54 protein-coding genes, 1 tRNA gene and 1 pseudogene (2 of these 56 cut by a window edge) are annotated in these 57,671 nt (G+C 61.5%); 16 read left to right on the top strand and 40 right to left on the bottom strand.

The genetic code is table 11. The features are described 5' to 3' along the window. Positions 1-783, bottom strand: the 5' portion of a protein-coding gene (locus tag X773_RS66570; RefSeq protein ID WP_023679317.1) for a phosphomannomutase/phosphoglucomutase. The gene continues 738 nt to the left of window position 1, outside the view; only the first 783 of its 1,521 coding nucleotides appear in the window; it begins with the start codon at positions 781-783; the stop codon falls past the left edge of the window. 199 nt (positions 784-982) lie between these two features. Between X773_RS66570 and X773_RS66565 the strand changes: the two genes are divergently transcribed. Beyond that, positions 983-1,059, top strand: a tRNA-Pro gene (locus tag X773_RS66565). A gap of 502 nt (positions 1,060-1,561) precedes the next feature. Continuing rightward, on the top strand, positions 1,562-2,641 hold the full coding sequence (locus X773_RS73850; RefSeq protein WP_156937430.1) for a hypothetical protein: 1,080 nt from the start codon (positions 1,562-1,564) through the stop codon (positions 2,639-2,641). On the opposite strand, the gene X773_RS66560 is transcribed toward X773_RS73850, so the two are convergent. From X773_RS66560 to X773_RS66545, 4 genes and pseudogenes are all read right to left on the bottom strand, one after another. Next, complete coding sequence (locus X773_RS66560) at positions 2,562-4,181, bottom strand: ABC transporter ATP-binding protein (protein WP_023679315.1); 1,620 nt, start codon at positions 4,179-4,181, stop codon at positions 2,562-2,564. The genes X773_RS73850 and X773_RS66560 overlap by 80 nt on opposite strands. A 1-nt stretch (position 4,182) precedes the next feature. Next, positions 4,183-5,301, bottom strand: a complete 1,119-nt coding sequence (locus X773_RS66555) for an ABC transporter permease subunit (RefSeq protein ID WP_023679314.1) — start codon at positions 5,299-5,301, stop codon at positions 4,183-4,185. Further along, positions 5,294-6,217, bottom strand: coding sequence for an ABC transporter permease subunit (locus X773_RS66550; protein WP_023679313.1), 924 nt, complete (start codon positions 6,215-6,217; stop codon positions 5,294-5,296). The genes X773_RS66555 and X773_RS66550 overlap by 8 nt, the downstream gene beginning before the upstream one ends. A 159-nt stretch (positions 6,218-6,376) precedes the next feature. Continuing rightward, positions 6,377-8,045, bottom strand: a pseudogene (locus X773_RS66545) (peptide ABC transporter substrate-binding protein). A gap of 381 nt (positions 8,046-8,426) precedes the next feature. Here X773_RS66545 and X773_RS66540 point away from each other — a divergent pair. Next, positions 8,427-8,906 carry a TadE/TadG family type IV pilus assembly protein gene (locus X773_RS66540; protein WP_084641571.1) on the top strand — a complete coding sequence of 160 codons (480 nt, stop codon included), beginning with the start codon at positions 8,427-8,429 and terminating at the stop codon, positions 8,904-8,906. A gap of 1 nt (position 8,907) precedes the next feature. Continuing rightward, entirely contained in the window at positions 8,908-10,692 is a 1,785-nt protein-coding gene (locus tag X773_RS66535) for a pilus assembly protein TadG-related protein (RefSeq protein ID WP_023679311.1), read from the top strand. A 16-nt stretch (positions 10,693-10,708) separates the two neighbouring features. On the opposite strand, the gene X773_RS66530 is transcribed toward X773_RS66535, so the two are convergent. From X773_RS66530 to X773_RS66485, 10 genes are all read right to left on the bottom strand, one after another. After that, complete coding sequence (locus X773_RS66530; RefSeq protein WP_023679310.1) at positions 10,709-12,337, bottom strand: alpha-glucosidase family protein; 1,629 nt, start codon at positions 12,335-12,337, stop codon at positions 10,709-10,711. Beyond that, positions 12,327-14,360, bottom strand: coding sequence for a glycogen debranching protein GlgX (gene glgX, locus X773_RS66525; protein ID WP_023679309.1), 2,034 nt, complete (start codon positions 14,358-14,360; stop codon positions 12,327-12,329). Before glgX ends, X773_RS66530 begins: the two co-directional genes overlap by 11 nt. After that, positions 14,360-15,988 (bottom strand): alpha-D-glucose phosphate-specific phosphoglucomutase, encoded by a 1,629-nt coding sequence (locus tag X773_RS66520; RefSeq protein ID WP_023679308.1) that lies wholly within the window; start codon positions 15,986-15,988, stop codon positions 14,360-14,362. Before X773_RS66520 ends, glgX begins: the two co-directional genes overlap by 1 nt. 3 nt (positions 15,989-15,991) lie before the next feature. Further along, positions 15,992-17,437: a glycogen synthase GlgA gene (gene glgA / locus X773_RS66515; RefSeq protein WP_023679307.1), complete on the bottom strand. Its 1,446-nt coding sequence runs from the start codon at positions 17,435-17,437 to the stop codon at positions 15,992-15,994. Positions 17,438-17,440: 3 nt separating this feature from the next. Further along, positions 17,441-18,706: a glucose-1-phosphate adenylyltransferase gene (gene glgC, locus X773_RS66510; protein WP_023679306.1), complete on the bottom strand. Its 1,266-nt coding sequence runs from the start codon at positions 18,704-18,706 to the stop codon at positions 17,441-17,443. A gap of 35 nt (positions 18,707-18,741) precedes the next feature. Beyond that, a complete protein-coding gene (gene glgB / locus X773_RS66505) occupies positions 18,742-20,955 on the bottom strand; it encodes a 1,4-alpha-glucan branching protein GlgB (protein WP_023679305.1) in 2,214 nt (737 codons plus the stop codon). Between the two features lie 146 nt (positions 20,956-21,101). Continuing rightward, entirely contained in the window at positions 21,102-23,570 is a 2,469-nt protein-coding gene (locus X773_RS66500) for a glycogen/starch/alpha-glucan phosphorylase (RefSeq protein WP_023679304.1), read from the bottom strand. A gap of 175 nt (positions 23,571-23,745) precedes the next feature. Continuing rightward, complete coding sequence (locus X773_RS66495; protein WP_023679303.1) at positions 23,746-24,534, bottom strand: ATP-binding cassette domain-containing protein; 789 nt, start codon at positions 24,532-24,534, stop codon at positions 23,746-23,748. Further along, positions 24,531-25,613, bottom strand: a complete 1,083-nt coding sequence (locus X773_RS66490; RefSeq protein WP_023679302.1) for an ABC transporter permease — start codon at positions 25,611-25,613, stop codon at positions 24,531-24,533. The genes X773_RS66495 and X773_RS66490 overlap by 4 nt, the downstream gene beginning before the upstream one ends. A gap of 88 nt (positions 25,614-25,701) precedes the next feature. After that, positions 25,702-26,718 carry a sugar ABC transporter substrate-binding protein gene (locus tag X773_RS66485; protein ID WP_023679301.1) on the bottom strand — a complete coding sequence of 339 codons (1,017 nt, stop codon included), beginning with the start codon at positions 26,716-26,718 and terminating at the stop codon, positions 25,702-25,704. Between the two features lie 229 nt (positions 26,719-26,947). Between X773_RS66485 and X773_RS66480 the strand changes: the two genes are divergently transcribed. The 5 genes from X773_RS66480 to X773_RS66460 all read left to right on the top strand — a co-directional run bounded on the left by X773_RS66480 (position 26,948) and on the right by X773_RS66460 (position 31,166). Continuing rightward, positions 26,948-28,177: an ROK family transcriptional regulator gene (locus X773_RS66480; protein ID WP_023679300.1), complete on the top strand. Its 1,230-nt coding sequence runs from the start codon at positions 26,948-26,950 to the stop codon at positions 28,175-28,177. A gap of 2 nt (positions 28,178-28,179) precedes the next feature. Continuing rightward, positions 28,180-28,626, top strand: coding sequence for an RbsD/FucU domain-containing protein (locus X773_RS66475; RefSeq protein WP_023679299.1), 447 nt, complete (start codon positions 28,180-28,182; stop codon positions 28,624-28,626). Next, positions 28,623-29,546 carry a carbohydrate kinase gene (locus X773_RS66470; protein ID WP_023679298.1) on the top strand — a complete coding sequence of 308 codons (924 nt, stop codon included), beginning with the start codon at positions 28,623-28,625 and terminating at the stop codon, positions 29,544-29,546. The genes X773_RS66475 and X773_RS66470 overlap by 4 nt, the downstream gene beginning before the upstream one ends. 252 nt (positions 29,547-29,798) lie before the next feature. Beyond that, the gene (locus tag X773_RS66465; RefSeq protein WP_023679297.1) at positions 29,799-30,941 is read left to right on the top strand and encodes a DegT/DnrJ/EryC1/StrS aminotransferase family protein; all 1,143 of its coding nucleotides are present in this window, start codon (positions 29,799-29,801) and stop codon (positions 30,939-30,941) included. 18 nt (positions 30,942-30,959) lie between these two features. Next, positions 30,960-31,166 carry a hypothetical protein gene (locus X773_RS66460; protein WP_023679296.1) on the top strand — a complete coding sequence of 69 codons (207 nt, stop codon included), beginning with the start codon at positions 30,960-30,962 and terminating at the stop codon, positions 31,164-31,166. A 22-nt stretch (positions 31,167-31,188) separates the two neighbouring features. On the opposite strand, the gene X773_RS66455 is transcribed toward X773_RS66460, so the two are convergent. Then, the gene (locus X773_RS66455) at positions 31,189-31,593 is read right to left on the bottom strand and encodes a type II toxin-antitoxin system VapC family toxin (RefSeq protein WP_023679295.1); all 405 of its coding nucleotides are present in this window, start codon (positions 31,591-31,593) and stop codon (positions 31,189-31,191) included. Next, entirely contained in the window at positions 31,590-31,823 is a 234-nt protein-coding gene (locus X773_RS66450; RefSeq protein WP_023679294.1) for an AbrB/MazE/SpoVT family DNA-binding domain-containing protein, read from the bottom strand. Before X773_RS66450 ends, X773_RS66455 begins: the two co-directional genes overlap by 4 nt. Positions 31,824-32,074: 251 nt before the next feature. On the opposite strand from X773_RS66450, the gene X773_RS66445 reads away from it, so the two are divergent. Beyond that, positions 32,075-33,094: an LLM class flavin-dependent oxidoreductase gene (locus X773_RS66445; protein ID WP_023679293.1), complete on the top strand. Its 1,020-nt coding sequence runs from the start codon at positions 32,075-32,077 to the stop codon at positions 33,092-33,094. A gap of 55 nt (positions 33,095-33,149) precedes the next feature. Here the strand turns inward: X773_RS66445 and X773_RS66440 are convergent, their stop codons facing one another. Continuing rightward, a complete protein-coding gene (locus tag X773_RS66440) occupies positions 33,150-33,776 on the bottom strand; it encodes a CDP-alcohol phosphatidyltransferase family protein (RefSeq protein WP_023679292.1) in 627 nt (208 codons plus the stop codon). 349 nt (positions 33,777-34,125) lie between these two features. Between X773_RS66440 and X773_RS66435 the strand changes: the two genes are divergently transcribed. The 3 genes from X773_RS66435 (at position 34,126) to X773_RS66425 (ending at position 36,304) form a co-directional block, all read left to right on the top strand. After that, entirely contained in the window at positions 34,126-34,599 is a 474-nt protein-coding gene (locus X773_RS66435) for a phosphatidylglycerophosphatase A (protein ID WP_023679291.1), read from the top strand. Positions 34,600-34,679: 80 nt separating this feature from the next. Further along, a complete protein-coding gene (locus X773_RS66430) occupies positions 34,680-35,756 on the top strand; it encodes a tartrate dehydrogenase (protein ID WP_023679290.1) in 1,077 nt (358 codons plus the stop codon). A 266-nt stretch (positions 35,757-36,022) separates the two neighbouring features. Beyond that, positions 36,023-36,304 (top strand): hypothetical protein, encoded by a 282-nt coding sequence (locus tag X773_RS66425; protein ID WP_023679289.1) that lies wholly within the window; start codon positions 36,023-36,025, stop codon positions 36,302-36,304. 165 nt (positions 36,305-36,469) lie between these two features. On the opposite strand, the gene X773_RS66420 is transcribed toward X773_RS66425, so the two are convergent. The 13 genes from X773_RS66420 to X773_RS66370 all read right to left on the bottom strand — a co-directional run bounded on the left by X773_RS66420 (position 36,470) and on the right by X773_RS66370 (position 45,838). Further along, the gene (locus X773_RS66420) at positions 36,470-37,759 is read right to left on the bottom strand and encodes an extracellular solute-binding protein (protein ID WP_023679288.1); all 1,290 of its coding nucleotides are present in this window, start codon (positions 37,757-37,759) and stop codon (positions 36,470-36,472) included. A gap of 28 nt (positions 37,760-37,787) precedes the next feature. Next, positions 37,788-38,624 carry a carbohydrate ABC transporter permease gene (locus tag X773_RS66415; protein WP_023679287.1) on the bottom strand — a complete coding sequence of 279 codons (837 nt, stop codon included), beginning with the start codon at positions 38,622-38,624 and terminating at the stop codon, positions 37,788-37,790. Then, entirely contained in the window at positions 38,614-39,561 is a 948-nt protein-coding gene (locus tag X773_RS66410) for a sugar ABC transporter permease (RefSeq protein WP_084641568.1), read from the bottom strand. Before X773_RS66410 ends, X773_RS66415 begins: the two co-directional genes overlap by 11 nt. A 24-nt stretch (positions 39,562-39,585) precedes the next feature. Further along, positions 39,586-40,449: a TauD/TfdA family dioxygenase gene (locus X773_RS66405; RefSeq protein ID WP_023679285.1), complete on the bottom strand. Its 864-nt coding sequence runs from the start codon at positions 40,447-40,449 to the stop codon at positions 39,586-39,588. 111 nt (positions 40,450-40,560) lie between these two features. Next, entirely contained in the window at positions 40,561-41,268 is a 708-nt protein-coding gene (locus X773_RS66400) for a TetR/AcrR family transcriptional regulator (RefSeq protein WP_023679284.1), read from the bottom strand. Positions 41,269-41,322: 54 nt separating this feature from the next. Continuing rightward, complete coding sequence (locus X773_RS0139085; protein WP_245274793.1) at positions 41,323-41,631, bottom strand: DUF982 domain-containing protein; 309 nt, start codon at positions 41,629-41,631, stop codon at positions 41,323-41,325. A 35-nt stretch (positions 41,632-41,666) separates the two neighbouring features. Further along, positions 41,667-41,912 carry a DUF982 domain-containing protein gene (locus tag X773_RS66395; RefSeq protein WP_023679282.1) on the bottom strand — a complete coding sequence of 82 codons (246 nt, stop codon included), beginning with the start codon at positions 41,910-41,912 and terminating at the stop codon, positions 41,667-41,669. Between the two features lie 8 nt (positions 41,913-41,920). Further along, positions 41,921-42,133 carry a DUF982 domain-containing protein gene (locus X773_RS66390; protein WP_023679281.1) on the bottom strand — a complete coding sequence of 71 codons (213 nt, stop codon included), beginning with the start codon at positions 42,131-42,133 and terminating at the stop codon, positions 41,921-41,923. Positions 42,134-42,293: 160 nt separating this feature from the next. After that, positions 42,294-42,539 (bottom strand): DUF982 domain-containing protein, encoded by a 246-nt coding sequence (locus X773_RS66385; RefSeq protein ID WP_023679279.1) that lies wholly within the window; start codon positions 42,537-42,539, stop codon positions 42,294-42,296. A gap of 233 nt (positions 42,540-42,772) precedes the next feature. After that, positions 42,773-43,018 (bottom strand): DUF982 domain-containing protein, encoded by a 246-nt coding sequence (locus X773_RS66380; RefSeq protein WP_023679278.1) that lies wholly within the window; start codon positions 43,016-43,018, stop codon positions 42,773-42,775. 4 nt (positions 43,019-43,022) lie between these two features. Continuing rightward, positions 43,023-43,199, bottom strand: coding sequence for a hypothetical protein (locus X773_RS76690; protein WP_023679277.1), 177 nt, complete (start codon positions 43,197-43,199; stop codon positions 43,023-43,025). A 699-nt stretch (positions 43,200-43,898) separates the two neighbouring features. Continuing rightward, positions 43,899-44,627 carry a hypothetical protein gene (locus tag X773_RS66375; protein ID WP_023679276.1) on the bottom strand — a complete coding sequence of 243 codons (729 nt, stop codon included), beginning with the start codon at positions 44,625-44,627 and terminating at the stop codon, positions 43,899-43,901. A gap of 2 nt (positions 44,628-44,629) precedes the next feature. Next, on the bottom strand, positions 44,630-45,838 hold the full coding sequence (locus X773_RS66370) for a hypothetical protein (RefSeq protein WP_023679275.1): 1,209 nt from the start codon (positions 45,836-45,838) through the stop codon (positions 44,630-44,632). A 307-nt stretch (positions 45,839-46,145) separates the two neighbouring features. On the opposite strand from X773_RS66370, the gene X773_RS77565 reads away from it, so the two are divergent. Next, a complete protein-coding gene (locus X773_RS77565; RefSeq protein WP_051406218.1) occupies positions 46,146-46,436 on the top strand; it encodes a glutathione S-transferase N-terminal domain-containing protein in 291 nt (96 codons plus the stop codon). A gap of 203 nt (positions 46,437-46,639) precedes the next feature. Here the strand turns inward: X773_RS77565 and X773_RS75125 are convergent, their stop codons facing one another. The 5 genes from X773_RS75125 to X773_RS66340 all read right to left on the bottom strand — a co-directional run bounded on the left by X773_RS75125 (position 46,640) and on the right by X773_RS66340 (position 52,513). Then, positions 46,640-47,497 carry an rRNA adenine N-6-methyltransferase family protein gene (locus tag X773_RS75125; RefSeq protein WP_084641562.1) on the bottom strand — a complete coding sequence of 286 codons (858 nt, stop codon included), beginning with the start codon at positions 47,495-47,497 and terminating at the stop codon, positions 46,640-46,642. A 334-nt stretch (positions 47,498-47,831) separates the two neighbouring features. Next, positions 47,832-48,953 carry a LacI family DNA-binding transcriptional regulator gene (locus tag X773_RS66355; RefSeq protein WP_156937428.1) on the bottom strand — a complete coding sequence of 374 codons (1,122 nt, stop codon included), beginning with the start codon at positions 48,951-48,953 and terminating at the stop codon, positions 47,832-47,834. An 88-nt stretch (positions 48,954-49,041) separates the two neighbouring features. Beyond that, positions 49,042-50,571, bottom strand: coding sequence for an amino acid ABC transporter permease/ATP-binding protein (locus X773_RS79140; RefSeq protein ID WP_023679272.1), 1,530 nt, complete (start codon positions 50,569-50,571; stop codon positions 49,042-49,044). Between the two features lie 76 nt (positions 50,572-50,647). Then, positions 50,648-51,484 carry an ABC transporter substrate-binding protein gene (locus tag X773_RS66345; protein ID WP_023679271.1) on the bottom strand — a complete coding sequence of 279 codons (837 nt, stop codon included), beginning with the start codon at positions 51,482-51,484 and terminating at the stop codon, positions 50,648-50,650. Positions 51,485-51,646: 162 nt separating this feature from the next. Continuing rightward, positions 51,647-52,513: a PfkB family carbohydrate kinase gene (locus X773_RS66340; protein ID WP_023679270.1), complete on the bottom strand. Its 867-nt coding sequence runs from the start codon at positions 52,511-52,513 to the stop codon at positions 51,647-51,649. A gap of 102 nt (positions 52,514-52,615) precedes the next feature. On the opposite strand from X773_RS66340, the gene X773_RS66335 reads away from it, so the two are divergent. Together X773_RS66335 and X773_RS66330 are read left to right on the top strand one after the other, a co-directional pair. Next, positions 52,616-53,617, top strand: a complete 1,002-nt coding sequence (locus X773_RS66335) for an SIS domain-containing protein (RefSeq protein ID WP_023679269.1) — start codon at positions 52,616-52,618, stop codon at positions 53,615-53,617. Between the two features lie 64 nt (positions 53,618-53,681). Beyond that, on the top strand, positions 53,682-54,809 hold the full coding sequence (locus tag X773_RS66330) for an FAD-binding oxidoreductase (RefSeq protein ID WP_023679268.1): 1,128 nt from the start codon (positions 53,682-53,684) through the stop codon (positions 54,807-54,809). Positions 54,810-55,492: 683 nt separating this feature from the next. Here the strand turns inward: X773_RS66330 and X773_RS66325 are convergent. The 4 genes from X773_RS66325 to X773_RS66310 form a co-directional block, all read right to left on the bottom strand. Continuing rightward, complete coding sequence (locus tag X773_RS66325; protein ID WP_023679267.1) at positions 55,493-56,002, bottom strand: TA system VapC family ribonuclease toxin; 510 nt, start codon at positions 56,000-56,002, stop codon at positions 55,493-55,495. Beyond that, complete coding sequence (locus X773_RS66320) at positions 55,999-56,226, bottom strand: hypothetical protein (protein WP_023679266.1); 228 nt, start codon at positions 56,224-56,226, stop codon at positions 55,999-56,001. The genes X773_RS66325 and X773_RS66320 overlap by 4 nt, the downstream gene beginning before the upstream one ends. Before the next feature lie 343 nt (positions 56,227-56,569). Next, positions 56,570-57,163, bottom strand: a complete 594-nt coding sequence (locus tag X773_RS66315) for a DJ-1/PfpI family protein (RefSeq protein ID WP_023679265.1) — start codon at positions 57,161-57,163, stop codon at positions 56,570-56,572. A gap of 151 nt (positions 57,164-57,314) precedes the next feature. Then, positions 57,315-57,671 carry the 3' portion of a GntR family transcriptional regulator gene (locus X773_RS66310; RefSeq protein ID WP_023679264.1) on the bottom strand. The gene runs 345 nt beyond the window's last position, so only the last 357 of its 702 coding nucleotides appear in the window; the start codon falls outside the window, past its right edge; its stop codon occupies positions 57,315-57,317.

Genomic DNA, 57,671 nt, shown 5'->3' with positions numbered 1-57,671 from the left:
GACATCGGCGCCCGTTTCCAGCACCTTGTCGCGAATGGCGTGCAGCATCTGCATGTCTTCGGGGTTGGGATTGTAATTGGGAAACGTATGATCGAGCTCGACGTCGAGCGGGATCACCTCGCAGCCGATCCTTTCCAGTGCTTCGGGAGCGAAAGCCCCGGCGGTGCCGTTGCCGCAGGCGGCCACCACCTTGAGCTTCCTCGAGATACGCTTTCCCGCTGTCAGATCGTCAAGGTAGGTTTTGCGGAAGTCCGCAACGAAGTCATAGGAGCCGCCACCGACAAGATCGAAATCGCCGGACAGCACGATCCCCTTCAACGCACTCATCTCCTCCGGACCAAAAGTCAGCGGGCGCGCCGCGCCCATCTTGACGCCGGTCCAGCCATTCTCGTTGTGCGAGGCAGTGACCATGGCAACGGACGGCGTGTCGAGCGCGAACTGGGCGAAATAAGCCATCGGCGACAGGGCCAGCCCGACATCCTTGACCCGTGCGCCGGCCGCCATCAGCCCGGAAACCAGCGCCAGCTTTATGGCAAGCGAATAGGAGCGGAAATCGTGACCGGTGACGATGTCGGGTCCGGCACCCAGACGGCGGATCAGCGTGCCGAGCCCCATGCCGAGCGCCTGGACGCCGATCAGATTGAGTTCCGGCGTTTCGTTCGAGCCGGGATGGCCGAACCACCAGCGCGCATCATATTCGCGAAACCCGGACGGCTTGATCAACGCAGAGGTTTCAAACTCAAAAGTGTTTGGTCTGACATCGCTAACGATCTTCATCGACAAAGCTGCAAACTCCAGGTGGCTGAATCAGGTGCTTCGAGGCAAGTGGACGGTTACCCAGAAGCCCTTTAAGCCGTGTTTGTGCGACAGGAAACTGAAACCTGTATGACGTGGCGGCGAAAGCGAAAGAAATGCGACAGAAGCGCTGCCATTGGCGCTTGCAGTAACCAAATGCGGCGGCTATAAGCCCGCGGTCTGGTCACGGAGTGTAGCGCAGCCTGGTAGCGCACATCGTTCGGGACGATGGGGTCGCAGGTTCAAATCCTGCCACTCCGACCAGAAAAAATATGTCCATCCCGGTTCAGAGCCCGTAGGCGCTCTTTCCAAATTGCCCCTATACATTCGGACAAGAAGGCAGGTCTGGCCGAGGAGAGGCTAAGCGGTGCCCGCAGGGGCATCGGATCGCGGCTAATGCCGACGCGAGCGGATGTTCGTCACCGACAAAAAGCGACTTTCCGAGGCACCCGAAACCTCCCCCGCTTCGGAATGCCAAGTCGTCCGGTGGAGGCCGGCGTGAGATTTACACCTCAGTTGTAACCGCAACATGGGATAGCCCGGGGCCACCATTTTGACGCGGCTGTCAGCTACCCTCCGGGAACTCACCGAAACCCATCGTCCGGCGCGAAAGCCAAGCCGGTGCGATTCCTCCGCCGCATTTCGCAAGTCTTTGTATCTCGCGGCGCTATCGCCCATTTTGCTTGTTGCAGAGCCGGTCTTGTTGCCTCTTCTAATGATCCCCGTCCGCATGATGAACAAGTTCGCAGCGAAAAGAGGAACCATCGTGAAGACCCATCATCATGCCCGCACGGCAGCGGTGTCTAGCGGCGCAGGTATGCTGCGCCCTCAACTCGGGCCTGCCACCGCCGACAAATATCAGCAGCCGATCTCCAAGACCGATGCGCGCCGCCTGACTGTCGGTGACATCCTCGCCGCCTATTCCGAAGCGCGCCAGGCCAAGATTGCCGGTCGAAAGGAATTTCTCGCCAGGATGCGTTTTCTGAACGAATTCTTCGGCACCGAGCCGGTCGCCAGCATCAATGGAGATCGCTGCCGCGCCTATGTCGAGCACCGTTCGCGCGAGCGCAATCGGGTAGAGCGTGAGCGAATCGCCAAGCTCAACGCCGCGGCGATGGAGACCCGCCGTGCGTTACTTCCGGCGTGGCGAGACAAGGACTTTACATCAGGCCCGCGTCGCGATCTTGAGGACCTCCGCTCGGCGATCAACTTTTGGGCCAAGGAATACGGTCTCGATCCGAAGCCGTCCGTCACCTTGCCAGACAAACCAGCAGCGCGCGAGCGCTGGCTGACGCGCGAGGAAGCAGCGGGACTGCTGCGCGCGGCATTGCGGCTGCGCCGGAAGCACGGTCAGTACGCTCATCTCTGCCGCTTTATCATTGTGGGGCTCTACACTGGCTGCCGACATCGTTCAATCCCGCAACTCAATTGGGATGGCGAGGCCGCAGGAGCTTGGCCGGACCTAGGCCGCGGCGTGCTCTATTGCAAAGATCAGCACGCGAAAAAAAGCAAGAAATGGCTTCCGCCGGCGCGACTGCCGTCACGGCTGATCGCCCATATGCGCCGCTGGAAGCGTATCGATTGCGACTGCGGGCCGGTCGTCCATGACAGCCTAGGCGAACCGACAAAGCGCATCGAGAAGGCGTTCCGCACCTGCCGCGTGGAAGCCGGGCTCGGCGACGATGTCACCCCGAATGTGCTTCGCTATACCCGCACCATGTGGCCTGTGCTGTGCGACGTCGACATGTGGCGGATCGCCAGCAAGGCTATGCGCTCAGGCGAAATCGCGTCACGTCGATGGCCGCGGCCATCAGTGTCTGTGTGTAGGTTGCCTGCGGATTGCTGAAGATCGCCTCGGCCGGTCCCTCCTCGACGATCTTGCCCTGCTTCATGACGATGATGTGGTCGGCCATGGCGCGCACGACGGCGAGATCGTGGCTGATGAACAGATAGGACAGCTCGTGGTCGGCCTGCAGCTTGCGTAGCAATTCGACGATCTGCTTCTGCACGGAGCGGTCCAGCGCCGAGGTCGGCTCGTCCAGCACCACCACTTTAGGCTTGAGTATCATGGCGCGCGCAATGGCGATGCGCTGCCGCTGACCGCCGGAGAATTCATGCGGATAGCGGTTGCGCGTGTTCGGGTCGAGCCCGACTTCGAGCAAGGCATCGACCGCGCGGAGATCGCGCTGCCTGCCCGACAGATTGGGCTCATGGACCAGAAGCCCCTCGGTGATGATCTGGCCGACGGTCATGCGTGGCGACAGCGAGCCGAACGGATCCTGGAAAACCAGCTGCAATTCGCGCCGCAGCGGCCGCATCGCCTGGCGGTCGGCGTGGGAAATGTCGCGGTCACCAAGCCGGATGATACCGTCGCTGGGCAGGAGCCGCAGCAAGGCGCGGCCGAGCGTCGATTTTCCCGAGCCGGATTCGCCGACGATGCCGATCGTCTGGTTGCGCTTCAGCCGTATCGAAATGTGATCGACGGCGCGCAGCAGCAGCGGCTCGCCGCCAAGAAATCCGCCGCCGATCTTGAAGGTCACCTCGACGTTTCTGCCTTCAAGCAGGACAGGGGCATTCGGAGGCGGCGGCGCCTTGGTGCCGGTCGGTTCGGCGGCAAGTAGCATCTTGGTGTAGCCGTGCTGCGGGTTGGCGAAGATCGCTTCCGCCTCGCCCTCCTCGACCACCTCGCCATAGCGCATCACATAGACCCGATCGGCAAAGCGCCGGACGATGCCGAGATCGTGGGTGATGAAGACGATCGCCATGCCGAGCTTGCGCTGCAATTCGGCGAGCAGCATGAGGATCTGCGCCTGGATGGTGACGTCGAGCGCGGTCGTCGGCTCGTCGGCGATCAGTATGTCGGGGTCGTTGGCCAGCGCCATGGCGATCATGACGCGCTGGCGCTGACCGCCCGACAACTCGTGCGGATAGGATTTCATCCGCCGCTCCGGATCGGGAATATGGACCAGCCGCAGCAGCTTGAGCGCCTCCTCGCGCGCCGCGGCGGCGCCAAGTCCGCGATGCTTGCGGATCGGCTCGATCAGCTGGTTGCCGATCGAATAGAGCGGGTCGAGCGAAGTCATCGGCTCCTGGAAGATCATGCTGATCTTGCGGCCGCGGATCTTGTTGAGCTCGGGCTTGCTCAAGGTCAAAAGATTGCGGCCGCGATAATCGACGGTGCCGGTGGCTTCGCCGTTCGAGGCGAGCAGGCTCATCGCCGCCATCATCGTCTGGCTCTTGCCGGAACCGGATTCGCCGACGACGGCGACGGTTTCGCCTGATTTGACGTGGATATTGATGCCCTTCACCGCCTCCACCACACCGTCGAGGGTGCGGAAGCGGACGCGAAGGTCCTTGACGCTGAGGATGGTTTCGGAAGCAGCCATCTCAACGATCCTTCGGGTCGAGCGCGTCGCGCAGCCCATCGCCGACGAAATTCAGCGCGAACAGCGTGGAGACGAGAAAGAAGGCCGGGAACAGAAGCAGCCAGTTGGCCGAGCCGATGTTCTGGGCGCCGACCGAGATCAGCACGCCCCAGCTGGTCATCGGTTCCTGGACGCCGAGCCCGAGGAACGACAAAAAACTCTCCAGGATGATGACCTGCGGAACGAGCAGCGTCATGTAGATCACCACCGGCCCGAGCAAATTGGGGATCACATGGCGCAGCAGAATGCCGCGCTGGCCGACGCCCATCGCCTCCGCCGCCTGGACATATTCCTGCCGGCGGATCGACAGCGCTTGTCCGCGCACGATGCGCGCCATGTCGAGCCACAGCACCGCGCCGACCGCCAGGAACATCAGCACGAAGTTCCTGCCGAAGAACACCACCAGCATGATGACGAAGAAGATGAACGGCAAAGAATAAAGCACGTCGACGACACGCATCATCACCTCGTCGACCCTGCCGCCGGCAAGGCCGGCGGTGGCGCCGTAGAGCACGCCGATGACCACGGCCACAATGCCGGCAAGCAGGCCGATGGCCAGCGATATGCGCCCGGCCATCAGCGTTCTGGACAGGAGATCGCGGCCGGTATTGTCGGTGCCGAACAGGAAATATTGCAGCTTGATCGAGGCACTCATCACCATTTCGAGACCGTCCGGCGATTTGCTCTCGATCTTTGTGTCATCAAACGTATCGGAACGATCAAGGTAGCGAATGTTGCGGTCGTCGATCGGCTTGGAGGATTTGACGGTAACGAACACACGGCTGCCCTCCTGCCGCCACTCCTTGATGTCGACGCGCATGCGCCTGATCGCCTCATCGAGAGCGCCTTCGATCATGTCGGCCTTCGGATAGGCGGAGAAGCTCGGCGGCGTGCGGACATAGTCGGCATAGATTGTGGTGTATTGATGCGGCACGAACCAGGGCCCAAACACGCTGATGACTGCAATGAAAGCAAGATAATAGAGGCTGAACATGGCCGCGCGATTGGCCTTGAGGCGCGCCCAGGCGTCACCCCACAGGGACCGGCCGACGACCGGTGCGGCAACTGCGATATCAGTCATAGCGCACCCTCGGGTCAACGACCCCATAGAGGACGTCGACGATCAGGTTGAAGACAATGGTGAAGAGCGCGATGACCACCACCGTCCCCATCACCAGAGTGTAGTCGCGGTTGAGTGCGGCAACGACAAAATGGCGACCGATGCCCGGGATAGAGAAGATGGTCTCGACGATGACCGAGCCGGTGAGAAGGGCCGCAGCTGCCGGACCGGTGAAGGAGACGATCGGCAGGATGGCGCCGCGCAGCGCATGCTTGACGACGACCGACCAGTCCGACAGACCAAGTGCGCGTGCGGTGCGGATGTGATGCGAGTGCAGCGATTCGATCATCGAGCCGCGCATCAATCGGGCGACGATGGCGATCTGCGGAAGGGCGAGCGTCAGCACCGGGCCGACCTTATTGATGAGGGCTCCATCGCCCCAGCCGCCGATCGGCAGCAGCCTCCAGGTCAATCCGAATGCAAGCTGGATTACCGGGGCGATGACGAAGGTTGGAATGGTGCTGCCGGCGGTCGCCAGCGCGATCACCGAATAGTCGGCAAGCTTGTTCTGGTTGAGCGCGGCAACACTGCCGAGCACGCTGCCGAGGAGCAGCGCCAGAATGAGCGCCGAAGCGCCGAGCTGGATTGAGATCGGCAGGCCCTCCTTGAACAACTCGCCGACGGTGAAATCCGGCATATTGTAGCTGGGGCCGAAATTGCCGCGCAGAAGATTGCCGAGATAGTGGACGTACTGCAACCAGAGCGGATCGTTGAGGCCGAACTGAGCTTCGAGATTGGCCCTGATCTCGGGGCTCAGGCCCCGCTCCTGGTTGAACGGGCCGCCCGGCGCGACGCGTATCAGGAAGAACGCCATGGTCACGATGACGAACAGCGTCGGAATGGCGGTCAGAAGCCGCCGGAATACGTAACGCAGCATCGGTGCCCCGCTTGATCCAGAACAACGCGCGTCCAGCTGGACGATTGCGCTCTAGCCTTCAAATCTTCGCATCGGCTTTCCGGAAATCGATCCGATTCACGGAGGTCCGATGCGACGGCAAGCCACCGCGCATTCGATGCGCGGTGGCCCGGCCAGGGATCAGTCCTTGCTGATGAAGCGGGACGGATGGATGTCCATCACATTGTCGTCGAAGCCATGCAACTTCGAGGAAACGATATCGTGGTAGCTGTAGTAGAGAAGCGGGATCTCGCCGACGTCATCGATGAGGATGCGCTCGGCCTCGGCGAGTTCCTTCATGCGTTCTGCAGGGTTGCCGCCGGCGGCCGCCGCCTTGTCCATCGCCGCCTCGTATTTTGGGCTGTTGTAGACCGAATAGTTGTTGCCGCTGGCTTTGCGGGAGATGCCGAGGAAGGTTTCGGGATCCTTGTAGTCGGCGATCCAGGCGGCGCGCGCCACGTCATAGTCTCCCTTCTGCTCGAGGAAGGAGTAGTGGGTCTTGGTGTCGGTATTGAGGAGTGTGATCTCGACGCCAAGCGGCTTCNCCCTTCTGCTCGAGGAAGGAGTAGTGGGTCTTGGTGTCGGTATTGAGGAGTGTGATCTCGACGCCAAGCGGCTTCAGCTGTTCCTGGATCGCGACTGCCGTGTTCTTGTGGTTCTCCGAAGTGTTGTAGCGGATCTGCATTTTCAGCGGATGCTCGGGTGTATAGCCGAGTTTCTCGAGGATCTTCTTGGCAGCGTCCTCGCGGTCGATCTGCGGCATGTCGGCGTATTTGGCCATTGCCGGCGTATAGCCCTCGATGCCGGGAGGCACCATGGAATAGCCGGGCAGCATCGAATTCTGCCAGACTTTCTCCGCCAGGAAGTCGCGATCGATCGCCATCGAGATGGCGTTGCGCAGCTCGACATTATCCCACGGCGCCTTATCGGTCTTGATCGCATAATAGTAGATGCCGAGATATGGCCCGACACGGACCTGGTCGCCGAATTTGGTCTTGAGATCGGCGAGTTGTTCGGTCGGCAGGTCGCCGTAACTGTCGAGTTCGCCCGCCTCGAAACGCTTCATCGCCGACGAGCGATCCTCGGTCGGGATGTAGTTGACGACGTCGAACTTGACGCTCGCGGCGTCCCAGAATTTCGGATTCTTGACCAGCTTCAGATGGTCGTTGGGAATCCACTCCGCCGCTGTAAAGGCCCCGTTGGAGACCAGCTTGCCTGCCTTGATCCAGTCGGCGCCAAGCTTTTCGATCGACGCCTTGTTAACAGGATAGGTCGCCTGATGGGTCAGCATCTCCAGGAAGTAAGGCGTTGGCGCCTTGAGCGTGACTTCGAGAGTATTTGCGTCAATCGCCTTGACGCCCATATCCTCCGGCTTGCCCTTCTTGGTGTTGACTTCCTCGGCACCCTTCACTGGATAGAGCATGGAAGCGTATTCCGCAGCGGTAGCCGGATCTTCCAGCCGACGGAACGAATAAACGAAGTCGTCCGCCGTCACCGGGCTGCCATCCGACCAGAGGCCGTCCTTGCGCAGCTTGAAGGTGTAGACCTTGCCGTCGTCGGACACCGTCCAGCTTTCGGCGGCGCCCGGAATGAGATTCGTCTTCTGGTCATGCATGACGAGGCCCTGGAACAGGTCGCGTATGATATCGGCTTCGTAGACCGTCGAGGTTTTGTGCGGATCGAGCGTCTCCGCTTCGGCGGCGGCTCCGCGGTTGTAGACGGTCTCGGCGAAAGCCGGCGTGTAGAACGTACCGGCGGCCAAGACCATGGTCGTGGCGAGTACCGTCGCCTTCAGCACATGTTTCAGCATGGAGTTCTCCCTAATGACGTCGCCCTTCGGCCACGTCTCTAAGTGTTGACGCTCCGAAACCGATTGGTTGGTTCCTTTCGAGCGCGCAGCCGGTTCCCTTTCCGGCAGCTGGTGGCCAAACAGTAACGTGGAGATTTTTTATTTCAACAGACTCTCGGGGTCACCCAAAGTAAGGGGGCCGGGGCAGTCGTTTTGCGGGCGGCCAATCAATGGTCGAAACCATGAGTTTGACTGGGTTTCCTGGCCAGAACGCCGATCTGGGAAATAATCTGGCCGATCATTTCAGTTTTACCGGAATGTATTAATTGGTTCTTAGGCAACCAAGGGTTACAAATTTCGATGGGATCGGCATATCGACCTTGGGTTCCAAGGGCAAGGGCAATGAACAAGATAGACAGTAATACTGTCGCATTGAAGCGTAAAATATTGCGCCACATACGGACGAATCTACGCAAAATTGGAGAAGAGTCCGGAACTTCCGCGGTCGAGTTCGCCCTGCTTTCCCCAATCTTTATCCTTCTTTTGCTCGGAATGGTTGCATATGGTATCTATTTTGGTGCAAGCAACTCCTTGCAGCAAATCGCCGCCGATGCCGCCCGCACCGCAATTGCCGGATTGAATCAAACCGAGCGCCAGGCGCTGGTGGCGAGTTTCGTCAAAAACAATGCCAGTGGATACCCGTTCGTCGATTCCGGCAAGCTGACCTATCAGGCGACGGACAGCACGGCCGACGGAAATCAGTTCGTCGTGTCGATCCAGTACGATGCCAGCAACCTGCCGATCTGGAACCTGTTGCCCAGCCTTGCGATGCCGCAAACCACGATGTCGCGCAGATCTACCATCAGGATTGGAGGCATTTGAAATGTCGCAGTTCTTGCTGAGGGGCATCGGGCGGATCGCTCGCTCGATGGTTGGCGACGAGAAGGCGAACTTTGCCGTCATGACGGCGCTGATAGCACCGTTCGCGCTGGGGCTGGCGGCCTTCGCTGTCGACGAAGGTTCGATCTACACGGAGCGCAGGGAAGCCCAGGCGATGACCGATCTGGCGGCGATCACCGCGGCGTCGAACATCAACAATATGGAAGCCGCGGCGGTAACCACGCTCAGTGACAACCGAATGCCCGGCATCATTGTTCAAAAGGCAGGTCAGACAATCGTTCCCACGGTTGGCAAAACCGTCGTGTCGGTCACCGGCGGCCGATACTCAGCGGCGTCCTCCGTTGGTGTCGACAAGCGCTTCGAAGCCGGCAAAACGCCTTACAACGCCGTTCGCGTCACTCTGCAAAAAATCCCCGCCCGGTATTTCGCCAGTTCGCTCATCCCTACTCCGGTTGTCGGCACCGAAGCCATTGCCAGCGTGACCCCGCAAGCGATGTTCTCGGTCGGGTCCAGGCTCCTCAGCGTCAATGGCGGCATCCTCAACGCGCTTCTCAGCAAGTTGCTGGGCGCCAACATTTCGCTCAGCGTCATGGACTACAACGCGCTGATCTCGGCCGATGTAAACGTGCTTTCGTTCGTCGATTCCCTTGCCGTACAGTTGCAACTGACAGGTGTCAGCTATTCCGACGTGCTGGCGTCAAAAGCGACGGTAGGCCAGATCGCGACCGCCATGGCCAATGCGTCCGGGTCGGGCAGCGCCAGCAAACTTGTGCTGCAGACGATCGCCTCGAGGGCCACCAACACGGTCAAGATACCCCTCAGTCATCTTATCGATCTTGGCTCGATCGGTAAGCTCGGCCTCGGACAAAAGTCTCCCGGCTTTTCCGTCGACGCAAGCGCGATGGGCATGCTGGGTGCCGCCGCCTCGCTGGCCAATGGCTCAAACCAGGTCCAGGTCGATCTCGGCGCCACTATTCCGGGACTTACCTCCACCACGCTCGCCATCGCCATCGGTGAACCGATGCAATATTCACCCTGGCTGGCCGTCGGGGAAAAAGGCACCGTGGTGCGCACCGCGCAGACGCGCATCAAGCTGGTCACCACAGTGGGCATCGGCAATTCCAATCTCGGCGGCGGCATCAGCCTGCTGTCCGTCAACCTGCCTCTGCATGTCGAAGTCGCCTATGCGGAAGCCAAGCTAACCGACATCAGCTGCCCGACGGGCCGGCCGGATAGCATCAAGGTCTCGATCGCCGCGCAGCCTGGCGTGGCCTCGCTGCACCTTGCCACCAGCGACGCCGACAACAACCCATCGGCCTTCGCCGATTTCAGCAATCCGCAATCGTTCTCCGATGCCACGATTGCACAGGTAAGCGTAAAGCTTCTGCTGCTCACCCTCAATCTGCTCGATGTGAAGGGTTCGTCATCACTTGCCATCACCAACAACGATGCGACCGCATTGACGTTCGACAGCACCGATATCGCCAACAAGACGATAAAAACTGTCGCCACAAAAAACCTGACGCAATCACTCACGACATCGCTGGTCAGCGGCCTCTCGCTCTCGGTCAATGCACTGGGCCTCGGGCTGGACGTGACGGCCCTGCTCGGAACGGTTAAGCCGGCGGTGGTAACGGTTCTGAACGGCGTGACGGCGCCGGTCGACGAACTGGTCTATAACGTGCTTGCAGCTGTCGGCGTGCATGTCGGCGAGGCCGATGTGCGGGTTGTCGGCGCGACTTGCGGGCGCTCCGTGCTCGTTCAATGAGATAATGAAATAGAGCTCAGCCGATCCGGCCGAGGAAGCAGCCCAGCGGCGGCAGCGACAGAGTTCTTTCCTGCAAGACGCCGGCAGCACCGCCAAGGTCTATCGGCTCTATCGCTTCCAGATCCGGTGGCAATTGCCAGCCGGCCGGCTCGTCGGCGAAATTGAAGACACAGAGCAGCTTTTCGTCACCGCCTTCGCGAATGAAAGCAAGGACGTCGCCTTCGGCATCGAGGAACCGGATCGAGCCTCGAACCAGCGCCGGATGCTGCTTGCGCAAGGCCAGCATCGCCCGGTAGCTCGCCAGGACGGAGGTTTGCTCGCCGTCCTGGACGTCGACCGCCCGGGCGCGATGGCTTGCCGGGACCGGAAGCCACGGCTTGCCCGTCGAAAAGCCGGCATTGTCGGCGCCAGCCTCCCAGACCATCGGCGTTCGGCACCCATCCCGGCCCTTGATTGCCGGCCAGAAGCGGATGCCGAAAGGATCGCGCAAATCCTCGAATGCCAGTTCGGCCTCCTCCAACCCGAGTTCTTCGCCCTGGTAGAGGCAGATCGATCCGCGCAGGCAGGAAAGCAGCACGATCGAGAACTTCGCCACCCTGTCCGGATCGCCGCCCGGCCTTGTCCATCGACTGACATGGCGCACGACATCGTGGTTGGAGAACGCCCAGCAAACCCAGCCGTCGAACACCGTACTCTCGAAGGCCTCGACACAGCCACGCACATGCCACGCCGAGAATTGCGGGCCGAGCAGGTCGAACGTGTAGGACATTTGGAGCTTGTCGCCACCGCCGGTATAGGCGGCGAGTGTCTGCAAGGAACGAGTTTCGTCGCCAATCTCGCCGACAGCGACGCGGCCTTCATATTCGTCAAGCAAGGCCCGGAAGCGCCTGAGGAAAGCAAGGTTTTCCGGCTGGCTCTTGTCGAACAGATGCTCCTGATAGAGATAGGGGCTGGTTGCCGTATTGGTGCCGGCGACGCTTTCCGCCAAAGGCGGGTTGCTGCGCAGCCAGCGGTCGTGGACGTAATAGTTGACCGTATCCAGCCGGAAACCGTCGACGCCGCGCTCGAGCCAGAACCGCACCGTTTCCAGCAAGGCGTCCTGCACCTGCGGGTTGTGGAAATTCAGGTCCGGCTGCGAGCCGAGGAAATTGTGCAGGTAATATTGCCTGCGCGTTGCGTCCCATTCCCAGGCCGGGCCGCCGAAAAGCGACAGCCAGTTGTTGGGGGCGGTGCCGTCGGGATTCGCATCGGCCCAGACGTACCAGTCGGCCTTGGGGTTGTCGCGGCTCGTGCGGCTTTCGACGAACCATTCGTGCCGATCCGACGAATGCGACAAGACCTGATCGATGATCACCTTCAGGCCGAGCCGGTGTGCCTCGGCAACCAGCGCGTCGAAATCCTCTGATGTGCCGAACATCGGATCGACGGCGCAGTAATCCGAAACGTCGTAGCCCATATCGGCCATTGGCGACTTGAAGAAAGGCGACAGCCAAACCGCGTCGACACCGAGCGATGCGACATGGGCCAGCCTCGAGGTGATGCCGCTGAGATCGCCGCTGCCGTCGCCTGTCGTATCCTGGAAGGAGCGCGGGTAGATCTGATAGATGACGCAGCCGCGCCACCATTCGGCATTGTCAGCCATCATGGCTCTCCCCTGCGCCCGCCCGCGCTGTCCTGCTTTCGATCATGAACAGGACCGTTCGCCCAGGCACCGGCCGCGAGATATCGCTACTATCCGGTTCGATAGCTGGGCGCCAAAGAAAACCCGTCCGTTCCGGCAGCGTGAACATGCAGGCCCGGCGGTCGCCGTTGATGATCACCGCAAGGCGACTGTTCTCACCGCTCCCGAGAACCATGACCAGCCGGTGCCGCCTGGCATCGTGCCAGGCGGCCTCGTCGAGCGGCATGCCGGTTTCCGTCAGCCAGGCTACGTCTGGGATTTCCGAGCCCGCAGGCGGTTCTCCGGTCAGGAATGTTGTGTCCAAAAGCGCCGGCACGGCACGACGCATCTTGGCGAGCAGAACCGTGTACAGCTCCAGCGCCCGGTCGCGCCCGGCCCAGTCGAGCCAGGTGATGTCATTGTCCTGCGCGTAGGCGTTGTTGTTGCCGCGCTGCGTGCGGCCGAACTCGTCGCCGGCCGTCAGCATGATCGTGCCGCGCGAGGCAAAGAGCGTCGCCAGCAGCGCGCACTGGTCATCGAAACGGGCCGTAACGATTGACTGGTCGCCGGTCTCGCCCTCGAGGCCATTGTTCCAGGACAGGTTGTCGTCGTGACCATCGCGGTTCTGTTCGCCATTGGCCTCATTGTGCTTGTGCTCATAGGCAACGATATCAGCCAGCGTCATGCCGTCATGCGCGGCGATGAAGTTGATGCTGCGGCTCGTTGTCTGGCCTGGTTTGGCAAAGACATCGGACGAACCAGCAAGCCGCGTCGCCAAGGCACCGATAATGCCGCCCTCGCCGCGCCAGAAACGGCGGATATCGTCACGGCATTTGTCGTTCCATTCGAGGAAGGGCGGCGGAAAATTGCCGAGCTGATAGCCATCCGGTCCGATATCCCAAGGCTCGGCGATCAGCACCCGGTCGCCAAGAACAGGATCTTTGCGAATGGCGTTCAGCAGCGGCGCATCGGCGTCGAAAACGCCGTCGACGCGGCCGAGGATCGGCGCCAGGTCGAAGCGGAATCCGTCGACACCGGCGCGCTGGACAAAGTGGCGAAGCGTGTCGAGGACCATTTCCCGGACGACCGGATGATCGCACGCAACCGTATTGCCGGTTCCGGTGTCATTGACCAGAGCGCCGTCCGGCTCGTGCCGGTAATAGGCGCGGCTGTCGAGGCCGCGCAGCGACAATGTCGGGCCGAGCCGGTCGCTTTCGCCGGTGTGGTTGAACACAAGGTCGAGAATGGTGCCGATGCCGGCCTCGCGCAGCGCGGCGACCGTTCCGCGCAACTCGGCCAGACCGCCGGGCGCCAGTCGCGGATCGAGCGCCATGAAGGTCACGGGATTATAACCCCAGGCGTTGCGCAGACCGAGCGGCGGTAAATGCCGTTCGTCGATCGATGCAGTCACCGGCATCAACTCAATGGCTGCCACGCCGAGTTTTTGCAGATGCTCGACAACGAGGGGGTGAGCGAGCGCTCCAATGGTGCCGCGTTGCTTCTCGGGAATGTCCTTATGCAGCTTTGTGAACGCGCGTACCGGCACTTCGTAGATGAGGCCGCCGGACCGAAACAGAGGCGGCAAGGCAGGCAAGGGTTCCGGCAAGGCGCCGGCGATGGCTTTCGGCATCAGCGGCGCCGTGTCGGCCCCCTCGCCCCGGCGCGCGGCTAGCCGGCCGTCATAGGCATAGGGCCTGTCGATCTCGACGGCATAGGGATCGGCCAGCAGCTTGTCGGGATCGAACCAGAAACCGTGTTCCGGCGCGTAGTCGCCATCGGCACGGAACCCGTATCGGGTGCCGGCGGCGAGACCGGCAACAAAAAGTGCGTGGACGCCCTCGCCTTCCGACTGGAGTTCCAGCCGGTCGATTTCGCGGTTGCCGTGTTCGTCGAAAATCGAAACCCAGATGCGCCGAGCCAACGAGGACCATGCGGCGAAGCGGATGCCGCCCTCCCCGGCAAGCCCGCCAAATCGCGGACGATAGCCGGCGGATAGTCCCGACGACATCAGGTGATGACGCTCGGTTTGGCGCGGCCGGTATGGCTGCGAATCCCGGCAATGTCGTCGGCCGCCACGATCAGATCGGCAAGCGCCTCCTGGGTGTCGAGATCGTGGCGGTTCTTGTCCGGCTCGTAGCGCTCGACATAAAGCCGCAGCGTCGCGCCCGAGGTGCCGGTGCCGGACAGGCGGAAGACGACGCGTGAGCCGCCTTCGAACAACACCCTGATGCCCTGGTTCTTGCTGACCGAGCCGTCGACCGGATCGTGATAGGCGAAATCATCGGCGCTGGCGATCGTCATGCCGCGCACGCTGGTGCCAAGCAGCGAGCCGAGCTTGGCGCGCAGCTCGTCGACAAGCGCGTTGGCACGATCGATCTCGACCTCCTCGTAGTCGTGGCGCGAATAGTAGTTACGGCCATAGGCCGCCCAATGTTCGGTGACGATCTGCTTGGCGCTTTCACCACGCGCGGCAAGGATGTTGAGCCACAAAAGCACGGCCCACAGCCCGTCCTTTTCGCGGACATGGTTGGAGCCGGTTCCAGCGCTCTCCTCGCCGCAGATTGTCGCAATGCCGGCGTCGAGCAGGTTGCCGAAGAACTTCCAGCCGGTCGGCGTTTCATAGATGCCGATGCCGAGCTTTTCGGCGACCCGGTCGGCAGCACCGCTGGTCGGCATCGAGCGGGCGATGCCTTTCAGCCCGGCCTTGTAGCCCGGCGCCAGATGGGCGTTGGCGGCGAGCATGGCCACCGAATCCGACGGGGTGATGAAAATGCCCTTGCCGATGATCAGGTTGCGGTCGCCGTCGCCATCCGAGGCGGCGCCAAAGTCTGGCGCATCCGGCCCCATCATCTCGTCGTAAAGGTGTTTTGCATGCACCAGATTGGGATCGGGATGATGGCCGCCGAAATCCGGCAGCGGAATGAAATTGCGGGCGGTGCCGTTGGGCGCGCCGAGCCGGTTTTCGAGGATCTCCTTGGCGTAGGGGCCGGTCACCGCATGCATGGCGTCGAAGCGCATGCGGAAGCCCGACCTGAACAGCGCCCGCAATGCGTCGAAATCGAACAGGCTTTCCATCAGTTCGGCATAGTCGGCGACAGGATCGATGATTTCGACGGTCATGTCCCCCGTCTTGACCGTGCCGATCGTGTCGATGTCGACCTGCCCGATATCGGCGATCTTGAAGCTTAAAATCGCCTTGGTTTTTTCGAAGATCGCGTCGGTCAGCTTTTCCGGCGCCGGGCCGCCATTGCCGGCATTGTATTTGATGCCGAAATCCTCATGCGGGCCACCCGGATTGTGGCTGGCCGACAGGATGATGCCGCCAAAGGTCTTGTATTTGCGGATGACATGCGAAGCGGCCGGCGTCGACAAGATGCCGCCCTGCCCGACCATCACCTTGCCGAAGCCGTTTGCCGCGGCCATGGCGATGGCCTTCTGGATGACCTCGCGGTTATAGAAGCGGCCGTCGCCACCGATCACCAGGGTTTTGCCCTCGAACCCGTCCAGCGCATCGAAGATCGACTGGATGAAGTTCTCGGCATAGTGCTCCTGCTGGAACACCGGGACTTTCTTGCGTAGCCCGGAGGTGCCGGGCTTCTGGTCGGGATAGGGTTTGGTGGCGACGGTGCGGATCATCAGTCAGGCAGCCCTTTTCGAAAGCAGCAAGCGATAGTGTTGGACATATTTTTCGGCGCTTTTGTCCCACGAAACGTCGGCCTTCATGCCTTGCCGCTGCATCGACGTCCACACTGCGGGATTGGCATGCGCCTCGACAAGGCGGCGGACGGCGTGCAGCAAGGCGCCGGCATTGGCGGGCGCAAACTGGAAACCGGTCGCAACGCCGGCAGAGATGGCGGCTTCGTTGGCATCGATGATCGTGTCGGCAAGGCCCCCGGTACGGGCGACCACCGGCACGCAGCCATAGCGCAGGCCGTAAAGCTGTGTCAGCCCGCAAGGTTCGAAGCGCGATGGGATAATGATTGCGTCGCAGCCGCCCTGCATGGTGTGGGAGAGTCCCTCGTCATAGCCGACGACGACGCCGATGCGGCCGCGATGGCGGGCTGCGGCGGCAAGCAACGCGCCTTCCAGCCCAGCGTCGCCAGACCCAAGGATTGCCAGCCGTGCACCTGCCGCGACGATGCCGTCGACGGCCGCAGCCAGCATGTCCATGCCCTTTTGCCAGGTCAGCCGGCTGACGACGCAGACGATCGGGCTGTCATCGCGATCGAGGCTGAAACGGTCCTCGACCGCGGCCTTGTTGGGCATTCGCGCCTTGAGCGTCTTTGCGGTGTAGTTGGAGGCTAGATGCTTGTCGGTTTCCGGGTTCCATATCTCGGTATCGATGCCGTTGACGATGCCATGGAGATCGACGGAGCGCATGTTGATCAGGCCGTCGAGGCCCATGCCGAATTCGGGCAAGCGGATTTCCTGGGCATAGGTCGGGCTGACCGTGGTGATCGCCCAGGCGGCCTGCAGACCGGCCTTGAGGAAGCCGACGCCGCCATAATATTCGACGCCGTCGAGCGCCATCGCTGCCGCCGGCAGGCCAAGCTCGCCAAAAATGCCGGCGCCGAACTGACCCTGGAAGGCGAGGTTGTGGACGGTGATCATCGACGGCGTGCCGACCGCCTTGCCGTAGCGCATGTAGGCAAGCGTCATTGCCGACTGCCAGTCATGGGCATGGACGATATCGGGCAGGTAGCCCGAGATCGCACCGCCGGCAATATCACCGCCTACCTGGCTCAAGGCCGCGAACCGGCGCCAATTGTCCGGCCAGTCGGCGCCAGTCGCGTTGCCGTATGGGCCGCCGGGACGGTCGAAAAGATGCGGCGCGTCAAGCACGAACAGGTCGAGCCCGGCGATCTGGACGGCATGCACCGAGGCCTTGCCGCCCTGCAGCAATGGATATTGCTGAACCGGCTTCTTTTTCCTGAAGGCGCCCATCACCTGAGGATAGCCGGGGACGAGCGTGCGCATGGTGACGCCCTTGCCGGCCAATGCCACGGGCAAGGCGCCGGTCACGTCGGCGAGCCCGCCCGTCTTGACCAGCGGAAAGATCTCGGGCGCCACCGACAGAACCTGCATGCACTACGATCCCAGCCTGTTGATCATGTCCTGCGTCACCAGGCAGATGCCTTTTTCCGAAACGCGGAAACGCTTGGCGTCGAGGACAGGATCCTCGCCGACCACCAGCCCCTCCGGGATCCTGACGCCGTGATCGATGACCACGCGCTTCAGCCTGGCGTTGCGGCCGACATGGACGTCCGGCAGCATGACGACCTCCTCCAGGGTCGAATAGGAATTGATGCGCGCGCCGGTGAAGATCAGGCTTCGCTTCAGCGAAGCGCCCGAAACGATGCAATCGCCCGACACGAGAGACGACACGGCCGACCCGCGGCGGCCATCCTCGTCATGCACGAACTTTGCCGGCGGCTTCAACTCGGCATAAGTCCAGATCGGCCAGTCGCGGTCGTAAAGGTCGAGTTCCGGCGTGATGTCGGTCAGGTCGATATTGGCCTCCCAATAGGCGTCGACCGTGCCGACGTCGCGCCAATAGGCCTCGTTCTCGGCGGTCGAGCGCACGCAGGATTTGGCGAAGCGATGGGCGATCGCCTTTCCGTGCTCGACGATGTAGGGGATGATGTCCTTGCCGAAGTCGCGGCTCGAGCCGGGCTCTGCCGCATCGCGACGCAATTGCTCCATCAGGAACTTGGTCTTGAACACATAGATGCCCATCGAGGCCAGCGCAAAATCCGGCTTGTCGGGAATGCCTGGCGGATCGGCGGGCTTTTCGATGAAGGAGATAATGGTGTCCTTGGGATCGACATGCATGACGCCGAAGCCGGTGGCTTCCATGCGCGGCACTTCGAGGCAGCCGACGGTGACATCGGCGCCGGCCTCGACATGCTGGCGCAGCATCATTTCGTAGTCCATCTTGTAGATGTGGTCGCCGGCCAGGATGACCATGTATTCCGGCCCGTAGGCCTCGATGATGTCGATGTTCTGGTACACGGCGTCGGCGGTGCCCTCATACCATTGCGTTTCCGACACACGCTGGCTGGCCGGCAGAATGTCGAAACTCTCGTTGCGCTCGGGCCGTAGGAAGTTCCAGCCGCGCTGCAGATGGCGGATCAGCGAATGCGCCTTGTACTGGGTGGCGACGCCGAGGCGGCGGATACCGGAATTGAGCGCATTGGAGAGCGCGAAATCGATGATGCGGGTCTTGCCGCCGAAATAGACCGCCGGTTTGGCGCGGCGGTCGGTCAGTTCCTTGAGCCGGCTGCCACGGCCGCCGGCCAGCACATAAGCCATGGCGTCGCGTGCCAGCGGCTGTGTTCGTTTTGTTTCAGCCATTCCTATCCTCCCAGGTTAGATGCTCCAGACATAGCTCAGTCCGGGACGAATTCGAGCATGATCGTCGACAGCGGCGGCAAAAGCATCGTCGCCGAAATGCCTCCTCCTTCCGCCCGAGCCTCGACGACGCCGCTATTGCCCTTGCCGGAACCGCCATAATCCGTGGCATCGGTGTTGATGATCTCGCGCCATTTTCCGGCGTGCGGCAACGGCACGCGGTAATTGTCGCGCGGCACCGGCGTGAAGTTGGAAATGACGGCGACCGGGTTGCCGCCCGGCGCGCTGCGCAGCCAAGCAAATACTGAGTTCGCGCTGTCATCGACGATCAGCCAGGAAAAGCCCTCCGGCTCGCAGTCGCGGGCATGCAGCGCGGGGCGCGAGCGGTAGAGATAGTTGAGATCGCGCACCGTCTGCCAGACGCCGCGGTGGAGCCGGAAATCGAGCAGGTTCCAGTCGAGCGCGCGCCCCTCGCTCCACTCGCGGCGCTGTGCGAACTCCTGGCCCATGAACAACAGCTTCTTGCCGGGATAACCCCACATGAACGCGTAATAGGCGCGCAGCGTCGCGAATTTCTGCCAGTCGTCGCCGGCCATCTTGTTGAGCAGCGTGCCCTTGCCGTGCACCACTTCGTCATGGGACAGCGGCAGCACGAAATTCTCGCTGAAGGCGTAGACCAGACCGAAGGTGATGTCGTTGTGGTGATGCTTGCGGAAGATCGGCTCCTTGGAGAAATACTCCAAAGTGTCATGCATGAAGCCCATGTTCCATTTAAAACCGAAGCCCAGTCCGCCTTCATGCACCGGCTGCGAGACTTTCGGCCACGAGGTCGATTCCTCGGCGATGGTCATCACACCTGGATGATGGCCGTAGACCTCCTTGTTCATACGCTGCAGGAAGCTGACCGCTTCGAGGTTCTCCCGCCCGCCCTTCTCGTTGGGAATCCATTCACCGGCCTTGCGCGAATAATCGAGATAAAGCATCGAGGCGACCGCATCGACGCGCAGTCCGTCGACGTGATATTTCTCGGCCCAGAACAGCGCATTGTTGACCAGGAACGAAATCACTTCGCGGCGCCCAAAATTATAGATCGCGGTGTTCCAGTCGGGATGGAAGCCCTTGCGCGGATCGGCATGTTCGTAGAGCGCGGTACCGTCGAACTTTGCCAGACCGTGTTCGTCAACCGGGAAATGCGCCGGCACCCAGTCGAGGATGACGCCGATGCCTGCACGGTGGGCGCCGTCGACGAAGCGGGCAAAACCGTCCGGATCGCCAAAGCGGGCAGTCGGCGCATAAAGACCCGTCGTCTGGTAGCCCCAGGACGGGTCATAAGGGTGTTCGGAGATCGGCATGAATTCGATGTGGGTAAAACCGGTCTCGACCACGTAAGGGATCAGCCTGTCGGCGAGCTCATCCCACGACAGGAAGCTGCCGTCGTCGTGAAGCCGCCACGACCCGGCATGGACCTCGTAGATCGATACGGCTTCGCGCCTGTGGTCGGCATTGCGCCAGTAGTTCCGGTGCGCCTCGTCACCCCATTCATGCGCCGGCGGCAGTGCCGTCACCGAGGCGGTGGCCGGGCGCAGTTCGGACTTGAAGGCGAACGGATCGGCTTTGAGCGGCAATCTCACGCCATCCGGCCCGATGATTTCATACTTATATGGGCGGCCAGCGCCGATGTCGGGAATGAACAGCTCCCAGATGCCGGTGTCGCGGCGGACGCGCATGCTATGCCTGCGGCCGTCCCACTCGTTGAAGTCGCCGACCACCGAGACGCGCCTTGCATTGGGCGCCCACACCGCAAAATGCACACCCGATGCACCTTCATGGTCGATGAGATGGGCGCCGAGCTTGTCGAACAGCCTGAGATGCGACCCTTCGGCGATGTAATAATCGTCCATCGGGCCGAGCACGGGACCGAAGGAATATGGATCGGTCAGCCACCAGTCACCGCCGGAATTCCTGGCGTGATAGCGCAGCGGCTGGCGTTTGCGCAGCGACAGTTTGCCTTCGAAGAAACCGCGGTCGTCGCGTCTCGACAGCTCGCCGGCCTTCTTGCCGGTCAGCGTATAGGCGGTGACGAACTCGGCATGAGGGACGAAGCAGCGGGCGACAAAGCCCTTTCCCGCCTCATGCACGCCAAGCACGGCAAACGGATCGCCGTGCGTGCCGGCGACAATCGCCGCGACATCGCCGGCTGGCGCCAGTCCGTCCGGCCCGCTTGTCGCAACGGTCGCGCGCGGCTTGCTCATCAGGCAGTGACCCTCCCCGGGCACCAAGTGTATGTTTCTAGTGGAGTTTTGAATTCGACATTCGCATGCCGCCTTACCCTCCAAGGGATGCGAGGGTCAAATCCACTCCACTAGGACCACATTGTTCGTGGCCACATGCAATCATATCAGGCGGGCACGTGCCATATGTCTTTCGCATATTGGCGGATCGTTCGATCGGACGAGAACCAGCCGACGCGCGCGACATTGCGGATGGCTCTGGCGTACCAGTCCGGGCTGTTGCGCCAGACGGCATCGACGTCGCGCTGGGTGGCGGCGTAGGCATCGAAATCCGCGGCGACCATGAACCAGTCGCTCTGGTAAAGACCGTTGATCAGGTCGCGATAACGGTCCGGATCGTCAGGTGAAAAGACTCCGGATGAAACCGCGGCCAGCGCCTGCGCCAATTCAGGCGATCCCTCGATCACAGCGCGCGGATCGTAACCATTGTTGCGTCGCTCGGCGACCTCATCGGTGGTCAGGCCGAAGATGAAGATATTGTCGTCGCCCACGCATTCCTTGATCTCGACATTGGCGCCGTCGAGCGTGCCGATGGTCAGCGCGCCGTTCAGCGCGAACTTCATGTTGCCGGTGCCGGACGCTTCCATGCCGGCGGTCGATATCTGCTCCGAAAGATCGGCGGCCGGCATCATGATCTCGGCCAGGCTGACATTGTAGTTCGGCACGAATACCACTTTCAGCAAGCCGCGCACCGCCGGGTCGCGGTTGATGACCCGGGCGACGTCATTGGCAAGTTTGATGATCAGCTTGGCGTTGTGATAGCTGGGCGCCGCCTTGCCGCCGAAGAATTTGACGCGAGGCATCCAGTCGCGCTCCGGATGCGAGCGGATCTGGTCGTAAAGCGCGACCGCTTCGAGAATGTTCAAGAGCTGGCGCTTGTATTCGTGGATGCGCTTGACCTGGATGTCGAACAGCGCCGATGGGTCGACCTTGATGCCGAGCCGGTCGGCAACGAGCTTGGCAAGCCTCGTCTTGTTCGCCCGTTTGACGGCGGCGAACTTGTCGCGGAAGGCTGCGTCCTCAGCGAAAGGATCAAGCCGCTTTATCTCGTCGATGTCGTCGAGGAAGCCGTCGCCAATCGCCTCTCGGGTGAGTGCAGTGAGGCCGGGATTGCACTGTATCAGCCAGCGCCGCGGTGTGATCCCGTTGGTCTTGTTGTTGATGCGATCCGGGTAGAGCCTGTGGAGGTCGGCAAACACCGTCTCCTTCATCAATTCCGTATGCAGTGCCGACACGCCGTTGATCGAGTGCGAGCCGACAAAGGCCAGATTGCCCATACGCACGCGGCGATCGCCATTTTCCTGGATCAGCGAGATGCGGCTGATCTGCTCGTCCGAGAACTGGTCGGAGGCGCGCGCCTCGAGCAGCACCTCGGCGTTGATGGCGTAGACGATCTGCATGTGGCGCGGCAACAGCCGCTCGAACAGCGGCACGGGCCAGCTTTCCAGCGCTTCGGGAAGCAGCGTGTGGTTGGTGTAGCCGAAGGTGCGCTTGGTGATGCTCCAGGCCTGGTCGAAATCCATGCCGTGGACATCCATCAACAGGCGCATCAGCTCGGCTACGGCGATCGCCGGATGGGTGTCGTTGAGATGGATCGCCGCCTTGTCGGGCAGCGATTGCAGGTCGCCATACTGGCTGAGATGACGCTGGACGATGTCCTGCAGCGAGGCGGTGGAGAAGAAATACTCCTGCCTGAGCCGCAACTCCTGGCCCGCCTTGTGGGAATCGGCCGGGTAAAGGACGCGCGACAACGCATCGGCCTTGTTGCTTTCGGCGAGCGCGCCGATGTGATCGCCGGCGTTGAACTTGTCGAGCAGGATCGGGTCGACCGGCATGCCGGACCACAGACGCAGCGTGTTGACGCGGTTGGCCCGCCAGCCGACAACCGGCGTATCATAGGCGACTGCCAGAACATGTTCGGTCGGCTTCCAGACGTGGCGCTCGAGCCGGCCGTCCTTCGACGTGACCGATTCTACCGAGCCGCCGAAGCCGACCTCGAAGGAGCGTTCGCGGCGCTCGAACTCCCAGGGATTGCCGTGATCGAGCCATGTCTCGGGCAGCTCCACCTGCCAGCCGTCATGGATCTCCTGCCGAAACATGCCGTTGGCGTAGCGGATGCCGTAGCCATGCGCAGGGATATTGACGGTCGCCATGCTTTCCATGAAGCAGGCGGCGAGCCGGCCAAGACCGCCATTGCCAAGGGCAGCGTCCGGTTCGAGCGCAGCAATGATGTCGAGGTCGACGCCAAGCGACGACAGCGCCTCGCGCATATTGTCCATCAGGCCGAGATTGGAGAAGGCATCGCGCATCAGGCGGCCGATGAGGAATTCCAGTGACAGGTAGTAGACGCGCTTTTCCTGCTGGGCGTAGGCCTCTTGGGTCGCCTGCATCCAGTGATCGACTATGCGGTCGCGTACAACCTTGATCGAGGCGGTGAGCCAATCGTACTGGGTTGCAACGTTGGTGCCCTTGCCGACCCTGTATTTGAGGGCTTGCAAGACTTCCTCGGCGAGCGTCTTGGGATCCGGGTTTTTGAGCGTGGGCAGAGGAGCTTCGGTTGTCATCGCGCGCGTCATGCTGCCTCTCGTGACGTTGCCAGGATCATGCGGCTTTCACCATCTCTGCCAATGCTAGTGCATCCCACCGGATGTTCAATCGATTCGGGTGATCGCAAGCCGGGTTGCCCTGCGGCAATTTGGCATTTGGAAACATCGCGTTTGGGCCCCTCGGCGATGGGCCTCAAGTTCTTGCTCAAGCCGCCAGCGCCGCTTCCGGCGGCACCTTGGCGCCAGTCATGAAGGCGACGGCGTCGGACATCGTATACTGCTTCGGATCGATGACACACAGGCGACGGCCGAGCCGATGAATGTGGATGCGGTCGGCCACCTCGAAGACATGCGGCATATTGTGTGAAATCAGCACGATAGGCAGGCCTCGGCGTTTGACGTCGAGTATGAGTTCGAGCACGCGGCGGCTCTCCTTGACGCCGAGCGCGGCCGTCGGCTCATCCATGATGACCATCTTCGAGCCGAAGGCGGCGGCACGCGCCACCGCCACGCCTTGGCGCTGGCCGCCGGAGAGCGTTTCCACCGCCTGGCTGATGTTCTGGATCGTCATCAGGCCAAGTTCGGTGAGCTTGTCGCGGGCACGCTTTTCCATCGCCGGACGGTCGAGCATGCGCAGCCATTCGCCGAGGAACCCGGGCTTGCGGATCTCGCGGCCGAGGAACATGTTGTCGGCGATCGACAGCGCCGGCGACAGCGCCAGGTTCTGGTAGACGGTCTCGATGCCGGCCTCGCGCGCCTCCATCGGTGATTTGAAGGCAATAGGCTTGCCTTCAAGCCGTATCTCACCTTCGTCCGGGGTGACCGCTCCGGAAATGGCTTTGATAAGCGACGACTTGCCGGCGCCGTTGTCGCCAATGACAGCAAGGATTTCGCCCGGATAGAGGTCGAAGTCTGCGCTGTCGAGAGCGGTGACGCGGCCGTAGCGCTTGACCAGGCTGCGCGCGGTAAGGATCGGTTCGTGAGTCTGGTTCATGCCGAGATCTTCCTGATCCACTGGTCGATACCAACAGCGATGATGATAAGGGCGCCGACGGACAATTGCGTCCATTGCGGATCTGTCCCCCAAAGCCTGAGGCCGAGCGCGAACACGCCGACGATCAGCGCGCCGAAGATGGTCCCGAGGATGGAGCCGCGGCCGCCGAACAGCGAAGTGCCGCCGATCACCACGGCGGTAATCGAATTGATGTTCTCGAACTGCCCGGCCTGCGGCGAGACCGATCCGATGCGTCCGATCAGGGCCCAGCCGGCGATGGCGCAAATGATACCAGTCAGCGTGTAGACCGCGACCAGCATCCGGCTGACGCGCACACCCGACAGCTCCGCGGCCTCCGGGTCGTCGCCGACCGCATAGACATGCCGGCCCCACGCGGTGTGATTGAGCACGTACCAGGCAATTGCCGCCATGATCAGCACCAACAGCACGCCATAGGTGAAGACGGCGCCGCCGATCCTGAACGATCCGCCGAAAAACTGCAGCAGCGGCGCCGTCGTCTCGAGATCCTGGCTGCGGATGGTCTCGTTACCGGAATAGATGAAGTTGATGGCAGCGTAGATCGACCAGGTCCCGAGCGTCACGATGAAGGGCGGCAGTTTCACCCAGGCGATGAGAATGCCGTTGATCAAGCCGCAAATCGCGCCGACAAGCAGCCCGACGGCAACGGCCACCGGCGCTGGGACACCGTAGTGCATGGCAAACTGGCCCATGACGACCGAGCTCAGCACCATGATGGCGCCGACGGACAAGTCGATGCCGGCGGTGAGCACCACCAGTGTCTGCGCGATGCCGACCATGCCGGTTATCGCCACCTGCTGGAGGATCAGGGTGAGGGTGAAAGGAGAAAAGAAGCGTCCGCCGACGACGACTGCGAACAGAGCCACCGAGATGATCAGGATGATCAGGGGCACCATGGCAGGGCTTTTGTGCAAGCGGTGCTGGATGCTCTCCAGCGTCGAGCGGGAATGCGTCTCGAATGAAGCGACGCTGGTGTCGCTAGTGGCCAGGACCGTCTCGAATTCCTGCGGTCCCTTGCTCCTGGTTGTTTCGACGCTCAAGTCGACCTCCCGCCTGTGATGTGGAGCGGCCGAAACCGCTCCACATTCTCTATTGTTCTTTTGAAGTTGAGCCGATCAGGGGATCAAATCAACCCCAGCACTTGCTGAGGCCTTGCTTCGTGTCGATGGATTCGATGCCGGCGGCAGGCTTGTCGGTGATCAGCGTCACGCCGGTGTTGTAGAAGTTCAGACCGGGCGACGGCTCAGGCTTCTTGCCGCTGTCGGCAAAGGTCTTGATCGCCTCGATGCCGAGCGAGGCCATGAGCAGTGGATATTGCTGTGAAGTGGCACCGATCACGCCCTCGGCAACGTTCTTGACACCCGGGCAGCCGCCATCGACCGAGACAATCAGGACGTCCTTCTCCTTGTCGACGGCCTTCAGCGCCTGGTAGGCGCCCGCGGCCGCAGGTTCGTTGATGGTGTAGACGACGTTGATATCCGGATCCTTCTGCAGGCAATTCTCCATGGCAGTGTGCCCGCCATCCTCATTGCCGCTCGACAGATCGTGACAGACATTGCGTGCGTCGGTTTCGTCGCCGATCTTGTTGGGGTCGCCGAGGTCGATGCCGAAGCCCTTCATGAAGCCTTGATCACGCTGCACGTCGACAGAGGGCTGGCTGGCGATAAGATCCATGTAGGCGATGTGCGCGTCCTTGGCCTTGTCGCCCAAGGTGGCCTTTGCCCAGGAGCCGATAAGCTCGCCGGCCTTGAAATTGTCGGTCGCAAACGTCGCATCCGCGGCGTCGGCAGGCTCGAGCTGGGTGTCCAGAGCGATCACCAGCACCCCTGCATCACGCGCCTTCTTCACCGCCGGCACGATGGCCGCAGTGTCGGTGGCGGTGATCAAAATGCCCTTGGCGCCGTCGGCGATGCAGGATTCGATCGCCGCAACCTGGCCCTCATTGTCGCCTTCCGCCTTGCCGGCGTAGGCCTTCAGATCGACACCAATTTCCTTGGCTTTCGCGGCGGCACCTTCCTTCATCTTGACGAAGAAGGGATTGGTGTCGGTCTTGGTGATCAAGCAGGCGCCGACCCCGGCGGCCGATGCCGTCGACGCAAAGGCCATCAGGCTCAGTCCGGCCGCGGCAAACACGGTGGATTTCAACAGTTTTGACGTGGTCACGATTTTCCTCCCATAGAACCATTTAGGATGCCGGCCAACCGGCACCTGCAGCGCGTCCGACGAAATCTCCCAGTGTCGACGCCGATCTCAAGAGACACCAGTCCGCCAGCACTGTCAATAATTAAATCACTCTTATTTATTATTGACATCGCAGGGTTGTTCACCCACTCTAGACCAAAAGCATTGAGGGGAAACGACGGGAGGAACAGGGGTGGAGACCGGCGTTACGAGGCACGGTTCGCCCGATGCGGCCGAAAGCCGTCTGCACCGCGGCACCAATCAAAGCGGCATGCGGGACCACAATGAGCGGCTGGTGCTGTCGCTGGTGCGTCAGCACGGCAGCCTGGCCAAATCCGATATTGCGCGCATGACGGGCCTTTCGGCGCAGACAGTGTCCGTCATCATGCGCGAGCTGGAGGAGGACGACCTGCTCGTTCGCCAGGCGCCGTTGCGCGGCAAGATCGGCCAGCCCTCGATACCCATGGCGCTCAATCCCGACGGCGCCTACTTCATCGGCCTGAAGATCGGCCGCCGCAGCGCCGAGCTGGTGCTGATCGATTTCCTCGGCAACGTACGCTCGATGCTGCAGCATTCCTACCGCTATCCGGCGCCGCGCGAGACGGTGGAATTCGTCACAAGCGGCATGAAGAAGATGCGCGGCGAACTCACCCCGGCGCAGGACAAGCGCATCGCAGGGCTTGGCATCGCCATGCCGTTCGAATTGTGGAACTGGGCCGACACCGCCGGCGCACCGCGCGAAATCATGGACGAATGGCGCCATCGCGATATTCGCGCCGACATCCAGGCGCAATGCGAATTTCCAGTCTATCTGCAGAACGACGCCACCTCGGCCTGCGGCGCCGAGCTCGTGTTCGGCCACGCGGCGGGTGCGGCACGCGATTTCGTCTACTTCTATATCGGCGCCTTTGCCGGCGGCGGCATCGTGCTGAACGGCCGGCTGTTTGGCGGCCCGACCGGCAATGCCGGCGCGCTGGGCTCAATGCCGGTGCCCGGGCCGGACGGCAAGCCGACGCAGTTGATCGACGTGGCGTCGATCGCCATGCTGGAAAAGGCGCTCAACGCGCGCGGCATCGAGGCCTCGCATCTGTGGACATCACCGGGGGACTGGGGCGAGATCGGCGCCGAGCTTGACGACTGGATCGCCAGCGCCTCGCAGGCGCTTGCCTATGCCATCGTTTCGGCCTCCTCCCTCATCGATTTCGAAGCCGCGGTGATCGACGGATGGATGCCGCTTGCCGTGCGCAGGCGGCTTGTCGATGCGGTCATCCAGGCAATCGGCAGGATCGACGGCGAAGGCCTGCGGCTTCCGACCGTTCGCGAGGGAACCGTCGGCATCCATGCGCGGGCGCTGGGTGGCGCCAGCCTGCCGCTGTCGGAGCGCTTCCTCATCGGCTCGACCACGATTTCCCGGAGCTTCTGAGCATGCTGATCGGCATCCCGGCGCTGCTCGGCCCCGAGCTTCTGGCGATATTGCGCGCCATGGGCCATGGCGACGAGATCGCCTTGGTCGACGGCAACTACCCGGCCGAGCAGCAGGCACAGCGGCTGATCCGCGCCGACGGTCATCATCTCGTCCCCGTGCTCGATGCGGTATTGAGCGTATTGCCGGTCGACGACGCCGTGCCGCAGGCGCTGTTTCGCGCCTCGGCCAAAGGCGATCCCCTGCTCGCCGATCCGGTTCACCATGAGATGGAAGCGATCTGCGCCAGGCGTGCGCCGGGCCGCAAGGTGGTTGCGCTTGCCGGCGCCGACTTCTATGCACGGGTCAAGGCCGCGCACGCGATCGTCGCGACAAGCGAGCCGCGGCTCTATGCCAACATCATCATTCGCAAGGGCGTGATCTATCCGCCGGAAAGCAAGACTTCATGATTCTCTGCTGCGGCGAAGCCCTGATCGACATGCTGCCGCGCACCACGACGGAGGGCGAGCCGGCCTTTGCGCCCTATGTCGGCGGTGCCGTCTTCAACTCGGCCATTGCGCTCGGTCGGCTCGGAGCGCCCGCTGCCTTTTTCTCCGGCCTGTCGTCGGATCTGTTCGGGGGCCAGCTCAGGGAGGCGCTGGAGGCCAGCAAGGTCAGTTCCACATATGCGCACACCTCGCCGCGTCCGACCACGCTCGCCTTCGTGCGGCTCAACAACGGCCAGGCGACCTACACCTTCTACGACGAGAACACCGCTGGGCGCATGCTGACCATCGAGGACTTGCCGGAACTCGGCAGCGAGATCGAGGCCATGCTGTTCGGCGCCATCAGCCTGATCTCGGAGCCGGCCGGGTCGGCCTATGAAGAGTTCATGCGACGCGAGCATGAGCGCCGCGTGATGATGCTCGACCCCAACATCCGGCCAAACTTCATTCCGGACAAGGCCAAGCACCTCAGGCGCATCCGCAACATGATGGCGATGGCCGACATCGTGAAACTGTCGGACGAGGATCTGAACTGGTTCGGCGAAGCCGGCTCGCATGAGGACGTCGTCCGGAACTGGCTGGACCGCGGTCCGAAGCTGATCGTCGTCACCCATGGTAGCGAGGGCGCGGTCGGTTACAGCAGCCAGCACCGGGTCACCGTCGTGCCGGATAAGGTCGAGGTGGTCGATACGGTCGGCGCCGGCGACACGTTCAATGCCGGCATTCTTGCCTCCTTGCACGAACAGGGTCTGCTCTCGAAGACGGCAATCGCCAGCTTGCCGGAAGACGCCATCCAAAAGGCGCTGACGCTCGGCGCCAAGGCCGCGGCGGTGACAGTATCGCGGGCCGGCGCCAACCCGCCATGGCGGCATGAAATCGCCTGACCGGCTGGCAACAGCCTCGCGGACCGCTTGCCGGCGATCACTTTATGTTTCGCCCAGCCAGTGGGGCGGGATACAAAGGCCATATCAAGCATGCCGAAGCCCGGATTTCCTCGCGTTTAAGAGGGCAGATCGGAAACCAGAGGTAACAGGCTGCGACACTTGAGCAATTCAGGGTTTTGCCCTGCGGCTTTCTCGGCCGTGCCAAGTCTGCTACCAGCGGCCGGTTATCTGGCTAAACCGTTTGAGGCCGACATGCAGTTCATCGATCTTGGCGCGCAGCGCGAACGCATCCGCGACAGGCTGAAGACGGCAATCGACCGCGTCGTCGACGAAGGCCGCTATATTCTGGGGCCGCAGGTCACCGAATTCGAAAACAAGCTCGCCGCCTATATCGGCACCAAGCACGTGGTCGCTTGCGCCAACGGCACCGATGCGCTGCTGCTGCCGCTGTTTGCCGCCGGCATCGGCCCGGGCGACGCGGTGTTCGTGCCGAGCTTCACCTTCGCCGCCACGGCCGAAGTGGTGGCGCTGACCAAGGCCGAACCGGTGTTCGTCGATGTCGATGCCGACAGCTACAATATCGACATCGCCAGCCTCGAGGCGGCAATCGCCATGATCAAGGCGGAGGGCCGGCTGAGGCCGAAGGCAATCATTCCCGTCGACCTGTTCGGCCTCGCCGCCGATTACGAGGCGATCATGGCCATCGCCGATCGCGAAGGCCTGATGGTCATCGAGGATGCGGCGCAGGCGACCGGCGGCTCGGCTCACGGCAAGATGTGCGGCTCGTTCGGCACCGTCGGCTCGACCAGCTTCTATCCGGCAAAGCCGCTCGGCTGCTATGGCGACGGCGGTGCGATGTTCACCAATGACGATGCGCTGGCCGAACAGCTGCGCTCGTTCGCCTTTCACGGAAAGGGCGAAACGCAATACGACAATGTCCGCGTCGGCATCAATTCAAGGCTCGACACGCTGCAGGCGGCGATCCTGATCGAGAAGCTGGCCATCCTCGAGGACGAGATGGTGGCGCGGCAAGCGGTCGCCAATCGCTATGCCGAAGGTCTCGGCGATATCGTCAAGGCGGCGCGCAATCTGGGCGGCGGCCGCTCGGCCTGGGCGCAATACGCCATCGAAACGCCGAAACGCGACGGGCTCAAGGCACATCTCGGTGAAAAGGGCATTCCGTCGGTTATCTACTATGTGAAACCGCTGCACAGCCAGATTGCCTATCGCGATTATCCGCGCACGCCGACCGGCCTTGCCGTTTCGGAAGAGTTGCCGAAGCGCATCCTGTGCCTGCCGATGCATCCTTATCTGAGCGAGGCCGACCAGGACCGGATCATCGAAACGATCCGTAACTATATCGGCTCGAATTCGGCGCATGTAGCGGCGGCATAAATTCGAAAGTTTCGAAGCGTGGTCGCGGAATACATCGACGAGTTCATCATGTTCTGCGCCGGGTTGTGGATGGCCGGCGTCGGCTTCGGATTTCTCGCGGACCCGTTCCAAGCTCGCCCGGGCCAACAGCAGGCATGGTGGACCAACTTTGGAACCCATTTTAAATGGATGGGGCCGCTGTTGATCCTCATCGCGATAGTGCTCGCGTTCGCGGCACCTTCCTAGCGGACCGTGTTCGGCGGGCTATTCACGAGTTTGGTGTGATCAGCTTGAGCGACGGAAAGTAGGTACGGTAGCGGCCAACGTCGCGCGTGAGTAGCGGCAGCCCATTGACGGCGGCATGAGCACCGATGAAGAAATCAGGCAGCACGCCGGTGCGCAATCCCCCCGATCTCCGGTACTGCGTAAAAACCTTTCCCGCGAGGAACAGTGCTGCCCGTGGCATAGGAGCCATTTCGAGACCAGCTTCATCAACAAAGGCGTCGAGATCCTCGATGCGCTCGTATCGGACGGCAAGCTCTGCATAGACAGCATCGTTGATCAATAACGGGCCATTCAGGCTTTGCGCCTCAAGCTGGGCGATCGACCAATCCGCCCAGTTCGGATCGTCCGTAACAAGATCAAGCAGAACGTTGGTGTCGACTAGCGTCACACGTCGCCACGCGTCAGTGCCATGATCGCGGCGGTACCGAGGCCCTTGCCGGCATGGCCGCGCAATTTCGCGAAGCGGCTCGCGGGCTGCTTCTTGTCACTCCGCGTAATCACGACGCTGCCGTCATCGGCGCGGCGGAAATCGACTCCGCTGCCCGGAACAATCCCAAGCAGTTCGCGAACCGGCTTTGGGATGGTCACCTGTCCCTTGGCTGTGACTTTGGTGGTCATGTTCACACCTCGGTAATACCAACAGCCAACAAGGTATTACCGGTCATGGTGGATTTCAACCGCTATATCCACATTCATCCCGCCATTCGCGATCACACGTTCGCCTTCAGAATTGCCAAAACTCCTCCCCTGCCCTTCTCCACAAATCTGCCGGAGCGGCTTTGAAGATTGCCGTCAGGGCGGATTTTTGGGATGCTTTGCTCCGCCCCGAAGCATAATCTGCATCTGTTTCCCTCTAGGCCGGTTCTCTCATGAAGAAGATTGGTTTTCTCTCGTTTGGGCACTGGACGCCCTCGTCACAATCGCAGACGCGAACGGCATCCGACGCGCTTTTGCAGTCCATCGACCTAGCCGTCGCCGCCGAGGAACTGGGTGCGGACGGCGCGTATTTCCGCGTGCATCACTTCGCCCGCCAACTCGCCTCGCCGTTCTCTCTGCTGGCGGCGGTTGGCGCAAAGACCAGCCGTATCGAGATCGGCACGGCGGTCATCGACATGCGCTATGAGAACCCGCTCTACATGGCCGAGGACGCTGGCGCAGCCGATCTGATCGCCGGAGGGCGTCTGCAGCTGGGCATCAGCCGCGGCTCGCCGGAGCAGGTGATCGACGGATGGCGCTACTTCGGCTATGCCCCGCAAGAGGGTGAGAGCGATGCCGACATGGCCCGCAGACACACCGGAGTGCTGCTCGAAGTGTTGCTGGGCAAAGGCTTTGCGCAGCCCAATCCGCGGCCGATGTTTCCCAACCCGCCCGGCCTGCTTCGCGTCGAACCACACTCGGAGGGCCTGCGCGAGCGCATCTGGTGGGGCGCCGCCACAAACGCCACCGCAGAATGGGCGGCGAAACTGGGGATGAACCTGCAGAGTTCCACGCTTAAATTCGATGAAGGCGGAAAGCCGTTTCACATCCAGCAGGCCGAACAGATCCAGGCTTTTCGTGAGGCCTGGAAGGCGGCCGGTCACACGCGCGAGCCGCGTGTGTCGGTCAGCCGCAGCATTTTTGCCCTGGTCGACGATCGCGACCGCGCCTATTTCGGCGGCAATGAGAGCAGAGATCAGTTCGGTTACATCGAGGCAGACAGGCGCGCCGTGTTCGGCCGCTCCTACGCCGCCGAGCCGGACGTGCTCATCGAACAGCTAAAGGGCGACGAAGCCATTGTGGAGGCCGATACGCTGCTGCTTACCGTTCCTAACCAGCTCGGCGTCGACTACAACGCCCATGTCATCGAGGCGATCCTGACCCATGTCGCTCCGGGCTTGGGCTGGCGCTGACGCGACTTATTGGAAGCACCACGGCCATCGATACGATGCTTGCGTTCTTGCGGTCTCACGACTGCTCGCCGTCCGCCCGTTTGAGCATCGCACATGCGCGACTGATCCGTTGCAGCGCTGTGGCGTTGGCCAGCACCGCGTACAGCGCCAACCCTCCCACCAGAATCCACGGCGAAGCGACCCCCATGGCGGTTGCGACCCCGTCGGCGGCGAGCAGCACGCAAATGAATACCAGACGTTCCATCCGCTCGAAGAAATCCGGCCACCCGTAGTTTTCGACAGGGATTTCCAGCGCCGTCCGCGCCTTGGCATAGCTCGTGAGAATGCCGCCGGCGAACGCGAACATTGCGATCGCCCACAGATCGGCGACCCAGCCTATTGCCGCAAAGACCGCCAGTTCCTGGTACCGGTCGACCATTGCGTCGAAATAGCCACCGGCCTTGGTGATCATATCTCTCCGGCGGGCGACCGCGCCGTCCAGGGCGTCGAAGGTGAAGGCAAACGCCAGGCACAGGCCGAAGGCCAAGCTTGATTCGTGGTACAGGTAGGCACCCGAGGACAGCGCGACGAGCACGAGCCCGCCGGCCGTAACCTGGTTCGGTGTCATGCCGATCGCGATCAGCGGAGAGGCGGCCTGCTCCCACAGCGGGTCGATGCGACTTTTCATGAGACCGGCGATCATGGCGGCTCCTCTGATGATGTCGTTTCATGGAGCTTTACCAGCAATTTGCCGGTTTGTTCCACCGTCGCTACCGTTCGACTTGGTCAACGCGGGCGGAGAACCGGGCTCAGCAACGTTCTCAACGCGCCGCAACAGCGATTTCTTTTGGCGAATGCGGCCAACGGATTAAGGTGCTTGCCAAGCTGACGGCGAAACAGAACTTCCGGTCGCAGCGACAACTGCCCGATGGCATTTCACCGTTTGGGCAATGCCCTTGTGACGGTTGCGCAAATCGACCGGCGGTCTGGCGGCAGCACCCGAACGATGTGACTATGGTGCTTGCCATCCGTGGGACGCCGGCCGAAACTCGATGCATAAATTTCCACCCAAGCTCGCCTACCTGCTCGCAACCTCTGTCGGCGCGGGATTGTCTCCAATATGGCCGGGCACGGCCGGCGCAATGGTTGGAGTGGCTGTTGCCACGGCTCTGATACCTGCATCGCCTTGGCTGACCGTGCTTGCCTATGCGGCCCTATTCGCGGTCGGCGTATGGGCGTCGTCGCACGTTGTCTCCCGTACCGGGACGGAGGACCCGCAGATCGTCGTCATCGATGAAACCTTCGGCGCCGCCGTGACACTTTCCATGCTGCCGGTCGACCCGCTGTGGTGGGCAGCAGGCTTCCTTGCTTTCCGGTTTTTCGACGTCGTCAAGCCTTGGCCCATCCGTATCATGCATGAGAAGGTAAGGGGCGGGGCCGGCATCATGATGGACGATGCGGCTGCGGCTATGGCCGCCGGGGTGCTGCTGCTCCTGCTGAACGGTTTGATCAACCATTTGCCGTAACCGCGACATTCGGTCTCGACTGCCAACGGCCAGCACGATGGTCCATGGGAGTTTAGCACCACAAGGGGAGGACCGGACCAATGCGAAGCTATAGAATCGCGGCCATTCCAGGCGATGGGATCGGCAAGGAAGTCGTAGCAGCCGGCCTTCGTGCGCTGGCCGCCTGCGCCACGCGCGACGGTGGTTTCAATCTCGAAGTGCAGCACTTCGACTGGGGCTCGGACTACTACAAGGTCAACGGCGTGATGATGCCCAAGGACGGCACTGAGCGGCTGAAGGCCTTCGACGCCATCTATTTCGGCGCCGTCGGCGCACCTGACGTGCCTGACCATCTGACGTTGTGGGGGCTGCGGCTGGCGATCTGCCAGCCCTTCGACCAATATGCCAACGTCCGCCCGACCCGCATCCTGCCCGGTATCGAGAGCCCGCTTCGTGGTGTCGCGGCAGGCGATCTCGACTGGGTCATCGTCCGGGAGAATTCGGAAGGCGAATACGCCGGCCAGGGCGGGCGCTCGCATCTCGGCCCGCCCGAGGAAGTCGCCACCGAGGTCGCGATCTTCACCCGCGCCGGCGTAACGCGCATCATGCGCTTCGCCTTCGAGATGGCGCGGTCACGGCCGCGCAAGCTGTTGACCGTGGTCACCAAGTCGAATGCCCAGCGTCACGGCATGGTGCTGTGGGACGACATCGCCCGTGAGGTCGCGGCCGATTTCCCGGATATCGCATGGGACAAAATGCTGGTCGACGCAATGACGGTGCGCATGACACTCAATCCGAGCTCGCTCGACACGATCGTTGCCACCAATCTTCACGCCGATATCCTGTCGGATCTTGCGGCAGCGCTTGCCGGATCGATCGGCATCGCGCCGACTGCGAACCTCAACCCCGAGCGGCGGTTTCCGTCGATGTTCGAGCCGATCCACGGCTCGGCCTTCGACATCACCGGCAAGGGCATTGCCAATCCGATCGGCACATTCTGGTCGGCGGTGATGATGCTGGAGCATCTTGGCGAGCGGACTGCCGCGGCGCGCCTGATGCGCGCCATTGAGCGCGTGACCGCGGACGCCTCACTGCACACGCCCGACCTCGGCGGAATCACCACCACCGACAAGGTCACCGAAGCGGTTTGCGCGGCACTACTCGGCGACAACGAGTAGGAAAAGGAGCAAGCGCCTGGACATCGCTGTCATTCCCAGTGTTGGCATCGGCAAGGAAGTCATGCCCGAAGGCGGGAGGCATCTGCACTCGCCGCCGCTCACCGATGGTGTTCGTGTGCCTGTGTGTGGAAACCGAACCCATCAAGTGTTTCGATCAGCATCTCTACAGGATCAGGCACACCGTGCGTTGACCGCCACGCGACAAAGCCGTCCGGCCTGACCAAGGCGGCACCGCCCCTTTCAAACCCGAGCGCGGAAGGCCACCGATGGTCCAAGTCAATCAGATCGTCATTGGCACCCAAGGCGTGGCAGGTCAGCGGCATTCCGAGGCGTTGGCTTATGGCGTCAGCGGCCTGACACCATGCTTCGTCGGCGCAGAGGAGAAGAAGATCGCGATCGCACAAATGGAGACTCGAAATCCGCTGGCCGGCACGCCCGACCGCGAAATGCGGCAAACGCGTGCCAAGGCGACCTCGATCATGGGGAGTCGCCCACGGTCAGCGGCCATGCCTATGCCGCGTAGTGGGATATCGGCGGCGGTGCGATGAACCTGCTATCTGCGCCAGCGCACTGCCAGGCAGTCCTGAGCTCGCGCGATCGAATTCAGGTCCATGGAACATCGCCTCACCCGACGACCACTTTACGACCGTGCTGATCCTCGCCGGTTGGTCGCCTGGCAAGTACCAGGCGACTTGGCGACGTGGCCCGTACGATTACGCTGGCATCAGCGGCTTGACGCGATCGACAATGGCGGCGACCGCTTCCTTCGGGCTCTTGCGACCGAGGACAGCGAGCTGAACCTCCTCGAGAAACGTCGACTGAGCGCGAGCGGCTTCGGGAAAAGCCGGGAAGGCCGGTCGCGCTTTGGCGAGCGCGGCAGCCTCGACCTTCGCCTGCGGCAGCGACCCGGCGAACGACGGCTCGGCATAGGTCGAGGTGCGGACGGGGCCATTGCCGTTGCGCGCCATGTCGAGTGTGGCGGCCTTGCTCGCTACGAAGCGGATGTAGCTCCAGGAGAGCTTCTTGTCCGTCGAATTGGCGGGAATGGCCATCGCCCAGGATTCGACGACCGGATGCATTTCGTGACCGCTGCTGAGGGTTTTGGAGCCGGGGAACTCGATCGCCTTGATCTTTCCCGGTGCGGTCGACTGTTCCTTGTTGTTGAGCTGCGCGTAGCGGGCGAAAGGCAGCACCGCGAAGGCAGCGCGCCCCTGCTGCATCCACGTCACCATGTCGTCGTTGCGCGTTGTGGCATAGCTGCGGGGCAGCGCGCCGGCCTTGAAGAGGTCGGCAAGCACGGACAGGCCTTTTTCCATCGCCTCCGGATCGGGGACCACCTTGAACTGCTTGTCGATGAAATCGCCGCCGAAGGCGCGGGCGAACATGACCGGGAAGACGGCGAGGTCACTCGCAAGGATCATGCCGACGACGGGCGTGCCGGACCTGGAGGTGAAGGTCAGCTTCTTCGCCTGCTCGACCAACTCCTCCAGCGTGTTCGGTGGCGCCGAAATGCCGGCCTCCTGAAGCAGCTCCTCGTTGTAGAAAAGCCCCTGCGTAGCATGGCGCACCGGAACGCCGACGAGCTTGCCGCCGACGGTCATCGACTGGCGCAGGCCCTCGGCGATATCGTCAAAATCCTCGATCGGCTCGGCTTTCCGGAGATCGTCGAGCGGCTCGAACAGCGAGGCGATCTGCGACGTCATGCGGTTGTCGATGACATAGCCGACGTTGAAATCGGTCTCGCTCAGGCTCGCCTCCCGGAATAGCCGGTCCTGGAGCGGATTGCTGTCGAGCGTGGTCCAGGATATCTGGGCATCGTTCTTGTCCTCCCAGGGCTTGATGACATTGCCGGCGGCGCCGGTCGTCAGGTTGGCTTGGTGGACGCGATGGCAAAGCACGTTCAGCGTCTTTACCTGGGCATGGGCCAACCGACCCAAGGCACCCGTCGCGCCGGCGGCCATCGCCGTCGTCAGCAGGGCTCTGCGTGTCATGTGCAAAGGCATTGTCTTCCTCCCTTTCTCGGTGACGTCGTCACCCCTTGGTCGCGCCGGCGGTCAATCCGGCGACGAGAAACCGGTTCATCAGGACCACGAAGACGAGAACCGGCAGCAATTGGACGGTAGAGGCAGCAAAGAGGACGCCCCAGTCGACGCCATCGATCGAACTGATCATCTCCGAAAGGACCAGAGGCGCGGTCTTGGCGTGGTTGGCGGTGAAGATATAGGCGAACAGAAACTCGTTCCACGCGAAGACCACGACGAAGACGGCGACGGCGAGCATGCCGGGCGCTACGAGCGGCAAGATGATCTTCACAAGGATCGTCAACGGCCGCGCGCCGTCGAGGACGGCCGCCTCGTCGAGTTCGCGCGGCACCTGATCGATGAACGTCCGCATCAAAAGCGTGCCGAGCGAGACGAAGAAGGTCGCGTAAAGCAGGATCAGCACCAGATGGGTGTCGTTGAGCCCGAGCCGATTGACGACCGGGAACAGTGGCAGCGTCACGACGATCGGCGGGATCAGCCGCGATCCGATCAGAAACATCACCGATCCCTCCAGGAAACGGACGCCTCGATAGCGTGAGTAGGCAAAACCGGCGAGCAGACTTGCCATGACGGCAAGCGCCGTCGCCCCGGTGGTGATGACCAGGCTGTTGACGAGCCCGTCGAAAAAGGCCGGCCAGCGGTGCCACAGCGAGGCGTAGTGCTCGAAGGTCGGTTCGAAGAAGAGCTCCGGTGGAACCGCGAAAATCTCGCGACCGGGTTTGAACGACGAGAGCACGATGAAGCCGATCGGAAACAATGACCAGACGACGATTGCCGCAACAGCGAGCATCTTTCCGGCACCGATAGCGAGACGCCTAGAACGCATTGGCCATGGATTCCTTGCGCAGCCGCCACACATAGCCAGTCGCAAGAAGCAGCGAGATGACGACCATCATCCATGCCGTCGCGGCCGCCGTGCCGAACGAGTTGTAGCGGAAGCCTTCCTGATAAAGATAAACGGAAACGACCTCGGTCGTGCGTGCCGGGCCGCCCTGGGTCAGGAGCCAGACCTCGGAAAAGAGGCGGAAGGCGAAGATGTAGCGGAACAGCAGCGCGATCAGCATCGCTGGCGCCAGAAGCGGCAGCGTGATGTTGCGGAAGAGCTGGAACGCATTGGCTCCGTCGGTGCGCCCAGCCTCGTAGAGCTCCTTCGGAACCGCGAGCCGTGCCGCATAGAGGATGATGAATGTGAATGGCAGGTGCAACCAGATCGTGAGCAGGCCGACGAGGATGAGGCCGTGAGAAGGGATGAACGTCCAGTCGAGCGTCGGCAGACCGGTGTATCGCAGCATCAGCGTGATCGGGCCGACGTCTGGATCGAACAGGAAGCGCCACATTGCGACCGCCGTCACCTCGCTGATGGCGTAGGGAGCGAGCACCACGACGAGCATGACGCGCTGGAGGGGAAGCCCGGAGGCGAAAAGCAGGGCCAGGCCAAGGCCGAGCAGCAGTTCGATATGAACCGCCACGGCGACGACGAGGACCGTGTTCCAGACCGAACCCCAAAAATAGGGATCGGTGAGGACGCGGATATAGTTATCGAACCCAACGAAGGTTGCCGATTGGCCGAATGACGAGGCCTCGAAACTCAGCCACAGGACGAAGATGGCGGGGAGCACGATGATCCCAAGCACCAGGAGGTGCACGGGCGTCGCATAGAGGTAGGCAGGCGAAAACGCGAAGCGCCGCCTCTTGGTCTCGCCAGCCGCTTCCGCCGCCCCTTCCCCCCTATGGCCGACGGACGCCTCGGAACCAAATGCCATTGCTCCTCCCTGAGCGGTTGCGTGTCAGCCGTCCCCGGCGGCAAGTGGAACGGTGCCCTCCACCGTTGTTCTGTACATCACCCGGCGATATCCGGGATAATCGTTGATGGCGGTGTGCAGGACATGGGGATTGTTCCACATACCGAGCGTCTTCGGTTCCCAACGCAGCCTGCAGTTGAACTCGGGCCGGACAGCCCGCGCCATCAGGAAGTCGATCATCGGCTTGCTTTCTTCCTCCGTCATCCCCTTGAAATTGGTCATCACGCTGCTGACGAAGACATAGCGCCGGCCAGTCTCGGGGTGGCGACAGATCACAGGATGCTCGACGACGGCATTCTCGATCGCCTCGACATCGGCCTTGACGCCGAGCCGGCTGTGGGCCGCGTTGATGGCGAAGACCCCGCGGCCGCTATGAACGCCCGTCAGCCCTTGCAGGATCTCGACCAGCCGCGGCGAAAGCGAGTCATATGCCTTCTCGAGGCTGGAGAAGCAGGTGTCGCCGCCAACCGGCGGCACCTCTTCACCGTAGAGGATCGTAATGCCCGGTGGCTTCGGTAGCCAGGCGAGGTCCATGTGCCAGTCCTCGCCGATCACCTTGCCCGTGTCGTCCGGCTCGCGCACGAAGCGCACAATATCGTCGAAGCCGTCGATCGGCGTGTGCACCGGATTGCCGCTAAATGGTCCGAACCGGCGGCCGACCTTGTGGACGCCGGCGGCGTCAAGCTCCTGATCGCGCACGGCGAGCGCATGATATTTGTAGAGCGCGCGGCGAACGTCCTGGAAGGCATCCTCGCTCGCGCTCGCCAGATCGATCCCACGAATTTCTGCACCGAGCGCCCCAGTGAAGGGGCTGACCTCGAAACGGGTGAATGCATCATCGCGCAGCACGTGATCCTCCCTAAAACGCGCCTCGTCGCCATCATGGGCTGACTTACCTGTAAGTAAGTAACTTGAAAGCCAAAGGCTGTCAACTCACCCTCGCTTTGATCCACCGGATGTCTAGCCTCGACCCGAGCCCTTCCCGGCATCCTGCCAAGCGGCGCGGATGATCGCGGCCAGTGCTGCGAAGGTCCTAGCGACCTCGTCGAAGCTTCCGGTGTCCTGCGTCGTCGGTGGACAGGACAGAAGGGTAATGCGCAGCATGTGCACGAGCTCGTCCCTGAGCGTGTCGGGAGAAAATTCTCCATCCTTCACAGCCTGGTCCACCGCATGGCGTAGGCTCTGTTCATAGACCCGGTTGACACGCTCGAGGGCATGTTCGGCTGGTTCGCCGAGAACTGGGAGGTCGTGGCGAAGGCGCGAAAGCGGGCTCCACATATTGCGGGCTCCCGTCTCAGCGTTGAAATGCTCATAGAAGCGGCGCAGATCCTCGAGCTGCATATCGAGCCGGTCGAAGAACCGAATGTCGGGCGTCGTCCAGAAGCGCTTGATCCGGGCCTCGGCGTTGGCGGCGAAGTCCGCGATCAATTCCTCCATCAATTGACGCTTGTTGCCGAAGTGATGGTGGATGTTGGCACGCGTCGTGCCGATCGCGATCGCTATATCGCCGAAGCTGAAACCGTCGTGGCCGCGCAGGACATAGAACTCGGCCGCGACCTCTTTGATTCTGCTGCGGGTGGAGTACGCCTCGTCACCGGGAGGTCCTGAAGTGCTGGCTCTCATATCCCTTCCAAAATCCATGCCGCTCGCCATCGCGACAATCAGCATACGAAACGTGCTGCAACCGTCCGCCGCCGGTCGGCACAGACGCGATCAGCGTTGCTACCATACAATGTCATGGGATGTACCCGTCGTACATGGATCTTCTTCTACGCTCAGGTGGGAACTAATTTGCGCCAGTTCGCGACATTCAACGTTTCGCACGAACATCCCCTCCTCCTCCTTAGCACCAGCCCCGAAGGCCTTACGAGCCTCCTCGGGGGTCGCCCGATCCTCGCCGGCTTCGATGCATAGTTGCACAGCCTTCCGCCACTTGGGCCCCATCTTGGTCCACTTCAGGAGTTCCTCGGCGGCACCCTCGACATTGTTGCACCGGCAGGTGACCCCAGGTCGGTCGGTCTTGACGTACACCGGAGGGGAGAACCAATGGGTTGCCACAACACCTCCTACTCAGGGGAGAGATACATCTTGGCTTCCTTGGCGGCAGCCTCAAAGGCCTTTCGGACGACCTGAGGGTCAATCGGATCGCCCTCCAGATCTGACAGGCACAGCGTCACCGCCTTGTGCCAGCGAGGTCCTCTCCGGGTCCACGTCTTGAGCTGCTCAAGGGCTGCCCTCGCATTGTTGCACCCATGCCTGACGCCGGTTTCACTCTTCACGAACACCGGAGGGACGAACCAATGGGTTGCCATGATACCTCCTACTCAGGGGAGAGATACACGTTGGCCTCCTTGGCAGCCGCCTCGAAGGCTTCACGGACCTCTTGGGGGGAGGCTCTGCCCTCGAACGCATCGACGCAGGATTGGACAGCCTTGGTCCACTTCGGGCCCTTTGTGTCCCACGCCATGAGTTCCTCGGCGGCTCCCTCGACGTGGCTGACCCCATTGCGAATGCCCGGACGTTTCGTCTTCACGTAGACCGGNTGGTCACCGCCTTATGCCAGCGAGGCCCTCGCCGGGTCCACATCTTGAGCTGCTCAAGGGCTTCCTTCGCATTGTTGCAGCCATGCCTGACACCGGTTTCAGTCTTCACGAACACCGGAGGGACGAACCAGATGGGCGCCATGATACCTCCTACTCAGGGGAGAGATACACGTTGGCCTCCTTGGCAGCCGCCTCAAAGGCTTCACGCACCTCTTGGGGGGAGGCGCTGCCCTGGAACGCATCGACGCAGGATTGGACCGCCTTGGTCCACTTCGGGCCCTTTGTGTCCCACCCCATGAGTTCCTCGGCGGCTCCCTCGACGTGGCTGACCCCATTGCGAATGCCCGGACGTTTCGTCTTCACGTAGACCGGTGGAGAGAACCAGAGAGGACCCATAAGGGGGAACTTAGAGCGGCAAGAGCCCGCTGACCAACCCCGCTTTAGCCGCAGCTAAGGGAACGATGTAGGCCCTCGCGGGTTTAGAGGTGGCAGCGGGATTCTTCGTGGATGTGCAGCCGCTGTGGGGGGGTCCGTCGCCTCTCCCTCACTGGCGGCGGGCTCCTTTCGCGCGAAGGCGGTGTTGGTAATAGACACCTAGAAGCTTATACCGCATCCAATTTAGCTAGTTCTCATTGGGGGAGGAGCAATGTCCCCTCCTCTTTTGCAGCCGCCAGGAATGCCTTGCGGGCCTCCTCAGGTTCCATCTCGTCGAAAATCACGGCCATGCAAACGCGCACCGCGAGGTCCCAGCAGGGGCCACGCTTGGTCCACTTCATCAGCTCCTCGCCGGCTGCCTCGGCGTTGTTGACGTTGTGGATGATCCCGGGACGCTCGGTCTTGACGGGGACCGGAGGGTTGAACCAGTGGAGGGTCATGCGGTCACTCTTTGTCGACCTTATCAAGTTCCTCCAGCAAATACCTTTGCTCAGCCCGCAGTTCCCGTTCTACACGCAGATTTAGCAGGTTGCGAAGGTAATTACGGATTACCTCTGAGGTGATCCACCGCCGCACAATTTCGGCAATAACCTTCTGTTTGGCTTTATCGATTTCAACCACATTCGGGCCTACATCTTAAAAGGACCGAACTGCACCTCGAGCGGATTTGTTCCTTAAGGGGGCCAGAATGTTTGATACAAAAATCTGGGCGGGTGATCGGATAACTGGCTCGCGCGAGGCCCCCCGCGCGCCCTTCGTTTCCCACTGGCGAGGCCCTAACAATCCCCGTCAGAGAAGTTGGAACCCAACATCGTGAGCCTGAGCCAGAAGTTACGCAGCCAGCAGCCGTTCTGCATCTATTGTGCCGGATCGGCTCGCGGCGTCGACATCGACCACGTGCCGCCAAGGGTCTGTTCGATGGCAAGTGGCGACCGAAGGGCGGGGAAGTGACTCCCTGCAAGGCATGCCATGAAGGGACGCTCGAGATGGACGGTGTCGCGGCGTTCGCAAGCCGTTCCTGCCCAACCCGACGACTGGGGACAGCATGGTTGTCATTGGTCATGACGATCACCTGGGCGGTGCGCCAAGAGGGCTTGGGCACGGCAGGCGCACCGTCTAGGGACAAAGGCTGCCGATGCTTCGTCAGGATTGTTCCGATATCAGCGAGTCCGCTTCTTGATAGGTCTTGCGACCAGTACGCACGCGCGCGCGGCCACAGGTCGAGGCTAGGAAACTCACACTCGCGGGCGCTGGTTGATCACCGAGCCAACACGAGCGACCTCGGCTAAGCGCCGTGTGTCCCTCTTACAGGCTTGGCTGCTATATTATTGCAGTGACCCTGCCCGACGCATCGAGGCGACAACTGACTTGCGCCTGCCGGACTTCGATGCCACCTTGTCTAGCGTAGTCTATTCGCACCTCGATCGGCGCCGTGAGTGCGCCTCGACGTTGACGCAAGGCACCTGCGCTTACCGCGTGGACACGGACGGCGCCAAGCGGCGTCGCAGCGGACACGATCGCCGCGCGGCAGGCGCGCACCGCTGCGGCTGGCGTACCGGTTTTCGCTTTCAGCGGTGCCAGAAACTCAGCGGGATAGCCCTTGGTGACCCGCTCGGACCCACCGTCACCAGGTTTAGAGGGCAGGAGGACGGGTGGCAGGACGATCGATTGCCTGGCGGTCTTGGCAGAGGCAGTGGCTGTGGTGGCTGCGGCCGGACTACCGGGAGCGGTAACCGATTCGTTTTCGGCGGCTGGATCGTCGCCCACACCGACATCCGTCGAAATCCCTCCGCCTGTGTCACCTACGGTGCCGCTGGCACTAACGCTTGCGTCGACTGAGCCGTCATCTGCGCCGACCGAAGCTCCAACGCTTGCTCCGCCTACACCGTCGACGCTCGTGCCCACCCCCACAGATACGCCTTGCGAACCGGCACTCACTCCAGCACCGACCCCGGCACCGCCAACATTGCCGCCTACACCTGCATCAAGAGCCGAGGCAGGCCCGATTGCGATCCCGATCGTCAACGCGGCTGCGACGTATTTTTTCATTATCATACTCCCCTGCGGCATACATTTCGCTCACGATTCTTCACTGGCCTAGGTCGAGCTTTTTCGGTGGTCGCGTTGGGAGCAATGCGGCGGGAAGAGCGATGGTTGACAGCAGAACAGGTTGCGGTGACTTTTGGACCTTCACTTTCTGTTTTTCCGGCAAGCCCGGTTTGCCGGACTGGTTGGGCGCCCGAACGCGATAACCTACTTGCATGTGCACTCGCGGGGGTACGTGCTTTCGGCGCGCGCTCCACAGCCGCAGTGCGACGCTTACCCTTGACAATATCAATTGCCTCACGCGCGGCACTGAGGCTGCGGGCTAGACCGATAGCCCTTTCACGCTCTTGGTCCAGCGCCGCACTCAATTCTATCGAGTTCTGCTTTAAAGCATCGCGTTCCTTGCGAACGATGGCGAGGGCTCGTACAGCTGAATCTGCTCGTTCGCGTCCCAGTTCGAGTGCTTCTCGAGCTTGCTTTACAGCGGCCTCGGCCACCTGTCGGTCCCTTATGGCGTTGGCCTGCTCGACGGCTGCCAGATTTGCGCCTGCCTTAAGAGCATCGATCGTTTGGCGAGCCGTAGTAAGTTCTTGTTCCAAGAGCTCAACCTTGTGCCGCTCGTCATCAAGCGCTCGCTTGGCAGCAAGCTGAGAGACTTCCATAGAGGGGGGCGCTCCAAGCGTGGCAGCCTTCTCGTTGTTCCAGAGACTGGCTTCGGCCCTGTAGCTTTCGATAACGCGCTGCGCCGTCTCCAGATCGAGCGCGAGCGCTTCGTCTGTTCGCTGCTGCTCTTTTAGGGCTTGTGCTTGCTGAGCCACCGTGTCTGCCAGTACGTGTGCCTGGGCGCTTAGGTCACGTGCGCCGCGCTGCATAACGTCTAGCTCCGCTCGTGCTGCGGCCAATTCGCGGCGCAAACCCTCCTCATGCTCGCCGAGCGGCGTTTGCGCGCCCTCCTTGAGTGCCTGTGTTTCGCTGAGCACCAGCTCTCCAGATATATAGGATCCGAGCGCGCTCGGTTGCGGCTTGCCCGGTTCTTTGTCGACCTCGGTGTGTTCGGAAACCACGACCGACGAGCTGTCGTTAGCTGCGGCAACAGCTGACGCTTCGGGCGCCAACTGACTATTTGCCGGAGACGCCAACAGCAGAACGAGGCATAACGGAACGAGGGATAGCATGGCGCTACACCCCCTGCCGCGTATCTGCAGATGATTCATCACTGAACCTCACCGACCGCGGCCTCACCGCTATTGTATTCTCCACTTATGCGCGCGGCGCTGGATCAATGCTAGTGAAGCACCCTCGGCAACGCCAAGGCACCGAATAAGGCGTAAAGCCTGTCTCCTATTTCCTTACTTATCATCATTCGAACGAACGGAACTTTCGTTCATTTACTCTGGGGGTTGTCTGAAACCCCGAAAGGCTGCCCTGCTCAAAACGGCTCTGTCTGGTCACTCCAGAGCCTCCAAGATACTGGAGGTCACGCTCTGGAGGAGGACGAGCCCCATCAATCGCAACGAGGATGTGTTTGCGATCAATCCGCTTGGCAAAGTGCCCGTTCTCGTTCTCAATGACGGTTATACGATCTTCGATTCGAGCGTAATCTGCGGCTATCTCGACGATCTCGAAAGCAGTCGTCGGCTCATCCCCGAAAGAGGGCGAGCAAAATGGTCCGCCTTGCGCCTCCAGGCGCTCGCCGGCGGCATGTGCGACGCAGGCATTTCCATCCGCTGGGAAAACGAGCGCCGCCCTGAACATCTGCGTTACCCTGCCTTGGGCGCAGGCATGACGATGAAGCTCATCGAAATTCTATAACTTTGTGGAACGCGAGGTCGAATTCGACGCGCCGCTCCATGTCGGCCACATCGCGCTCGCCACTTGTCTAAGCTGGCTGGAATTCCGGAGATTGCCCGACTTCTTGCAGGGGAGGCCACGACTGACGGTATAGATCCTTCGTGCAACGCCCTTCAATGCGTGCCACACCCTACGACGGTGACATGCGAGATTGATATCGATCTCTAGGCTTTCGAAATCCAATATGCGTCGGCAACTAGCCAAGCGTTCTCGAGGCCATTTGCTGGTCGTCCTCGATGGTATTGCGCGAGACCAGTGACCTTGCCTCGCGCAGCCTTTAGAGCGGCCATCAACGCCTTTTCTTCGTCACTGCGCCTAGCTCCGCTGCAGGGGTAAAACCCGCATGGCATAAGTGATCTTACAGGAAACGCACGGCCAGCCCTTTCCAGAAGCATCATGAAGCCTCGTTGGTCTTCACCTGTGAACGGCAGCGCCATCCGACCCTTGTCGGACAAATTTGAAAGCCACCGTTCCGGCACGTGCGTCACTCCGGCAAAGGCGGCCACGACATCGAGGTTTGGCAGATCGACTGCCTGCGTTGCATCACCGGATATCACTTCTACATGGGCATAATGAGCAAGATTGCTTTGCGCTCGCCGGGCCAGTTCTTCGTCGATCTCATATGCAATCACGCGGCCTTCAGAACCCGTCAGTTCAGCGAGGATGGCGGTGAAATAGCCGACACCAGCACCCACCTGAAGGACAGTCTGGCCGGCGGCGACGTTCAGATGGTCGAAAACCAATGCCCAAAGCGACGGCAAGCCGCTGTTTAATCCGCGCTTTTCGTCAAGCGAGACCAGAACGTCGTGGTAAATCTCGTGAAGTGCGGCTGAAGGGCTGGTATGGACCGCCCCGATTTGCAATCTCGAATGGATACGCCAAGGCCCGTTGCCAAGGTACTGTTCGCGCGGAACCTTTGCGAAGGCCTCGATGACTGCAGGGTTGTGCAAGACAGGCGATGAGACACGCAGGTCTTCGGCAAACCACCGGCGCGCTTCACTAACATCGGTTCTTGTTGGCATGGAATATATCGGCTCCCGGATTGTGCGTACTCTGTGATGCTCTCAGAAAACCGAACGGCGGCAAAGGGTCGCTGTCCTCACATCGCGGGGCGATGCCCGCTGTCAGTTTGCCTTCGACCGCTGCTTTGCCGAGCGCCCTGCCCTCTCCGCCCCTCGACCCGCCCGGCTGCTGGCGTTCGCAGTGTAAACCGAAAATGGCGCGTCGGTTCCAGGTGAGCGATTTCAAACTAACTTGTCGATGTTTTCCAGAATGAAGCACGACCGTTTTGGGTCAACGCAGCCACAGCTTGAAATGTCAGGGACGCACCTGCTGCGGGACCTCGGATGATCCAACCTACAATTGGCCATGCACGGCAATGGAATTTCGTTCCACGATCTGGGCTGCCAGGACACGATGCTCGAAGGGTAACGTGGCCTCCGCCAACCTCTTCAACAGAAGCTCCGCCGCCGCCGCCCCGATCAAATGCGCCGGCTGGGCGATGGCTGTGATACCCTGGGCCACGAACTGCATCCAATCGAGATCGTCGAAGCAAAGCAGCGAAACGTCTCCTGGAATCGCAAGCTTTAGTGCGGAAGTCGCCTCCAGAACGCCTGTCGACATCACACCATCGGCGGTAAATAGAGCGGACGGCATATTGCGCATTGTCAGCAGATCAAGCGCCTCCTTGCGAGCTGCCTCGCTAGAATAGACCGCTACGCGGCGGATCAACCGCAGATCCGGGTCGATACCTGCGGCACGATGGGCTTCGAGATAACCCAACAATCGTTGCCAGCTTGGATGATGGTAGCGAACATCGAAGCTGGAGAGATCAACGTTCGCCACAAAGGAGCCAACATCATCGCGGTGGCCCGGCCCGAGTTCCGCCAGTATTCCGATGCGGCTGTGTCCGGCGGCGATCATGGCCGCGATGCTGTTACGCGTTACAGAAACGTTGTCGACCACGACTGAATCGGTTTCCAGGCCCGCTACTATGCGGTCGAACTGCACGACGGGGCAGCGGGCCGCGACTGCTTCACGAAGATGATCCGGCTCGTCCACGAAGGTCGATGAGACGATCAACCCATCGACCTGCTTTTCCAGCAGCAACTGCACCGCCTCTCGCTCGAGGTCGGCATTTTCGTCACTATTCGTAACGATAACCCCGAAGCCGCCACGGCGCGCGACATCCCCTATTCCGCGCAGCACGCTGGCGTAGAATGGGCTTTCGATGTCGCCTACCACAACTCCGATAGTCTGCGTCTTACCGGTGATCAGGCCTTTGGCCAGGCGATTGGGGCGATAGCCCAGCGCAGCTGCCGCGGCGCGCACCTTCTCCCGAACCTCAGGACTGCTGTAGCCGTAGTCACCAAGGACACGCCCCGCGGTGGCGGAGCTCACCCCGGCCCGGCGAGCGACCTCTATGATAGTTGCGTTTTTCGACGATCCTTGAGTCACTCGGCAAACCCCGCCGCCCATGCGCACGCGTGACGGCGACCTAGCGGCAGTTAATCCCGCCCCGCAAGGCCGAACACCGCAACAGCCGCCGTTGCGCACACCATTGCAATCACAGCACCTCTGACAGAAAACGCCGAAGACGTGGACTCTGCGGATTGTCGAAAAGGTCCTCTGGTCGTCCTGCCTCGACAATCCGCCCCTCGTCCATGAATACGACCTGGTTCGCGACCTTGCGAGCGAAGTTCATCTCATGCGTAACGACCACCATCGTCATCCCGCCCCGTCCGAGGTCGGCCATCAAGTTCAGGACACCTTTGACCAATTCCGGATCGAGGGCACTGGTGACTTCGTCGAACAGCATGATTTCGGGTTCGAGGGCCAGGGCGCGCGCGATGGCTACCCGCTGCTGTTGCCCGCCGGAGAGATTGGCCGGCCGATGGTCTTTGCGCTCCAGCAGTCCGACTTCATGCAGCCTCGCCAAGGCCGCCCCCTCAGCCTCCTCGTGCGACATGCGTTTTACTTTGCGCAGCGCCAGGGTGATGTTGGCGAGGGCACTGCGGTCGGGAAACAGATTGAACTGCTGGAAAACCATGCCGACGCGCCGCCGGAGTTGGTCAGGGGTCTGTTTGTAGATGCTTTCGCCATCGAGCAGAATGTCACCGGCTCGACACTCTACGAGGCGGTTGAGGCAACGCAGCAAGGTCGACTTGCCCGAGCCGGACGGACCGACGAGGCAGGTGACGGTCCCGGGCTCGACCTTCAGACTGACGTCATGGAGCACCTGGACGGCGCCGTAGGCCATGTCGATGTTCTTGACCTCGATGCCGCCGCCCTTGAAGCGCGCGGGCGCCGCTGCGGGCAATTTCGCTGCGCCCGGCACGCCGGCTTCGGCAAGCTCGGCGACTTCCTTGAGGCCGCTCTGCACAGCGGTGATACGTTTGCCGACGCGCATGCGCGCGTCGATGTAATTGACGAGGTGGGTCAGCGGCACCGTGATCACGAGATAGAACACGCCGGCCAGCAACAGCGGCGACAGGTTGCCGGTCAGCACGGCCTGGTCCTGGCCAACGCGGAACAGTTCGCGTTCGGAGGCGAGCAGACCAAGGAAATAGACCAGGCTGGAGTCCTTGACGTTGCCAATAAACTGGTTGACCAGTGCAGGCAGGACGCGGCGGATGCCTTGCGGGATCACCACCAGGCGCATGCCTTGGCCATACGTCATACCGAGAGTGCGGGTGGCGTCGATCTGACCACGCTCGACGCTCTGGATGCCGGCGCGGAAAATCTCTCCGATATAGGCGCCGGCGATCAGGCTGAGCGCCAGAATGCCCAGCGGATAAGGCGATGGACCGAACAGATCTCGGCCCAACCGCGCGAAGCCTTGGCCAATGATCAGGATCGTGACAATAGCAGGAAGCCCGCGGAAGATATCGGTGTAGACCCGCGCAAGGAGTTTCAGCGGCCGGTTCTCTGAAATCCCCATGACTGCGAGGACGATACCGATCAGCGTCCCGAAAAACGTCGAGGCAAGGGCCAGGATCAAAGTGTTCTTGAGGCCGACCATCACCATGTTTGGCAGAACTTCTGCCATCGCCTGGAAATCAAGGAAGCTGCGGGCGAAGGTATCGAACCAGCTCATATCACGTCCATCTATAACTCGGCCGGGCACCGTTGCTCACGGGCCCGGCCGGAAACGAAAATGAATACGCGCGAATTTACTTCTTGGGCAGATATTGATCCGGCATCGGAGTGCCCGGGAACCACTTCTCATGCAGCCGTTTCCAGGTGCCATCGTCCATGGCCTCGCGCAGCGCCTTGTTGAGCGCCTCGCGGAAGGCATCGTTGCCTTTCTTGACCACGAACCCGGCTGGCGCATCGAAGGACGGCACATTCATTGTTATCTTCAGGTTCTTGTAGCGCTCCACATACTGCTTGGCCGACTCATAGTCAGTGAAATGGCCGTCGATCGTCCCGTTATTCAGCGCCGCCACCGCAGTGTTGTTGTCGGGGAATTTGACGATATCGCCCTTCAGATTCTTCTCGGCATAGATTTCCTGCAGCGTTCCCTGGATCACGCCGATGCGCTTTCCGGCGGTGCTCTCATTGCTCGTCAGTGCCGGATCCGCCGAAATGATCGACAGGTAGCCGGCGAGATAGCCGTCGCCAAAATCCACGGTCTTCTTGCGCTCCGCGGTCGTGCCGATAGCGGCGACAGCGACGTCGAAGCGGCCGTTGGCAACCGACGGCAGCAGCGCCGAGAATTCCTGGCCGGTGAAAACGACCTGTTCTTCCTTGAACCCGAGCCGGCGCGCCACATCGCGGAAGAGTTCAGCGTCGAAGCCAGTGAAGTTACCGTTGGCGTCGGTGAAGACATAGGGTTTCGCATCGCCCATGGTTCCGACGCTGATCACCGTCGGGTCGATGAGGTTGTAGGGGTTGTCGGCCGCGTTTGCCTGCGTTGACGAGGCCAACGTGCCAAGTCCTGTCAACAGCGCGATCGTCAGCGCCAGACCGGATTTCACAAGTTGGCGCCTGCTCGAATTCGTGTGCATGTCTTCTCCTCTTACGATTGGCCGAACTCGGCCCTGCGATCCCACTCGACGTCTCATCCATCAAAACGCTCTTAGGTGGCGTTTTGGTCAGATAGGTGAGAACGTTATCATTTGCTTTAGCATTGTCCATTTCTCGCGTCAATTGTTCGGAGAATTTCGCTGCTAGACGGTTTTCCAGTCTTGAGAGTGCCGAGCTCCGCGAAGGATCTCCGGCGTCATCTTTCCTAACTCGATTGCTGTCGCATGGCCGATCGCCCCGTAGTGCTGGCAGGTAGCGGCCGCCGCCTCCGCGGCCTGGCCGAGAATGTCTTGAGGCGCCTCTTCCTTAAGCAGGCCGAATAGCGTTCTGGCGATGAAGCTGTCGCCCGCGCCCAGGGTGTCGACTGGTTCGACCAGCCGCGCCTGGGTGCGGTAAGAGACGGTGTCGCTGTGAAGCACCGCGCCGGCTCGACCGCGAGTCACAAGAACCCACTTTGAACCACATCCAAGGAGTTCGGCTGCGATTGCGGCCAATTCGTTGTCGTCGAGACCGTCACCCGAGACGGAAGCCAGATAGCAATAGGGCCCAATCTCGCGTCGATGTCCCGGTTCCCGCCGCGTAGAAAAGTCGTAAGACAACAGTGACTTACTCGATACAGCGGCAACCCACGGGTCTAACCCGCTGGACTGGCCGATGTGGACGGCCTGAAAGCCCGAGAGAAAATCCAGATCTTCTTGCGTCGGCGTAAACAACGAAACGCCTAGATCGAAGTCCAGGAAAATCCGATCGGCGTTGCGGTGACCTATGAGGCAGTAAGCGGTCGGCCCCTTGAGGCGCCGTAATCGGGTGACGTCCACGCGCTCCGACGCCAGTGCAGTGCAGATAAGGTCCCCCGCCCGGTCTTTGCCGATCGCTCCGACATAGGCCGATCGCCCACCGAAGCGGCTGACATAGACCGAGACATTGAGGCAATTTCCGCCAGGATACATCTCGTCGCGAGCAAGATAACAATCGACCACGTTATCGCCTATCGCGGCAATCTTGACCATTGCAGGACTTTCAGTTTAAAGGATGTGATAACGTTCGCACAATGGCTGCCAGCTGTCAATTGTGCGCCGGCCCCTAGCTCTGCCAACGAGACGAGAAAGCTCATGATTTCCGCCCTGCCCGCCGACGTGGAACGCGCCCTGACCGCTACGGCGGGCAGGCAGTTTTCGCACCTATTCCTCGTGGCGTGCGGCGGCTCGCTCTCGATCATGATGGCAGGCAAGTACTTGGTCGACCGTCACAGCGGTACATTCGCCTGCGACATCTACAACGCGGATGAGTTCGTCTGCCGAGACCCGCGACGGTTGGGACCTGACGCGCTCGTTGTCCTTTGCTCGCAGACCGGCACCACCCAGGAAACTGTGCGAGCGGCCAATCATGCAAAGAATCGAGGCGCAACGACAATCGGCATGACGCTCGACCAGATATCGCCCCTCGCGCAGGCGGTCGACCACGCCGTCGCCTACCAGGCCTCCTACACGACGGGCAAAGCAATCGATTCAGCCTGCAGCAACTACGGCGTGCTCTATATGTTGCTCGCCGGCCTAATCGATGCTCGGGAGGACGCCGGGCTAACTGCCGATCTGCTGATGAGCCTGAGCCACCTTCAGCCGGCGATCGAGCGTGCACACCGGACCTATGCCGACCGGTTTCAGGCCTTCGCCCCCCGTTTCGCGCCGCGCAATGCGATCTACACACTGGCCAGCGGTGCCAGCTATGGTGCGGCCTATTCGTACGCGATCTGCGTGTTGATGGAGATGCAGTGGTACGACTCGCAGGCCATACACGCCAACGAGTTCTTTCACGGCCCATTTGAGGTGGTGGACCGGGATGCTTGCTTCGTGGTCTTGCTGGGTTTGGACGAGACGCGGAGCCTTTCCGAACGCGCCCGCGACTTCCTTTTCAAACATGGAGGCCGGGAAAACATCCTGGTGCTAGATGGAGCGGAACTCGACCTCAGCGGTATGTCCGATGACATCAAACCCTATCTCGTGCCCTTGGTCTTCTTCGACACTCTATGGCGTTTTGCCTATGAGCTGGCCGGCCTGCGTGGCCGGCCGATGCTCGATGGCCGGCGCTACATGAAGAAGCTAACGGACTACTAGTTCCGCCGCGCTCTGCAGCGATCCAACAACTCCCAGCCCGGCTTCTGCGTAAAAGGATTTCTCTATGACTGCATCTGCAAAACCGCGCCAAGTCGTCGTTGTCGGCGCAGGCATCTTCGGCACCTCTTCCGCGCTGCACCTCGCTCGTCTTGGCTTTGATGTAACCATTGTCAATGACGGCGCGCCGGCCAACGGTGCATCCGGCCGTTCACTTTCCTGGCTGAACTCAGCGCGACGTGCCGACACTGCCTATCACCGCTTGAGGCTTGCAGGCATCGACCGTTATCGGACCCTGGCGGCCACAAGGCCGGAAACCGCGTCGTGGCTTCGCTTTGACGGCGGCCTCACCTGGGATGCGGATGATGAGACGAACCAGATCGCGTCCGTCTGCCAGCTGGAGCAGGATATTGGTTATGACGCGCTTCTGCTCGGCCCTGCCGAAGTCGGTGCAGTGGTGCCCGGCGTCAACGCGAGCGCAATTACCCCTCAGGGTGCCATCTTCAATCCTGGCGAAGGATGGGTTGACCTGCCGTCTTTGATCAGTCTGCTGCTCAATGAGTTCCGCTCCCGCGGCGGCCAGTTTGTTCGGGACGCTGGACGCGTCCGGATAGATGCCACAGGTGGTCGCGCGCGTGGCGTCGTCACTGCCGACGGTGTGCCGGTAAAGGCGGATGCAGTGGTCCTTGCGGTTGGGCCAGCGACGCCTATCATGCTCGCAGAGATCGGAGTTCGTGTCCCCGACGCCACGCCAATTTCACTTCTCTTGAAGACCAAGCCGATCAAGACCGAGCTCCGTGCCGTGCTGAATACGCCCCGCGTGGCGGTTCGCCCGACGCCGGATGGCGCACTTGTTTTGGATTCGGCGTGGTCGGAGGAAGAAGTCGTGGTCAACTCTGACGGAACCTACACCGTGCACGACAAGACCGTCAAAGGACTGCTCGAGGAGGCTAGTGCGGTGCTCGAGGGCAATCCGCGGCTCCAACTCGCTACCTATGCAGTTGGCCCGAAGCCCATCCCCGGCGACGGCGAGCCAGTGCTTGGCTCCATCGAGACCGTTGCCGAACTTCACGTCGCCTTCAGCCACAGCGGCGCCACGCTTGGATTGATCGTCGGCGAATTGCTTGCCAAAGAAATCGCCTCCGGCAATCCGCATCCCATGCTTGCAACCTTCCGCGCCAACCGTTTCAGCTGACAGGGCATCGCGGCCGAGGTCGAACTGTCCAGATGGGCCGCGGGCCTGGGGAATCCTGGCAAGAATCGCTAAACAGCGAATTTCTGCTTCTTGCAGCTTCAACGTTGGACCGAGGGTGGTCAAGGCCAAGAAGCTGAGGTGCCCGGAGGAGCATCTCCAACCCGAATCCGAGCGTGAACTCGGCCGCGCCAGCCATCGAGATGAACACGTCCTGCGGCATGCCGAAGGTCAGAAACGGCTTATCTTCGACCAGCGGGTAGAACCACTCCGGATAGGCTCGATGTCGCGAGGTCCTAGAGGTTGTAAGGTGGGACACGAACGTGCGGCGCGTCTGTCTGGCGCCAGTCTCGAAAGTATTGGCGACTACACCGCCAGCGCCCCTGAGCACCGATGTCTTGCAATGGATCACCCAGCAAACATTCGTCGCCAAGAAACAACAGCGTCGCTTCGTAAGCCGACGCATTGTACCAGTCGCAGGCAGCCGCGCAACGGTTCAAGCCCGACCTTGACTGGAAGCTGGAGAACGAACCATCCAAGAGGGGCGGCATGTTGAGACACTCGTGGCCTTGGACGAACGGTAGCGCATTGCGCCTGAGCGCACCGGCCTGATGGTGCTGCGCGGCTATGCCTATCTCAACCTGCGCGGTTCGGCGATGCAGAACAGACAAAAAGAGCCTGGCGGTCTACCTTGTGGGAATCAGGTGCAGTGCAGACCTCCCGCCCTTCACGGCCGCGACTGACAGCTTGCGGTCAAAGCTCGCAAGTTGGCCGCCACGCGCCTTGGCNCTCCCGCCCTTCACGGCCGCGACTGACAGCTTGCGGTCAAAGCTCGCAAGTTGGCCGCCACGCGCCTTGGCGAGCGCAAGAAGATAGGTATCGGTGACCTGTGCCGAGGTCAGGATTTTCGCTGCATCGATGTCGCCCGAGCCAACCAGGCTCACATCGTCGGGCCAGAAGCTGTGCCCGTGCAGAGCCCGCAACTTGGCAACGATTTGCGCAACGACGGCGGGCGAGCCGGGAGAATTGGGATATCTTTGGTTGCCGACGATGCGCAGGACGCCGTTTTCGGTGATGGGACACGTAGCCCATGCGGCGTTGCCGGCCTGTTCGAACCAGTCATGCGCGTCGTCATGGGCGACGTGGCCAGGATCGATCAGTGCGATCAGCACATTGACATCGAGCAGGAACGTCAAGGCAGTTCGTCTCGCAGGGCATTGACCGTCTCAAGCGTGACAGGAGGTGCATCCGGCCGAGGCGACAGTAGAGGAATCCCGTTGCGCTCGCCGCCGGCTTGAGGCCGGCGCAGCGAGCGCCGGGCGAGATCGGTGATGACCTCGCCGAGGCTGCGATCCTGCTGCCGGGCGATGGCCTTGGCCGCAACCAGGACGTCGTCATCGATCGCCAGTGTGGTTCTCATGTCGCCCTCCTGGTGCGCATCAATCATCACGCATCATATAGAGCAGCAACGTCGGGTACTCAAGCGGTGCGACTTCCGACAGCGGTGCGACTTCGTAGCGTCGTAAGCAGATGAGTTGTCCGGATTAGGTAGCACACGAGTTGTCCGATCACTCGTAAGCGAGTTTGGTTTCCCTCACCCTTTGACTACCGACAAAGTTGCGCAGGGCCGAGGGGACCGTTATGGCCGCGCTATCTAAGGGACGTGCCTTCCGGAAGCTTATCAGCTCGGGAGACTATCGGCAGAAGCTACGGAGGCTGCAGCAAGGACCGACGCACCCTTTTGGATGCGTCGGAGCAAAGGTCTACGCGTGGCGGATCTCCGTTCCCAGCACCTTCAGGCATTCGCGGATGAACGCTGCAAGCGCCGTCCAGCCCTTTGCCGAAACCATCGTGCCATCCACATATGCCTCCGTTGGAGACAGATCGATGTAGATGCCGCCCGCAAGCGTCACTTCGGGCTCGCAAGCCGCCAGTGCGCCGACCTTCTTGCCACGCACGACGCCGTCCACCGCAATCAGGATCTGCACGCCGTGGCAGATCGTGAAGATCGGCTTCTTGGTTTCGTGGAAGTGGCGCACCATCGCCTGTACGCGCTTGTCGGTGCGGATGTATTCGGGGCCACGGCCGCCGGCGCAGTACACAGCGTGGTATTGCTCCAACTGCTTCTCAGCGTCGGAAAAGGTCTTGTTGATCAGCGCATAGTGGCCGAGCTTTTCGGTGTAGGTCTGATCGCCCTCGAAATCGTGCAGCGATGTTTTGATCAGGTCTCCGGCGCTTTTGTCTGGGCACACGACGTGAACGGTGTGGCCCACCGCTTCCATCGCCTGCTGGTAGACGAAGATTTCGTATTCCTCGGTGAATTCACCAGTCAGCATCAGGATCTTTTTGCCTGGCATGGTCGTTCCTTTCCTGTGACAACGGCCGGGCGAGACCTGTACTCGCCTGGTAGGTTTGAGTTTCTAGAAGGGTGAATCGGGGAAGTAGTCTTCGTTGGCACTGACCGGCGTGATGACCGTCAACGGCGGGTACGGGGACATCGGGACAGTCTCAGTCGAACGCCAGCAACAAACGGTCGCGGGAATGCTCGATATGGCGACGCATCGCCTGCTCGGCAGCGGCAGGATCGGCCGCAGCGAAAGCGGCCAGGATGGCCTCATGCTCGTCAAGCGCCTCTTCGGTGACGCGCGAGTGGAACATCAGGCGAAATATGTGGAAGTGGGTATGCTGGTGCGCCAGCGTCTCGCGCACGAGTTCGTTATTGGCGAATTCCATGACCTTGTCATGGAAAATGGCATCCTGGCGGGCAAAGTTGGAATACCGCAGCCGCTCGTCCTTGCCCTCACGGCGCGCCATGACGCCGGCCGATTTCTGAAGCTGTGCGAGCTTTGTCTCGTCCATGAGCAC

This window comes from Mesorhizobium sp. LSJC280B00 (assembly GCF_000502835.1).
Classification (GTDB): domain Bacteria; phylum Pseudomonadota; class Alphaproteobacteria; order Rhizobiales; family Rhizobiaceae; genus Mesorhizobium.
This window is presented reverse-complemented; position numbering and strand designations above follow the sequence as displayed.

Coding starts and splice junctions, on each gene's coding strand:
- X773_RS66560 (WP_023679315.1), bottom strand. CDS start 4,181: ATGGCTGCTTCCGAAACCATCCTCAGCGTCAAGGACCTTCGCGTCCGC.
- X773_RS66555 (WP_023679314.1), bottom strand. CDS start 5,301: ATGACTGATATCGCAGTTGCCGCACCGGTCGTCGGCCGGTCCCTGTGG.
- X773_RS66550 (WP_023679313.1), bottom strand. CDS start 6,217: ATGCTGCGTTACGTATTCCGGCGGCTTCTGACCGCCATTCCGACGCTG.
- X773_RS66540 (WP_084641571.1), top strand. CDS start 8,427: ATGAACAAGATAGACAGTAATACTGTCGCATTGAAGCGTAAAATATTG.
- X773_RS66535 (WP_023679311.1), top strand. CDS start 8,908: ATGTCGCAGTTCTTGCTGAGGGGCATCGGGCGGATCGCTCGCTCGATG.
- X773_RS66530 (WP_023679310.1), bottom strand. CDS start 12,337: ATGATGGCTGACAATGCCGAATGGTGGCGCGGCTGCGTCATCTATCAG.
- glgX (WP_023679309.1), bottom strand. CDS start 14,360: ATGTCGTCGGGACTATCCGCCGGCTATCGTCCGCGATTTGGCGGGCTT.
- X773_RS66520 (WP_023679308.1), bottom strand. CDS start 15,988: ATGATCCGCACCGTCGCCACCAAACCCTATCCCGACCAGAAGCCCGGC.
- glgA (WP_023679307.1), bottom strand. CDS start 17,437: ATGCAGGTTCTGTCGGTGGCGCCCGAGATCTTTCCGCTGGTCAAGACG.
- glgC (WP_023679306.1), bottom strand. CDS start 18,706: ATGGCTGAAACAAAACGAACACAGCCGCTGGCACGCGACGCCATGGCT.
- glgB (WP_023679305.1), bottom strand. CDS start 20,955: ATGAGCAAGCCGCGCGCGACCGTTGCGACAAGCGGGCCGGACGGACTG.
- X773_RS66500 (WP_023679304.1), bottom strand. CDS start 23,570: ATGACGCGCGCGATGACAACCGAAGCTCCTCTGCCCACGCTCAAAAAC.
- X773_RS66495 (WP_023679303.1), bottom strand. CDS start 24,534: ATGAACCAGACTCACGAACCGATCCTTACCGCGCGCAGCCTGGTCAAG.
- X773_RS66475 (WP_023679299.1), top strand. CDS start 28,180: ATGCTGATCGGCATCCCGGCGCTGCTCGGCCCCGAGCTTCTGGCGATA.
- X773_RS66470 (WP_023679298.1), top strand. CDS start 28,623: ATGATTCTCTGCTGCGGCGAAGCCCTGATCGACATGCTGCCGCGCACC.
- X773_RS66465 (WP_023679297.1), top strand. CDS start 29,799: ATGCAGTTCATCGATCTTGGCGCGCAGCGCGAACGCATCCGCGACAGG.
- X773_RS66450 (WP_023679294.1), bottom strand. CDS start 31,823: ATGACCACCAAAGTCACAGCCAAGGGACAGGTGACCATCCCAAAGCCG.
- X773_RS66445 (WP_023679293.1), top strand. CDS start 32,075: ATGAAGAAGATTGGTTTTCTCTCGTTTGGGCACTGGACGCCCTCGTCA.
- X773_RS66440 (WP_023679292.1), bottom strand. CDS start 33,776: ATGATCGCCGGTCTCATGAAAAGTCGCATCGACCCGCTGTGGGAGCAG.
- X773_RS66435 (WP_023679291.1), top strand. CDS start 34,126: ATGCATAAATTTCCACCCAAGCTCGCCTACCTGCTCGCAACCTCTGTC.
- X773_RS66430 (WP_023679290.1), top strand. CDS start 34,680: ATGCGAAGCTATAGAATCGCGGCCATTCCAGGCGATGGGATCGGCAAG.
- X773_RS66425 (WP_023679289.1), top strand. CDS start 36,023: ATGGTCCAAGTCAATCAGATCGTCATTGGCACCCAAGGCGTGGCAGGT.
- X773_RS66420 (WP_023679288.1), bottom strand. CDS start 37,759: ATGCCTTTGCACATGACACGCAGAGCCCTGCTGACGACGGCGATGGCC.
- X773_RS66415 (WP_023679287.1), bottom strand. CDS start 38,624: ATGCGTTCTAGGCGTCTCGCTATCGGTGCCGGAAAGATGCTCGCTGTT.
- X773_RS66410 (WP_084641568.1), bottom strand. CDS start 39,561: ATGGCATTTGGTTCCGAGGCGTCCGTCGGCCATAGGGGGGAAGGGGCG.
- X773_RS66400 (WP_023679284.1), bottom strand. CDS start 41,268: ATGCTGATTGTCGCGATGGCGAGCGGCATGGATTTTGGAAGGGATATG.
- X773_RS66395 (WP_023679282.1), bottom strand. CDS start 41,912: ATGGCAACCCATTGGTTCGTCCCTCCGGTGTTCGTGAAGAGTGAAACC.
- X773_RS66385 (WP_023679279.1), bottom strand. CDS start 42,539: ATGGGTCCTCTCTGGTTCTCTCCACCGGTCTACGTGAAGACGAAACGT.
- X773_RS66380 (WP_023679278.1), bottom strand. CDS start 43,018: ATGACCCTCCACTGGTTCAACCCTCCGGTCCCCGTCAAGACCGAGCGT.
- X773_RS66375 (WP_023679276.1), bottom strand. CDS start 44,627: ATGAAAAAATACGTCGCAGCCGCGTTGACGATCGGGATCGCAATCGGG.
- X773_RS66370 (WP_023679275.1), bottom strand. CDS start 45,838: ATGAATCATCTGCAGATACGCGGCAGGGGGTGTAGCGCCATGCTATCC.
- X773_RS75125 (WP_084641562.1), bottom strand. CDS start 47,497: ATGCCAACAAGAACCGATGTTAGTGAAGCGCGCCGGTGGTTTGCCGAA.
- X773_RS66355 (WP_156937428.1), bottom strand. CDS start 48,953: ATGGGCGGCGGGGTTTGCCGAGTGACTCAAGGATCGTCGAAAAACGCA.
- X773_RS79140 (WP_023679272.1), bottom strand. CDS start 50,571: ATGAGCTGGTTCGATACCTTCGCCCGCAGCTTCCTTGATTTCCAGGCG.
- X773_RS66345 (WP_023679271.1), bottom strand. CDS start 51,484: ATGCACACGAATTCGAGCAGGCGCCAACTTGTGAAATCCGGTCTGGCG.
- X773_RS66340 (WP_023679270.1), bottom strand. CDS start 52,513: ATGGTCAAGATTGCCGCGATAGGCGATAACGTGGTCGATTGTTATCTT.
- X773_RS66335 (WP_023679269.1), top strand. CDS start 52,616: ATGATTTCCGCCCTGCCCGCCGACGTGGAACGCGCCCTGACCGCTACG.
- X773_RS66330 (WP_023679268.1), top strand. CDS start 53,682: ATGACTGCATCTGCAAAACCGCGCCAAGTCGTCGTTGTCGGCGCAGGC.
- X773_RS66320 (WP_023679266.1), bottom strand. CDS start 56,226: ATGAGAACCACACTGGCGATCGATGACGACGTCCTGGTTGCGGCCAAG.
- X773_RS66315 (WP_023679265.1), bottom strand. CDS start 57,163: ATGCCAGGCAAAAAGATCCTGATGCTGACTGGTGAATTCACCGAGGAA.